At 52.8% G+C, this 57,671-nt stretch carries 46 protein-coding genes (2 of these 46 running past the window's edge); 14 read left to right on the forward strand and 32 right to left on the reverse strand.

The annotated features are described in order from the left end of the window. Together F4V72_RS13735 and mgsA are read left to right on the forward strand one after the other, a co-directional pair. Positions 1-220, forward strand: partial view of a DUF2057 family protein gene (locus tag F4V72_RS13735; protein WP_136058372.1) — the 3' portion only. Its footprint begins 443 nt before the window's first position; only the last 220 of its 663 coding nucleotides appear in the window; its start codon lies beyond the left edge, outside the window; its stop codon occupies positions 218-220. Positions 221-314: 94 nt separating this feature from the next. Then, on the forward strand, positions 315-773 hold the full coding sequence (gene mgsA / locus F4V72_RS13740) for a methylglyoxal synthase (RefSeq protein ID WP_023247031.1): 459 nt from the start codon (positions 315-317) through the stop codon (positions 771-773). A gap of 31 nt (positions 774-804) precedes the next feature. On the opposite strand, the gene helD is transcribed toward mgsA, so the two are convergent. Further along, the gene (gene helD / locus F4V72_RS13745) at positions 805-2,859 is read right to left on the reverse strand and encodes a DNA helicase IV (protein WP_079796449.1); all 2,055 of its coding nucleotides are present in this window, start codon (positions 2,857-2,859) and stop codon (positions 805-807) included. A gap of 123 nt (positions 2,860-2,982) precedes the next feature. On the opposite strand from helD, the gene F4V72_RS13750 reads away from it, so the two are divergent. Together F4V72_RS13750 and yccS are read left to right on the forward strand one after the other, a co-directional pair. Then, positions 2,983-3,429 (forward strand): YccF domain-containing protein, encoded by a 447-nt coding sequence (locus F4V72_RS13750; RefSeq protein WP_001261216.1) that lies wholly within the window; start codon positions 2,983-2,985, stop codon positions 3,427-3,429. 18 nt (positions 3,430-3,447) lie between these two features. Then, complete coding sequence (gene yccS / locus F4V72_RS13755) at positions 3,448-5,601, forward strand: YccS family putative transporter (RefSeq protein ID WP_023247033.1); 2,154 nt, start codon at positions 3,448-3,450, stop codon at positions 5,599-5,601. Here the strand turns inward: yccS and F4V72_RS13760 are convergent. Then, positions 5,588-6,193: a TfoX/Sxy family DNA transformation protein gene (locus tag F4V72_RS13760; RefSeq protein ID WP_053530142.1), complete on the reverse strand. Its 606-nt coding sequence runs from the start codon at positions 6,191-6,193 to the stop codon at positions 5,588-5,590. The genes yccS and F4V72_RS13760 overlap by 14 nt on opposite strands. Before the next feature lie 216 nt (positions 6,194-6,409). On the opposite strand from F4V72_RS13760, the gene sulA reads away from it, so the two are divergent. Both sulA and ompA read left to right on the forward strand, forming a co-directional pair. Further along, positions 6,410-6,919: an SOS-induced cell division inhibitor SulA gene (gene sulA / locus F4V72_RS13765; RefSeq protein WP_023247035.1), complete on the forward strand. Its 510-nt coding sequence runs from the start codon at positions 6,410-6,412 to the stop codon at positions 6,917-6,919. A 356-nt stretch (positions 6,920-7,275) separates the two neighbouring features. Next, a complete protein-coding gene (ompA, locus tag F4V72_RS13770; RefSeq protein WP_114049260.1) occupies positions 7,276-8,328 on the forward strand; it encodes a porin OmpA in 1,053 nt (350 codons plus the stop codon). 71 nt (positions 8,329-8,399) lie between these two features. On the opposite strand, the gene matP is transcribed toward ompA, so the two are convergent. After that, positions 8,400-8,852, reverse strand: a complete 453-nt coding sequence (gene matP, locus F4V72_RS13775) for a macrodomain Ter protein MatP (protein ID WP_000877172.1) — start codon at positions 8,850-8,852, stop codon at positions 8,400-8,402. Positions 8,853-9,037: 185 nt separating this feature from the next. On the opposite strand from matP, the gene F4V72_RS13780 reads away from it, so the two are divergent. Further along, positions 9,038-10,798: an AAA family ATPase gene (locus F4V72_RS13780; RefSeq protein ID WP_136058373.1), complete on the forward strand. Its 1,761-nt coding sequence runs from the start codon at positions 9,038-9,040 to the stop codon at positions 10,796-10,798. A gap of 68 nt (positions 10,799-10,866) precedes the next feature. Next, positions 10,867-11,385, forward strand: coding sequence for a bifunctional 3-hydroxydecanoyl-ACP dehydratase/trans-2-decenoyl-ACP isomerase (gene fabA / locus F4V72_RS13785; protein WP_000227925.1), 519 nt, complete (start codon positions 10,867-10,869; stop codon positions 11,383-11,385). Between the two features lie 99 nt (positions 11,386-11,484). Here fabA and rmf read toward each other — a convergent pair whose 3' ends face one another. The 6 genes from rmf to rlmKL form a co-directional block, all read right to left on the reverse strand. Further along, positions 11,485-11,652: a ribosome modulation factor gene (gene rmf, locus F4V72_RS13790; RefSeq protein WP_023177830.1), complete on the reverse strand. Its 168-nt coding sequence runs from the start codon at positions 11,650-11,652 to the stop codon at positions 11,485-11,487. 255 nt (positions 11,653-11,907) lie between these two features. Further along, positions 11,908-12,471: a membrane integrity-associated transporter subunit PqiC gene (pqiC, locus tag F4V72_RS13795; protein ID WP_023247038.1), complete on the reverse strand. Its 564-nt coding sequence runs from the start codon at positions 12,469-12,471 to the stop codon at positions 11,908-11,910. Then, entirely contained in the window at positions 12,468-14,108 is a 1,641-nt protein-coding gene (gene pqiB / locus F4V72_RS13800; protein WP_023247039.1) for an intermembrane transport protein PqiB, read from the reverse strand. The genes pqiC and pqiB overlap by 4 nt, the downstream gene beginning before the upstream one ends. A 4-nt stretch (positions 14,109-14,112) precedes the next feature. Beyond that, on the reverse strand, positions 14,113-15,366 hold the full coding sequence (gene pqiA / locus F4V72_RS13805; protein WP_053530141.1) for a membrane integrity-associated transporter subunit PqiA: 1,254 nt from the start codon (positions 15,364-15,366) through the stop codon (positions 14,113-14,115). A gap of 14 nt (positions 15,367-15,380) precedes the next feature. Next, entirely contained in the window at positions 15,381-17,288 is a 1,908-nt protein-coding gene (locus F4V72_RS13810; RefSeq protein WP_136058375.1) for an ABC transporter ATP-binding protein, read from the reverse strand. A gap of 12 nt (positions 17,289-17,300) precedes the next feature. Continuing rightward, positions 17,301-19,409: a bifunctional 23S rRNA (guanine(2069)-N(7))-methyltransferase RlmK/23S rRNA (guanine(2445)-N(2))-methyltransferase RlmL gene (gene rlmKL / locus F4V72_RS13815; RefSeq protein ID WP_136058376.1), complete on the reverse strand. Its 2,109-nt coding sequence runs from the start codon at positions 19,407-19,409 to the stop codon at positions 17,301-17,303. Between the two features lie 98 nt (positions 19,410-19,507). On the opposite strand from rlmKL, the gene F4V72_RS13820 reads away from it, so the two are divergent. After that, a complete protein-coding gene (locus F4V72_RS13820) occupies positions 19,508-20,617 on the forward strand; it encodes a YcbX family protein (RefSeq protein WP_023247042.1) in 1,110 nt (369 codons plus the stop codon). Here F4V72_RS13820 and zapC read toward each other — a convergent pair. From zapC to pepN, 3 genes are all read right to left on the reverse strand, one after another. After that, positions 20,614-21,156 (reverse strand): cell division protein ZapC, encoded by a 543-nt coding sequence (zapC, locus tag F4V72_RS13825; protein WP_001220671.1) that lies wholly within the window; start codon positions 21,154-21,156, stop codon positions 20,614-20,616. The two genes, F4V72_RS13820 and zapC, sit on opposite strands and share 4 nt — an antisense overlap. A 166-nt stretch (positions 21,157-21,322) precedes the next feature. Further along, complete coding sequence (pyrD, locus tag F4V72_RS13830) at positions 21,323-22,333, reverse strand: quinone-dependent dihydroorotate dehydrogenase (RefSeq protein WP_023247043.1); 1,011 nt, start codon at positions 22,331-22,333, stop codon at positions 21,323-21,325. 207 nt (positions 22,334-22,540) lie between these two features. Next, the gene (pepN, locus tag F4V72_RS13835) at positions 22,541-25,153 is read right to left on the reverse strand and encodes an aminopeptidase N (protein WP_136058377.1); all 2,613 of its coding nucleotides are present in this window, start codon (positions 25,151-25,153) and stop codon (positions 22,541-22,543) included. 265 nt (positions 25,154-25,418) lie between these two features. Here pepN and pncB point away from each other — a divergent pair, with 265 nt between their 5' ends. The 4 genes from pncB to aspC all read left to right on the forward strand — a co-directional run bounded on the left by pncB (position 25,419) and on the right by aspC (position 31,262). After that, on the forward strand, positions 25,419-26,621 hold the full coding sequence (gene pncB / locus F4V72_RS13840) for a nicotinate phosphoribosyltransferase (RefSeq protein WP_053530139.1): 1,203 nt from the start codon (positions 25,419-25,421) through the stop codon (positions 26,619-26,621). A gap of 168 nt (positions 26,622-26,789) precedes the next feature. Further along, a complete protein-coding gene (gene asnS, locus F4V72_RS13845) occupies positions 26,790-28,190 on the forward strand; it encodes an asparagine--tRNA ligase (protein WP_046093551.1) in 1,401 nt (466 codons plus the stop codon). Positions 28,191-28,795: 605 nt separating this feature from the next. Then, entirely contained in the window at positions 28,796-29,887 is a 1,092-nt protein-coding gene (gene ompF, locus F4V72_RS13850; protein WP_136058378.1) for a porin OmpF, read from the forward strand. Between the two features lie 184 nt (positions 29,888-30,071). After that, entirely contained in the window at positions 30,072-31,262 is a 1,191-nt protein-coding gene (gene aspC, locus F4V72_RS13855) for an aspartate transaminase (RefSeq protein ID WP_053509627.1), read from the forward strand. A gap of 62 nt (positions 31,263-31,324) precedes the next feature. Here the strand turns inward: aspC and F4V72_RS13860 are convergent, their stop codons facing one another. The 7 genes from F4V72_RS13860 to cmoM form a co-directional block, all read right to left on the reverse strand. Next, complete coding sequence (locus F4V72_RS13860) at positions 31,325-31,972, reverse strand: MBL fold metallo-hydrolase (RefSeq protein ID WP_001109473.1); 648 nt, start codon at positions 31,970-31,972, stop codon at positions 31,325-31,327. 27 nt (positions 31,973-31,999) lie between these two features. After that, positions 32,000-32,548, reverse strand: coding sequence for a YcbK family protein (locus F4V72_RS13865; protein WP_023247049.1), 549 nt, complete (start codon positions 32,546-32,548; stop codon positions 32,000-32,002). Positions 32,549-32,807: 259 nt separating this feature from the next. Then, complete coding sequence (gene ldtD / locus F4V72_RS13870) at positions 32,808-34,658, reverse strand: L,D-transpeptidase (RefSeq protein ID WP_053530137.1); 1,851 nt, start codon at positions 34,656-34,658, stop codon at positions 32,808-32,810. Positions 34,659-35,038: 380 nt separating this feature from the next. Then, a complete protein-coding gene (gene mukB / locus F4V72_RS13875; RefSeq protein WP_150342467.1) occupies positions 35,039-39,505 on the reverse strand; it encodes a chromosome partition protein MukB in 4,467 nt (1,488 codons plus the stop codon). After that, a complete protein-coding gene (mukE, locus tag F4V72_RS13880) occupies positions 39,502-40,209 on the reverse strand; it encodes a chromosome partition protein MukE (protein ID WP_023247052.1) in 708 nt (235 codons plus the stop codon). The genes mukB and mukE overlap by 4 nt, the downstream gene beginning before the upstream one ends. Then, entirely contained in the window at positions 40,190-41,512 is a 1,323-nt protein-coding gene (gene mukF / locus F4V72_RS13885; RefSeq protein ID WP_023247053.1) for a chromosome partition protein MukF, read from the reverse strand. Before mukF ends, mukE begins: the two co-directional genes overlap by 20 nt. Further along, positions 41,505-42,308, reverse strand: coding sequence for a tRNA uridine 5-oxyacetic acid(34) methyltransferase CmoM (gene cmoM, locus F4V72_RS13890; RefSeq protein WP_023247054.1), 804 nt, complete (start codon positions 42,306-42,308; stop codon positions 41,505-41,507). Before cmoM ends, mukF begins: the two co-directional genes overlap by 8 nt. A gap of 135 nt (positions 42,309-42,443) precedes the next feature. Here cmoM and elyC point away from each other — a divergent pair, with 135 nt between their 5' ends. Further along, positions 42,444-43,223: an envelope biogenesis factor ElyC gene (gene elyC, locus F4V72_RS13895; RefSeq protein WP_079813720.1), complete on the forward strand. Its 780-nt coding sequence runs from the start codon at positions 42,444-42,446 to the stop codon at positions 43,221-43,223. Here elyC and F4V72_RS13900 read toward each other — a convergent pair. The 13 genes from F4V72_RS13900 to F4V72_RS13960 all read right to left on the reverse strand — a co-directional run. Then, positions 43,200-44,093 carry a YcbJ family phosphotransferase gene (locus tag F4V72_RS13900; RefSeq protein ID WP_136058381.1) on the reverse strand — a complete coding sequence of 298 codons (894 nt, stop codon included), beginning with the start codon at positions 44,091-44,093 and terminating at the stop codon, positions 43,200-43,202. The genes elyC and F4V72_RS13900 overlap by 24 nt on opposite strands. Before the next feature lie 210 nt (positions 44,094-44,303). After that, on the reverse strand, positions 44,304-45,050 hold the full coding sequence (kdsB, locus tag F4V72_RS13905; protein WP_023247057.1) for a 3-deoxy-manno-octulosonate cytidylyltransferase: 747 nt from the start codon (positions 45,048-45,050) through the stop codon (positions 44,304-44,306). Beyond that, a complete protein-coding gene (gene ycaR / locus F4V72_RS13910) occupies positions 45,047-45,229 on the reverse strand; it encodes a protein YcaR (RefSeq protein WP_000350056.1) in 183 nt (60 codons plus the stop codon). The genes kdsB and ycaR overlap by 4 nt, the downstream gene beginning before the upstream one ends. 51 nt (positions 45,230-45,280) lie before the next feature. Next, complete coding sequence (locus F4V72_RS13915; protein ID WP_063390304.1) at positions 45,281-46,513, reverse strand: winged helix-turn-helix domain-containing protein; 1,233 nt, start codon at positions 46,511-46,513, stop codon at positions 45,281-45,283. A 43-nt stretch (positions 46,514-46,556) separates the two neighbouring features. Beyond that, positions 46,557-47,534: a tetraacyldisaccharide 4'-kinase gene (gene lpxK, locus F4V72_RS13920; protein ID WP_023247059.1), complete on the reverse strand. Its 978-nt coding sequence runs from the start codon at positions 47,532-47,534 to the stop codon at positions 46,557-46,559. Continuing rightward, complete coding sequence (gene msbA, locus F4V72_RS13925) at positions 47,531-49,279, reverse strand: lipid A ABC transporter ATP-binding protein/permease MsbA (protein ID WP_023247060.1); 1,749 nt, start codon at positions 49,277-49,279, stop codon at positions 47,531-47,533. The genes lpxK and msbA overlap by 4 nt, the downstream gene beginning before the upstream one ends. A 36-nt stretch (positions 49,280-49,315) precedes the next feature. Beyond that, positions 49,316-51,580 (reverse strand): ComEC family protein, encoded by a 2,265-nt coding sequence (locus tag F4V72_RS13930; protein WP_136058382.1) that lies wholly within the window; start codon positions 51,578-51,580, stop codon positions 49,316-49,318. Positions 51,581-51,792: 212 nt separating this feature from the next. Beyond that, positions 51,793-52,077, reverse strand: coding sequence for an integration host factor subunit beta (gene ihfB / locus F4V72_RS13935; protein WP_000167332.1), 285 nt, complete (start codon positions 52,075-52,077; stop codon positions 51,793-51,795). Between the two features lie 156 nt (positions 52,078-52,233). Beyond that, entirely contained in the window at positions 52,234-53,907 is a 1,674-nt protein-coding gene (gene rpsA, locus F4V72_RS13940; RefSeq protein WP_000140319.1) for a 30S ribosomal protein S1, read from the reverse strand. Positions 53,908-54,020: 113 nt separating this feature from the next. Beyond that, entirely contained in the window at positions 54,021-54,704 is a 684-nt protein-coding gene (gene cmk, locus F4V72_RS13945; protein WP_000125003.1) for a (d)CMP kinase, read from the reverse strand. Between the two features lie 241 nt (positions 54,705-54,945). Then, entirely contained in the window at positions 54,946-56,229 is a 1,284-nt protein-coding gene (gene aroA, locus F4V72_RS13950) for a 3-phosphoshikimate 1-carboxyvinyltransferase (RefSeq protein ID WP_053509616.1), read from the reverse strand. Positions 56,230-56,299: 70 nt separating this feature from the next. Further along, the gene (gene serC, locus F4V72_RS13955; protein WP_023247064.1) at positions 56,300-57,388 is read right to left on the reverse strand and encodes a 3-phosphoserine/phosphohydroxythreonine transaminase; all 1,089 of its coding nucleotides are present in this window, start codon (positions 57,386-57,388) and stop codon (positions 56,300-56,302) included. Positions 57,389-57,573: 185 nt separating this feature from the next. After that, positions 57,574-57,671: the 3' portion of a DUF421 domain-containing protein gene (locus F4V72_RS13960; RefSeq protein WP_023247065.1), read on the reverse strand. It continues 595 nt past the right edge of the window; the window shows 98 of its 693 coding nt (coding positions 596-693); its start codon lies beyond the right edge, outside the window — the gene reads right to left on this strand; its stop codon occupies positions 57,574-57,576.

Here is a 57,671-nt window from a genome sequence, read left to right on the forward strand (position 1 = left end):
CGAGCGTTATAACAAATCGGCGAAACGCGCCTCGATTCCTCAGTTCGCCACGATGATGGCAGACGACAGTACATTACTTTCCGACGTCTCAGAGCTTGACACCGTACCGCCGCAATCACAAACTCTGACAGAACAGCGGCTGAAATATTGGTTCCGTCTGGCCGACCCGCAGACACGCAATCATTTCCTGCAATGGGCGGAAAAACAGCCGCCCTCTTGATATGAGTTGTGCCAGCGCGCAATTTTTTTGTCTTTCTCTTGCAGCATCAAGCGCTTCCAGTAATCTGTAGACAGGTTAACTACGGAATCGAATTATGGAACTGACGACTCGCACCTTGCCAACGCGCAAACATATCGCGTTGGTTGCCCACGACCACTGCAAACAGATGTTAATGAACTGGGTGGAACGCCATCAGCCGTTGCTGGAAAAACATATTCTCTATGCAACCGGCACCACGGGGAATCTGATCCAGCGCGCAACGGGTATGGACGTTAATGCAATGCTGAGCGGCCCGATGGGCGGCGACCAGCAGGTTGGCGCGCTCATTTCAGAAGGGAAAATCGACGTGTTGATTTTCTTCTGGGACCCGCTTAACGCGGTACCACACGACCCGGATGTAAAAGCGCTACTGCGTCTGGCCACCGTATGGAATATCCCTGTCGCCACTAACGTCTCAACGGCGGACTTTATCATCCAGTCCCCGCATTTTAATGACGCTGTAGATATTCTTATTCCGGATTATGCGCGTTATCTGGCCGAGCGCCTGAAATAACCGCTGAGCGGGCGGCTGTACCGCCCGCGCTTTAGGGTTTTCTCGCCACCGGCACATCTAGTTGTTTAAGCGTCTCCACAAAGCGCGAGGGATTATCTTTATTGAAAAGCAGCCAGACCCGCGCGCGCGCGCGCGTCAACGCCACATATAACAAACGCCGCTCTTCAGCGTCCGGAAAATCCTCAACCTGAGGAAGAAGCGCATCTTCCATAACAGACTCTCGCGCCGGTGCGGGAAAACCGTCGTTACCCGCCTGTAACCCTACAAGAATAACGTAATCGGCCTGCTGGCCTTTGCTGGCATGGATAGTCATGAAATCTATCTGTAACTTCGGCCAGCGAGTCGCCGCTTTTTGTAGACTGGCGGGTTTCAGATGATGATAGCGCGCCAGCACCAGGATACGTTCATCCTCCTTTGCATAGCCGGATAATTTATCCAGTAATGCGTCCAACTGGCTTTCATCCAACAGCGTAACCGCTTTTTTATCGCCTACGGTAAGACTATTTAACGGTTTTTTAAGCTGATGCGGATTCTGCTGCACAAAGCGGTTGGCAATATCGCCAATCCGACTATTAAAACGGTACGTAGTGTCCAGGTGGCAATGCTCGCCCTCGCCGAACGACTGATGAAACGCCGTCGTTAAGGAGAGCTGCGCCCCGCTAAAACGGTAAATCGCCTGCCAGTCATCGCCAACGGCAAACAGCGTAGTCTGGCTATTTTGCTTGCGCAGCGCCTCTAACAGCGCCGCCCGTTGCGGGGAAATATCCTGAAATTCATCGACCAGAATATGCTTCCACGGGCTGATAAAACGCCCTTTTTCGAGGATCACCATTGCCTGATGAATCAGCCCGGAGAAATCAACGGTATTTTCCGCTTTCAACGCGCTTTTCCAGGCCTTCAGCAGCGGCGCCATCAGCTTAATGCGTTTGCCGAACCGCTCTCGGCACTCCTCTGGCGCGCCAGCGATCATTTCTGCCTGCGCGCCGCCGTGCATACGCATCAAACTGACCCAACGATCCAGGCGAGGGGCCAGACGCCGCTGCAATGTCTCATCGTCCCAGAAATTGCCTTTCGGCACCGTCCACTGTATCTCCTCTTCCAGCCACTGACGCCAGCCTTTGGCCTGCGCTTTCTTCTCGCTACACTGCTGACGCCAGGTGTGCAGAAATAGCTGATGCCGCGCTGCGGCGTCACTTTCCAGCTTACTGACAACCGGCGCTTTTTTACTGCCTTGCTGAATAATATACAGCGCCAGCGAATGGAACGTACGGGCAGTAATCTCTTCTGTATGTAACCGCTCGCGGATACGCTCATCCATCTCCTCTGCCGCCTTGCGACCAAACGCCAGTAAAAGAATTTGCCCCGCATCGGCTTGTCCACGCGCCAACAGCCAACCCGCGCGCGCCACCAACACCGAGGTCTTGCCGCTACCCGCTCCCGCCAGTACCAGTAACGATGATTCGCCATTAACCACCGCCCTGGCCTGGGAGAGATTAAGCGGAGAGGATTCTATCTGCGTAAAAAAGTCGGCATGCGCTTCCAGCATGGCAGCGGTATACACCTGATTATGTTGCTGCCGACTTCCCTCGCTATCCTGTAACCATGCCAGACACTTACGCCATATCTCGCGACAGTTATCAAACTCCTCCAGGCGTGAGATGGGTAGCGGCAAGGCGGCAAACGTCTGACGAATTTCGTGTTCCAGTCCCCGAACCCGCTCACGGGTAAGCCATTGGTTTTCGCCCGTTCGCTCACTGATACGCGCCCATTGATCTTGTAATGCCTGCGCGGCGACATCGCTCATCTCCTGGCTCCAGCGACGCCAGTGCGCGTCCAGGTGGCGATGGAATTGCTGGGTTTCCGACCACTCGGTACCGTGCAAACGCACGACTTTATCCTCCGGGAGGACAAACTCCAGCTCGCCCCACACCAGTCCACGCTTACAGTGAATCGCCAATAACTGATTGAATGGAATAAGATATTCATGCCTGTCGCCAGACACTTTCACTCCCGCGTTAAGAATCACAGCACGATCATAGGGATGTTGCGCCAGACGTTTTCCAAGAGAAGTTGCTTTCAGTTCCATGACTCAGCGAATCCAGACGTAAAGATGTGCTTATCAGTGTAACCGCCAGAGAAAACGTGCTCCAGTCTAAAAAAACGTTACAATTGCCCGCAGTGATAGAAAACCGGAATGAACTGAGGGTTTATGCGTACCGTTCTGAATATTTTAAACTTTGTACTGGGCGGCTTTGCCACTACGCTGGCCTGGCTGCTGGCGACGCTTGTCAGTATTGTGCTTATTTTTACCTTGCCGTTGACCCGCTCCTGCTGGGAGATAACCAAGCTGTCCCTGTTCCCTTACGGCAATGAGGCCATCCATGTTGACGAACTTAATCCGGCGGCGAAAAACCTATTAATGAATACTGGCGGTACCTTGCTGAATATTTTCTGGCTACTTTTTTTCGGCTGGTGGCTATGCCTGATGCACATTGCCTCCGGTATCGCGCAGTGTGTCACTATCATCGGGATACCTGTCGGCATTGCGAACTTTAAAATTGCCGCGATTGCGCTTTGGCCTGTCGGTCGCCGCGTCGTCTCTGTAGAAACCGCTCGCGCCGCGCGGGAAGCTAACGCGCGCCGCCGTTTTGAATGATCGGGACAAATAGCCTTTATGTTAAGTCCGCTGATTCGCCGTTATACCTGGAATAGTACCTGGCTGTATTACATCCGCATTTTTATCGCCCTGTGTGGCACCACCGCCCTGCCCTGGTGGCTGGGCGACGTCAAACTCACCATCCCGCTCACGCTCGGTATGGTTGCCGCGGCGCTAACCGATCTCGACGACCGCCTTGCCGGGCGTTTACGTAATTTAATCATTACGTTAATTTGCTTTTTTATCGCTTCTGCTTCTGTTGAGCTGCTCTTTCCCTGGCCGTGGCTATTTGCGTTGGGCTTAACTTTATCCACCAGTGGATTTATTCTGTTGGGAGGATTAGGGCAACGCTATGCCACCATCGCGTTCGGCGCATTACTCATTGCCATCTACACGATGCTGGGCGCCTCTTTATATGCGCACTGGTATCAGCAACCTCTACTCCTGCTGGCGGGCGCGGTATGGTATAACCTGCTGACCCTAACCGGGCACCTGCTATTTCCTATCCGCCCATTACAGGATAATCTGGCGCGCAGTTACGAACAGTTGGCGCACTATCTGGAACTGAAATCACGCCTGTTTGATCCTGATATTGAAGATGAGAGCCAGGCACCGCTCTATGATTTAGCATTAGCGAACGGGCAGTTAATGGCGACGCTGAACCAAACGAAAGTGTCGTTGTTGACTCGCCTGCGCGGCGATCGCGGTCAACGCGGCACGCGTCGCACCCTCCATTACTATTTTGTGGCGCAGGATATTCATGAACGCGCCAGCTCTTCGCATATTCAATACCAGACGCTGCGCGACCACTTTCGTCACAGCGACGTGATGTTTCGCTTTCAACGTCTGATGTCAATGCAGGCACAGGCCTGCACGCAGCTGGCGCGCTGTATCTTACTGCGCACGCCATATCAGCATGATCCGCGCTTTGAACGCGTCTTTACCCACATTGACGCCGCGCTTGAACGTATGCGCGCCAGCGGCGCTTCTTTGGAACTGTTGAATACGCTTGGGTTCTTATTAACCAACCTGCGCGCCATTGACGCGCAACTGGCGACGATCGAGTCGGAGCAGGCCCAGGCAATGCCGCGCAATGAGTCAGAAAACCAGTTGGCTGATGATAGCCTGCACGGGTTTAGCGACATCTGGCTGCGTCTGAGCCGTAATTTTACCCCAGAGTCCGCTCTCTTTCGCCATGCAGTACGCATGTCGCTGGTATTGTGCGTGGGTTATGCTCTCATTCAAATTACCGGGATGCGCCACGGGTACTGGATATTACTCACCAGCCTGTTCGTTTGTCAGCCTAACTATAACGCGACCCGCCATCGCCTTGCGCTCAGGATTATCGGTACGTTGGTAGGCGTTGCTATCGGCCTGCCGATTTTATGGTTTGTTCCTTCGCTTGAAGGACAGTTAGTTCTGCTGGTGATTACCGGCGTGCTTTTCTTCGCATTCCGTAATGTACAGTATGCCCATGCGACGATGTTCATCACTCTGCTGGTATTACTCTGCTTTAACCTCTTGGGCGAAGGCTTTGAGGTAGCGTTACCGCGCGTCATCGACACGTTGATTGGCTGCGCTATCGCCTGGGCTGCGGTCAGCTTTATTTGGCCGGACTGGCGCTTTCGCAACCTTCCCCGGGTACTCCAGCGCGCCACCGATGCGAATTGCCGCTACCTTGATGCGATCCTTGAGCAATATCACCAGGGCCGGGACAACCGCCTGACCTATCGCATTGCCAGGCGCGACGCGCATAACCGCGATGCGGAACTGGCATCCGTGGTTTCTAATATGTCAAGCGAACCCGACGTCAAGGCCGAAACCCGGGAAGCAGCGTTCAGGCTGCTTTGCCTCAATCATACTTTTACCAGCTATATTTCCGCCCTCGGCGCGCACCGCGAAAAGCTCAGTAATCCGGATGTGCTGGGGCTTCTGGATGACGCGGTCTGCTACGTTGATGATGCGCTTCATCATCAACCTGAAGACGAACAGCGAGTACACCAGGCGCTGGAGGATTTAAAGCAGCGAGTTCAGTCGCTGGAAACACGTCCGGACAGCAAAGAACCTCTGGTTGTTCAACAAATTGGTTTGCTCATTGCCTTACTACCCGAAATCGGGCGCTTACAACGGCAAATTTCACCGCCGTCTTCTACATCCATTACCCAGCCGTAAGCGAATGAGCCCAATCGGCAAGCTCCTGGCGACGACTCGCCGGGAGCGCCGCTTCATGTACGCCAGCAATTGCGCCTTCTAACGCATACAGAACTTTTACCGTCAGCAAAGGATTACTTTGTCGCAACCTTAGCCAGCACATTTTTGCACCCAGTACGCGTAACATATTCTCGTCCTTTATCCCTGACTCATTGAGCAATGTTTCCAGATGGAAGGTCATATTGGGGAGATCTTTGAGCCTGTGCTGTAAAATACGGCTGTGTTTTTCCTTCATTGCCGCGTCAAGAGAATACTTCGATAAACGTACCAGTTGCTGCTGATCGCGCCACAGGCTTTCATCCACCCGATAATAGTTGAGCATAACAGGGCGCCCACACTTCATAAATGTGAGCCAGACGGGAGGATGCTTCACACAATAGGGTACGCTTTGCTCACAGGCGCGGAGATAAAGCTCGCCGTTAGCCACCATCGCAAAGACGGTATCTTCCACGGTCAGACTATAGCTGCCGAATAAGGATCGATACTGGATCGTCCCCAGAGAGGCCAAATATTCTTGCGATTTATAGATCCTGTCATAAGAGAGTGCTCTCATAAAATTCCTTTTAAATCATAAAGTAAAAGAATGATTTGTAATAACAGATCCGTTAATGACGAAAATAGGCAACTTATACTCCGCGAGCAAGATGATTTTTATTTTTGACGTCACTAAGAATAAAAATTGCGAGACAGTTTCCGAAAATAGAGTTGATCTTTCATCGCTACAGGGGTACTGTATGGATATACAGTAACTCACAGGGCTGGATTGATTATGTACACTTCAGGTTATGCAAATCGTTCTTCGTCATTTTCTACCACTCCCCACAACACTGCGCGTGCCGCTACGGAAAATGCCGCCGCAGGGCTGGTCAGTGAAGTTGTCTACCACGAAGACCAGCCCATGATGGCGCAACTCCTGCTTTTGCCTTTACTCCGGCAGTTAGGCCAACAATCACGTTGGCAGCTCTGGCTCACGCCGCAGCAAAAACTCAGCCGTGAATGGGTACAGTCTGCAGGTTTGCCATTAACGAAAGTGATGCAAATTAGTCAGCTTGCGCCTCGTCATACGCTGGAGGCAATGATTCGCGCTCTGCGTACAGGAAATTACAGTGTAGTGATTGGCTGGCTGGCGGAAGAACTTACGGAAGAAGAGCATGCCAGCCTGGTTGAAGCAGCAAATGTAGGCAATGCGGTAGGGTTTATCATGCGCCCTGTACGTGCGCACGCTTTACCCAGGAGACAGCATTCCGGGCTAAAAATTCACTCTAATTTGTATCATTAAGTAAAATTAGGATTTATCCTGGAATTTTTTTTACGCGATTGCATCTCCTTTGAGTGCTAACGTTTTTTTTACGAGAAAGCTTGTCAGAAGCGGTTTCCGCGATTTTTGCTGTACGATTTATCATCTAAAAGTGTTAAATGATGTGTATGTTCGTCATGTTTTTTTCACATGTCTGACGGAGTTCACACTTGTAAGTTTCCAACTACGTTGTAGACTTTACATCGCCAGGGGTGCTCGGCATAAGCCGTAGATATCGGTAGAGTAACTATTGAGCAGGTCCCCCGGTGAAGGATTTAACCGTGTTATCTCGTTGGAGATATTCATGGCGTATTTTGGATGATAACGAGGCGCAAAAAATGAAAAAGACAGCTATCGCGATTGCAGTGGCACTGGCTGGTTTCGCTACCGTAGCGCAGGCCGCTCCGAAAGATAACACCTGGTACACTGGTGCTAAACTGGGCTGGTCTCAGTACCATGACACTGGCTTCATTCCTAACAATGGCCCGACCCATGAAAACCAACTGGGCGCAGGTGCTTTTGGTGGTTACCAGGTTAATCCGTACGTTGGCTTTGAAATGGGCTACGACTGGTTAGGCCGTATGCCGTACAAAGGCGACAACATCAATGGCGCTTACAAAGCTCAGGGCGTTCAGTTGACCGCTAAACTGGGTTACCCAATCACTGACGATCTGGACGTTTATACCCGTCTGGGTGGTATGGTATGGCGTGCAGACACTAAGTCTAACACCCCTGGCGGTGAGTCTACTAAAAACCACGACACCGGCGTTTCCCCGGTATTCGCGGGCGGTATCGAGTATGCCATCACCCCTGAAATCGCAACCCGTCTGGAATACCAGTGGACTAACAACATCGGTGATGCCAACACCATCGGCACCCGTCCGGATAACGGCCTGCTGAGCGTAGGTGTTTCCTACCGTTTCGGCCAGCAAGAAGCTGCTCCGGTAGTGGCTCCAGCCCCGGCTCCGGCTCCGGAAGTACAGACCAAGCACTTCACTCTGAAGTCTGACGTACTGTTCAACTTCAACAAATCTACCCTGAAGCCGGAAGGTCAGCAGGCGCTGGATCAACTGTACAACCAGCTGAGCAACCTGGACCCGAAAGACGGTTCCGTAGTCGTTCTGGGCTTCACTGACCGCATCGGTTCTGACGCTTACAACCAGGGTCTGTCCGAGAAACGTGCTCAGTCTGTTGTTGATTACCTGATCTCCAAAGGTATCCCGTCTGAAAAAATCTCCGCACGTGGTATGGGCGAATCTAACCCGGTTACCGGCAACACCTGTGACAACGTGAAACCTCGCGCTGCCCTGATTGACTGCCTGGCACCGGATCGTCGCGTAGAGATCGAAGTTAAAGGCATTAAAGACGTGGTAACTCAGCCGCAGGCTTAAGTTTCCGTCTGATAAAAAACCCCGCGTCGCGGGGTTTTTTGCTCTGGTCTGGGTGACAACGCCTTTCAGCGTTACTTCTTGCCTAATAACGCCTGTAAATCCTGCTTTAACGTGGTCATTTGCGTGGCATATTTCTCTTTATGCTCCGCGTCTTCTATGAGTTGCACAATCGTTTCGGATAATGTTTTACCGCGTCGCTGCGCAAGGCCCGCCAGACGCTGCCAGACCATAAACTCTAAATCAATAGATTTTTTGCGCGTATGCTGATGTTCCGCATTGAAGTGTCGTTTGCGTCTTGCCCGAATCGTTTGTTTCATCCGATTAAGCAAGGCAGGATTCATATGCCTGTCTATCCAGACATTTACCCGCACCGGTTCATTTTCGAGGGCCAACAACAAATTGACGGCTTCCTGGGCAGCACTGGCTTCCACGTAGCGGGTGATCAACTCCCCTTCGCGGTGCTTTTTCACCAGATATTTCCATTTCCAACCGCTTTCAAGATTTTCAAGTTGTTGATATTTCATTGTGATCCCAATGTTACCGTGTAACTGTTATCAGAATATCAGTTTTTTAGCCATCTGAAGAAAAGAATCTCGAACCTGTGAATGGTTACACGTCTTCACATTACTTTGCATTCGCTTTCCGCGTGTGCAGCGTGACGGGTTAGGCTATAATCCCCCCTTTTACAACAGACTAAAAAACCTCAACTTTGACCATTACGAAACTTGCATGGCGTGATCTGGTTCCGGATAGCGAAAGCTATCAGGAGATATTTGCACAGCCACACGCGACTGACGAAAACGACACCTTACTCAGTGATACTCAGCCACGACTGCAATTTGCGCTTGAGCAACTTATTCAGCCGTGGACATCATCCTCTTTTATGCTGACTAAAGCGCCTGAAGAGCAAGAGTATCTTACTTTACTTTCAGATGCCGTCCGCGCTCTGCAAACCGACGCCGGACAATTAACCGGCGGGCATTATGACGTTTCCGGGCATACTATTCATTACCGCGCCGCGCAGAATGCGCAAGACAACTTTGCCACCGTCACACAAGTCGTCAGCGCGGACTGGGTCGAAGCCGAACAGCTTTTTGGTTGCCTGCGGCAGTATAATGGCGACATTTCCCTGCAGCCGGGTCTGGTTCATCAGGCGAACGGCGGCGTACTTATTATTTCCTTACGAACCCTTCTGGCGCAGCCGTTGCTATGGATGCGTCTGAAAGCGATCGTTAGCCGCGAGCGTTTTGACTGGGTGGCGTTTGACGAGTCGCGTCCATTGCCGGTCTCCGTGCCATCAATGCCGCTCAAACTGAAGGTGATTCTGGTTGGCGAACGTGAATCACTGGCCGATTTTCAGGAGATGGAACCGGAGCTCGCGGAACAAGCTATCTACAGTGAATTTGAAGACAATTTACAGATAGCGGACGCAGAAGCTATGACCCTGTGGTGTCAATGGGTGACGCGTATCGCTTCACGCGATAATTTGCCTGCCCCGGCACCGGACGCCTGGCCCGTCCTGATACGCGAGGCTGTGCGTTATACCGGCGAACAGGACACTCTGCCCCTTTGCCCACTGTGGATAGCCCGCCAGTTTAAGGAGGCGGCGCCCTTATGCAAAGGCGATACATGCGGCGCAGAAGCGCTCAGCCTGATGCTTGCCCGACGCGAATGGCGAGAAGGCTTTCTGGCGGAACGGATGCAGGACGAGATTCTGCAAGAGCAGATCCTGATTGAAACCGAAGGCGAACGCGTTGGACAAATCAATGCGCTTTCCGTCATTGAGTTTCCCGGGCATCCGCGCGCCTTTGGCGAACCGTCGCGAATTAGCTGTGTTGTGCATATCGGCGATGGCGAATTTAACGATATTGAGCGGAAGGCCGAACTTGGCGGAAATATTCACGCGAAGGGAATGATGATTATGCAAGCCTTCCTGATGTCGGAGTTGCAGCTTGAGCAACAAATTCCCTTCTCTGCCTCGTTAACCTTTGAGCAGTCCTACAGCGAAGTGGATGGCGATAGCGCCTCAATGGCTGAATTATGTGCGCTCATCAGCGCGCTGGCCAATGTGCCTGTGAATCAAAACATTGCGATTACCGGCTCGGTTGATCAGTTTGGTCGCGCGCAACCGGTGGGTGGGCTAAACGAAAAAATTGAAGGTTTCTTCGCCATCTGCGAGCAGCGGGAATTAAACGGTAAACAGGGCGTCATTATCCCTGCCGCCAATGTCCGGCATCTCAGTCTTAAATCTGAACTGCTGCAAGCGGTTAAAGAAGAGAAGTTCACTATCTGGGCGGTAGACGACGTGACCGACGCCTTACCGCTACTGTTAAATCTGGTGTGGGATGGCGAAGGACAAACGACATTGATGCAGACTATCCAGGAGCGTATCGCGCAGGCGACGCAACAGGAAGGCCGTCATCGTTTCCCGTGGCCATTACGTTGGCTGAACGCTTTTATTCCGAACTGATCGGACTTGTTCAGCGTACACGTGTTAGCTATCCTGCGTGCTTCAATAAAATAAGGTTTACATAAAACATGGTAGATAAACGCGAATCCTATACAAAAGAAGACCTTCTTGCCTCTGGTCGTGGTGAACTGTTTGGTGCTAAAGGGCCGCAACTCCCTGCGCCGAACATGCTGATGATGGACCGCGTCGTTAAAATGACCGAAACGGGCGGCAATTTCGACAAAGGTTATGTCGAAGCCGAGCTGGATATCAATCCTGATCTATGGTTCTTCGGATGCCACTTTATCGGCGATCCGGTGATGCCCGGCTGTCTGGGTCTGGATGCTATGTGGCAATTGGTGGGATTCTACCTGGGCTGGTTGGGCGGCGAAGGCAAAGGCCGCGCGCTAGGCGTGGGCGAAGTGAAATTTACCGGTCAGGTTCTGCCGACGGCAAAGAAAGTCACCTATCGCATTCATTTCAAACGTATCGTAAACCGTCGCCTGATCATGGGACTGGCGGACGGTGAGGTTCTGGTGGATGGTCGTCTGATCTATACCGCACACGATTTGAAAGTCGGTTTGTTCCAGGATACTTCCGCGTTCTAAGTGTTGAATTGATATTCCGCGCTATCGGTATCATGCTTGCAAAGCCAATAAAGGCGAAACCTCCGCAGTGCGGAGGTTTCTTTTTCTAAAGAGACAGAATCAGGCCATTACCACCCTGTCCTCCATGGCTTGTCGCCAACCTCCCAACCAGTATGACCGTTGATTCAGCGTCTGATAGGGACACATTTCTTTTGATCGTCCGGCGATGCCGGCCTGATATCCACGTTGATGTGCCCGTTCCAGGCGATCTCGTTTTTGTCTCTTCATGCCTCGTTTCCCTCATATTTGTATCTGGTGGAAAAGAAAACAGTGATTACAAAACGTGCAATCACACTACACGAATACCTCTAAATGGATCGCCCGTCAATGCGCAAAATTCACACCAATGTCATATTTGTGAGCTATACGGAAAATCATTTGTACAAAAAATGTGAGCCAGAACAACTATTTTTCCGGCGTTAAACGTAAAAAAACCGCCTCAGGCGCATGACCTGAAGCGGTTAAATTTACATTACTTTTATCTCAGGGAAGCCGTTTTATCTCATCAGCGATAACGGCCGCTTCCTGGCTCCATGCGCTCGCCAGTACTTTGACCATTTCATCATAGCCATCTTTCTGCTGGCTGGCTTCAATATGGAAAGGCCGCTTAATCAGTTGTCCGTTGTGGTTTAATAGCCACTCCCCGCTCACGATAACCTTACCATCGTAACGTCCATGGAACCCGGTTACAGTCACGTTTAACGTATCCTGGGTTGTTCCCAATGGCTGAGAAGCGACGACCCAGCCAGGAAGCCGGGCGCTAAGATTTGCCACCAGAGTGTTACGCAATTGCTGATCCAGCGGGCTGGCCCATAGGTTGTTATTGGCAATCACATACTGGACATCACTGGTTTGATACACCACGCCGTTACCTGCCAGATAGTCAGGTACGGAAACCTGCTCTACCCATAAGAGGCGGTTGCCCTGGCTCGTAGTGCTTTGCACACCACTTTGCGCTATCGGGAGCTGATAATAGCTTTTATTCTCTCCGCCGGAGCTACATGACGCCAGCCAGAACGCCATTATCACGACTAGCCATTTTTTCATTGTTTCGCCCTCTTAGGCTCGGGATCTTTTTTATCCTTCGCTTCAAATACCAGCGCGTTGCTTTTCTCGTTCAAAGTCTTCAACACCGGTTGTAACTCACGAAGCACCTGATCGAGACGCTGCATATCCGCCACCATTTTGTTATACGCTGCCGATCCAGGCTGGAAGCCTTGCATACTGCGATTAAGTTCGCGTAACGTCGTTTGCATATCCGCCGGAAGCTGCTGCATCGACTGACTGGAGGTAATCTTGTTCATATTATCCAGCGTGGTTTGCAGCCGACGCATAGTGCGCTGGCTTTCAGACAGCGTATTGGTCACTTGTTCAATCATCGGATTCAGCGGCAGGTTGTTAATCTTATCCAACGTTTCCACCAGCCGCTGTTGAATTTGCGCCAGGCCGCTGCTGACGGTAGGAATAATTTCATAGCCATCAAATTCGCGTAGCCCGGTAATCGGCGGCTCCTTGGGATAAAAGTCCAGATCGACATACAGCGCCCCGGTAACCAGGTTACCTGTTTTAAGCGAAGCGCGTAAACCGCGCTTAAGCAGTTCCGTCAAATGCGCGCCAACATCTGCATTTTCTCCCAGTTGCGCTTTCAGACGCTCCGGTTCAATGCGCACCAGCACAGGAATACGGTAATCATCGTTAAACACCTGACGCATATCAGACGCAAAGAAAGGCACTTTGCTTACCGTCCCCAGACGAATACCGCGGAACTCCAGCGGCGCGCCAGGTTGCAATCCGCGCACCGAATCTTTAAAGAACATCAGGTAATCGATATGATCGGTGTACAGCGAATCCTGAATACTTTTTTGATCGTCGTAGAGATTAAACGCCGTTTTTTCGGCGACGGGTTGTCCCTGCTCAAGTCCTTCCGGCACGTCAAAACTCACCCCGCCGCCAAACAGCGTCGTCAACGATCCCATTTCCACGCGCATTCCCGCAGATGTCAGATCCACAGCGATACCGCTATCTTTCCAGAATCGTACATTACTGGTGACCAGCCGATCGTTTGGCGCCTTAATGAACAACTGATAGCTCATTGTCCGTTTTTGCGGATCGAAAGAGCTGGTTTCAACGGACCCCACCCGATAGCCTCGGAACAGAACGGGATCACCAGGACTGAGCTGGCCAGCCTTTTTGCTGTCCAGAATCACACGAATACCTTTGGCATCGGGCGGCGCCAACGGCGGTGAATCAAGAAGCTGATAGCTTTCCGGCTGACTGCCCTTGCTCCCTGGTTGTAGTTCAATATACGCGCCTGATAACAACGTCCCAAGCCCACTGATGCCTTCACGCCCCACCTGCGGTTTTACGACCCAAAATACCGAGTCTTTATGCAGCAACTTTTCCATACCGGAATGAAGCCGCGCTTTGATTTGTACATGGGTCAGATCGTCAGTCAGCGTCGCGCTTTCAACCACGCCGACATCCACGCTGCGACTTTTAATCGTCGTTTTTCCGCCTTCAATACCTTCCGCATTGGTGGTGATTAAGGTAACTTCTGGTCCCTGGTGGCTGTAGTGATAAAACAGAATCCAGGCTCCGATAAGCGCAGTAACAATCGGGAATATCCAGACAGGCGACCAATTTTTCACCTTTTGTACTTTGGCTTCCCCTTTTTTAGGTTCCATGCTATCAGGACTCCTCATGGCCTGGTTCGTATTCACGATCCCACGACAGACGCGGATCAAAGGTCATCGCAGAAAACATTGTCATTATGACGACTAAAGCAAACATCAACGCACCCATCGCAGGATAAATATTCATTAACCCTCCCATACGCACCAGCGCAGAGAGTACGGCAATGACAAATACATCAATCATTGACCAGCGCCCCACAAACTCCACTACTTCATAAATAAAATGCATCCGCTCACTGTCGCGTTTACCGTGGCCTTTCGCATCCCAACAAAGCCAGGCAATGGCGATCATTTTTAGCGTCGGCACCATAATACTGGCGAGAAAGATAACCGCCGCAACCGGATAAGACCCCTCACTCCACAGCAAAATCACGCCAGCCAGAATGGTCGACGGCATTTTCGAGCCCAATAAATCGGTAATCATAATCGGCAAAATATTGGCGGGTAGATAAAGCATGATCGAGGTAAATAGTAACGCCAGCGTCCATTGCAAACTGTTCTTACGCCGGACATAGCCTTTCGTATGGCAACGCGGACAAACGAGACTCTTCGCAGGCAGGATCGCCGTGCAGCAGGCGCAGGAGCGCAAAGATTGCCGGATACCGGTAATCCCCGGCGTTAACGGCTGCGCCAACGCCGGCTGAGGGGCGATATCATCCCACAACCAACGGCGATCAACACACTGGAATGCCCGCAGTTGAACGAGACAAAATAAGCACCAGGGAATAAAACTGTTGCCGATGCCGATATCGCCGTAGGCCATCAGCTTAACAAAGCTGACCAGCACCCCGGCGAGAAATATCTCCGCCATTCCCCACGATTTCAGGAGGAAAAAGATCCGCGCCAGCGTTTTTTTTACCGACAACGGCAGATTGGCTCGGTTGACGAGCAATAAAATGGTCACCAGGCAAAATGCCGGCACCAGTTGGACAAATAATAAAAAGAACGTGCCGAGGCTGGCGTAATCTTCAGAAAACATGACCCCGGGGATTTCCAGAAGCGTGACTTCGCTGGTGACACCCGCGACATTCATATTTACGAAGGGAAACAGGTTAGAAAGCAGCAACATAAATAGTGCCGCTAACGCATAGGCGGTAGGACGCTGCCGGGGCGCGTCCCACTCGGTCGTTAACGTTGCGCCGCATCGTGGACATGCTGCTTTTTGTCCATGCGAGAGGCGGGGTAAAGCCACCAGCATGTCACATTGCGGGCACAATATGTGCTTCGCAGCATGGTGATGTTCACACATAGGCGCTCCTTTAATTATGCCCCGTTTTTCAGGCCTTCAAGATACTCCCAACGTTCGAAGGCTTGCTCAAGTTCTTGCTCCACCTGACTTAAATCGGCCAGAATTTTTTGCATTTGCTCATGGGGCTGGCTAAAAAAGGCCGCATCCGCAACCTGCGCCTGTAGCGCTTCCAGCTTCGCTTCCAGGTCTTCAAGCTGACCGGGTAATTGCTCCAGCTCGCGCTGCAGTTTATAGCTTAGTTTGCTACTGCCCCGTTTTACAATTTCTGCTTTAGGGGCAATAACTTCCTCATTTTTTTTCACCATCGGCTGTTTCGTCGCCAGATGCTGCGCTTGCTGCGCACGCGCATCATGGTAGCCGCCGATATAACGTCCGATTTTGCCGCCGCCTTCGAAAATCCAGCATTCCGTCACGGTATTATCGACAAATTGGCGATCGTGGCTGACCAGTAGCACCGTGCCCTGATAGCCATCAATTAATTCTTCTAATAGTTCCAGCGTTTCGACGTCAAGATCGTTCGTTGGTTCATCGAGAATTAAAAGATTGCTCGGCTTGAGGAAGAGTCGCGCCAGCAGCAGACGGTTACGTTCGCCGCCGGAAAGCGCGCGAACTGGCGTCATCGCCCGTTTGGGGTGAAACAGGAAGTCCTGCAAATAGCCCAGTACATGGCGCGGTTTACCGTTTACCATTACCTCTTGCTTGCCTTCCGCAAGGTTATCCATCACGGTTTTTTCCGGGTCCAGTTCGGCGCGATGCTGATCGAAGTAGGCGACTTCCAGCTTCGTTCCCACATGGATACGCCCGCTGTCAGCCTGAAGCTGTCCCAGCATCAGTTTCAGTAACGTGGTTTTACCGCAGCCGTTCGGGCCAATTAACGCAATCTTGTCGCCGCGCTGTACCTGAGCTGAGAAATCTTTTACCAGTTGTTTTCCTTCTACCTGGTAATCGACATTTTCCATCTCAAAAACGATTTTACCGGAGCGCGTCGCCTCTTCGACCTGCATCTTCGCCGTGCCCATCACTTCACGACGCTCGCTGCGTTCACGGCGCATCGCTTTTAACGCCCGCACACGCCCTTCATTACGGGTGCGGCGCGCCTTGATACCCTGGCGAATCCAGACTTCTTCCTGCGCCAGTTTGCGATCAAACTCCGCGTTTTGTAGCTCTTCTACGCGCAGCGCTTCTTCTTTCTCTAGCAGGTATTGATCGTAATTTCCCGGATAGGTGACCAGTTTGCCACGATCGAGATCGACAATGCGGGTCGCCATATTGCGAATAAACGAACGATCGTGAGAGATAAAAATAATCGTTCCGTTAAAGGTTTTCAGAAACCCTTCCAGCCAGTCGATGGTTTCGATATCCAGATGGTTAGTCGGTTCATCCAGTAACAATACGCGCGGATTGCTGACCAGCGCCCGACCCAGCGCGGCTTTACGCAGCCAGCCGCCGGAGAGCGACGACAGCGCGGCGTTAGGATCGAGTCCAAGATGCGCCAGCACTTCATTAATACGGTTTTCCAACTGCCACAGATTATGATGATCGAGCTGCTCCTGTACGCGCGCCATTTCATTGAGGTTTTTCTCGCTGGGATCGCTCATCACCAGACGGGAAATCTCATGATAGCGTTTGAGGTATTCCGCTTGTTCTTCGATACCTTCGGCGACAAAGTCATAGACGCTGCCCACAATATTACGCGGCGGGTCCTGTTGCAGACGCGCGACGATCAGATCCTGCTCATAAATAATACGCCCATCGTCCAGACCCTGTTCGCGGTTGAGGATCTTCATCAAGGTGGATTTCCCGGCGCCGTTACGCCCCACCAGACAGACGCGTTCGTTATCTTCGATATGCAACTCTGCGTTATCGAGAAGCGGCGCGTCGCTGAACGACAGCCATGCGCCATGCATACTGATTAATGACATTTACTTTTCCTTTCAGGCAGCGCGGATCAGCCAGCAATTATGGATCTGACGGTTACGGGCAAAATCCGGGGAGAGCGTTTTTTGCGTAATTTCTTGTGCTGTAAGCCCCAGTTCGGCCAGACCTTCCAGATCCATACGGAATCCGCGCTTATTATTTGAGAACATGATGGTGCCGCCTTTACGCAGCAGGCGTTTTAAATCTTTCATTAACGCGACATGATCGCGCTGAACATCAAACGACTCTTCCATACGTTTTGAGTTAGAGAACGTCGGCGGATCGATAAAGATCAAATCGAACTGTTCATTCGCCTCGCGCAGCCAGCCCAGGCAGTCGGCCTGAATCAGGCGATGCGCGCGACCGCTCAGTCCGTTCAGACGCAAATTACGTTCGGCCCACTCCAGATAGGTGCGGGACATATCCACCGTTGTGGTGCTGCGCGCACCGCCCAGACCCGCATGTACGCTGGCGCTGCCGGTATAAGAAAAGAGATTCAGGAAATCTTTGCCTTGACTCATCTCTCCCAGCATCCTGCGGGCAATACGGTGATCGAGGAACAGACCGGTGTCGAGATAATCCGTCAGATTTACCCATAAGCGCGCATTATATTCGCTGACCTCAAGGAACTCGCCCTTCTCGCTCATTTTCTGATACTGGTTTTTTCCTTTTTGCCGTTCGCGGGTTTTTAACACCAGTTTATTCGGCGCAATACCGAGCACTGACAAGGTTGCCGCAATAATATCGAACAAACGCTGCCGCGCTTTTTGCGCATCCACTGTTTTCGGCGGCGCATATTCCTGAATCACCGCCCAGTCGCCGTAACGGTCTACCGCCACGTTATATTCCGGCAGGTCGGCATCATACAAGCGATAACATTCAATGCCTTCCTGGCGCGCCCATTTTTCCAGCTTTTTAAGATTCTTACGCAGGCGATTAGCGTAATCTTCCGCCACCGTCGCCGGTTTACTGTCTGCGGTGGTTTCCGCAATATGATAGTTTTTCTGCACGCAGTCCAGCGGGCCATTCTTGGCTTTAAACTGTTTGTCGGCACGCAGTTGCAGGCTGCCCAGCAGATCGGGCGAGGCGCTGAACAGCGACAGGTTCCAGCCGCCAAACTGATTTTTCATGATACGGCCCAGCAGACTGTGCAGCGCAATCAGCGCCGGTTCGCTGTCCAGACGTTCGCCGTAAGGCGGGTTACTGATAACCGTACCATACGGGCCTTTCGGCAACGGATTGCTCAGTTGCGCCACATCTTTCACTTCAAAGGTGATTAGCTCGCCGATACCAGCGCGACGGGCGTTGCTGCGCGCCCGCTCAATGACGCGCGCATCGCTGTCGGAACCGTAGAAATGAGAGGAATACTCCGCCAGTCCCTTACGCGCCCGGGTCTGCGCTTCGGCTTTCACTTCCTGCCAGATAGTCTCGTCATGCTGCGCCCAGCCGCTAAATCCCCAGTGGCCACGGTGCAGTCCCGGTGCGCGATCGGTCGCCCACATCGCGGCCTCAATCAATAATGTCCCGGAACCACACATAGGGTCGAGCAGCGGCGTACCCGGCTGCCAGCCGGAACGCATAACAATCGCCGCCGCCAGCGTCTCTTTGATTGGCGCCAGACCGGCGCGATCGCGATAACCGCGCAGGTGCAGGCCATCACCGCTGAGATCCAGCGCAATGCTGGCAGTTTCTTTATTCAGCCAGACGTTAATACGGAGGTCCGGCGATTCGCGGTCCACATTTGGACGCGGAAGATTTTTCCGCGTAAATGCATCGACAATCGCGTCCTTAACTTTCATCGCGCCATACTGACTATTACGGATGGTGTCGTTCAGGCCGCTGAAATGCACCGCAAACGTCGCACCAGGATTAAAAATCTCTGTCCAGTTTATCGCCCGAACGCCGAGATAAAGATCGAGATCGCTGTAGACCTTGCACTCGCCCATCGGCAGGATAATACGCGAGGCCAGGCGGCTCCACATCAGGCTCTGGTAAATAAGCCGCGTGTCGCCCTGAAAATGGACCCCACCCTGAACAACCTGACACTCTACGGCGCCCAGTTTTTCCAGTTCAGTTTTTAACAGCTCTTCCAGCCCGCGGGCCGTACTGGCAAACAGAGAATTCATATTGTCACTTTTACGCTAAGAAAATTGTTGCGCATTATAGCTAATCTCACGCCCATGTCATAAAGTTGAAGGCTTATTTTCATTTGAGGGACTGTACGGTGGCGACGTTATCACGGCTCTTTATTCATCCGGTCAAATCCATGCGCGGCATTGGTCTGACTCATGCGCTGGCAGATATCAGCGGTCTGGCTTTTGATCGCATCTTCATGATTACCGAGCCTGACGGTACATTTATTACCGCCCGCCAGTTTCCACAAATGGTACGTTTTACCCCCTCTCCCTTACATGACGGCCTCCATTTGACCGCGCCAGACGGCAGTAGCTCACTGGTTCGCTTTACGGATTTCACCCCGCAGGATGCGCCGACCGAAGTCTGGGGAAACCATTTTACCGCTCGCGTCGCTCCGACGGTGATTAATCAATGGTTGAGCGGCTTTTTCTCCCGCGATGTCCAGTTGCGCTGGGTTGGGCCGCAGTTGACGCGCCGGGTTAAACGGCATAACGCGGTGCCGCTGGGATTTGCCGATGGCTACCCGTATTTATTGACTAACGAAGCCTCGCTGCGCGATCTGCAACAGCGTTGTCCGGCTGGCGTACAAATGGAACAGTTTCGCCCAAACTTAGTGGTTTCCGGCGTAGCGGCCTGGGAAGAAGATAACTGGAAAGTTCTTCGCATTGGCGAGGTGATTTTTGACGTTGTGAAACCTTGTAGCCGCTGTATTTTTACGACCGTCAGCCCCGAAAAGGGGCAAAAACATCCCTCCGGCGAACCGCTGGCGACGCTGCAAGCTTTTCGTACCGCCCTGGACAATGGCGATGTGGATTTTGGTCAGAACCTGATCGCCCGCAATAGCGGCGTCATTCGCGTCGGCGATGAGGTGGAGATTCTGGCAACAGCCCCGGCAAAAGCCTATGGCGCCACAGCGGTCGACGACAGCATTACGCCAGATAAACACCCGGATGCGAGCGTGACCATCGACTGGCAAGGACAAACCTTCTGCGGGAATAATCAACAGGTGCTACTGGAACAGTTGGAGAATCAGGGAATTCGTATTCCGTATTCTTGCCGGGCGGGTATCTGTGGTTGCTGCCGGATACGTTTACTGGAAGGCGAAGTAAGCCCGCTGAAAAAATCGGCCATTGGCGACGATGGTACGATTCTGAGCTGTAGCTGCGTGCCTAAAACCGCGTTACGACTGGAAAATTAAACCGCTTGTTCAAGGCTGAAACTGTGACAGTGAACCTGCGGTTTCAGCCTGTCGTTCATAATTTTAATCGCATCGCCAAGCTGCATAGTTCGGCCTGCTATCACCACGCCCGGCTGGGCCAGAAGGCACAACGCGGCATTTTCTCCCGGCTCAACGACCAGCAAATTAACCTGCTCCGCCGTATCGCTTAACCAGACGCTTGCGGCATCACCCGTTCCCGGAGTCCACATTTCGCCATGCGCCACAAAATGCCAGCTTTTTGGCATCTGCGGTTTGAGATAACGAATCGCCACCAGCGCATTCAACACCAGCTCCGCGCGTTGCTCTTTGGTTAATTCGAAATCCCGGCATTTTTCTTCAAAGGAAAAATAGAGCGCGGCATCATCCACACAAAAACCGGTCGGGCAAAACGCGTCCGGCGTAAGCATCTTACGAGAGAAGCGCGAGCGAAAAAGCATACCATTGGCGAGATCGAGCATCATACGATCGTGCTCTTCATCATAATACCAGCGCCAGTTATCGTCAGGTTTAATTCGCATTGGCCTCTCTCCCGCTTTTAAGCAATTCGTAACAGCATTGTCCTTTTGCCGCTTCGTTTATTACCCCAATAATAAAAGCCCAAAATGTCTAAATAAGCAACAGTGGAGAAATATAAAACAACCAGCGCCGGAAATAAAGCCCTGGTTGTCTGATAAAGGGTAAAGTTTAGATATGCGTTACGATTTCTTTAATCAATGGCGGGCCTTTAAAAATAAAGCCGGAATAAATTTGTACCAGAGTTGCTCCTGCCGCTATCTTCTCGCGCGCGGCGATAACTGAGTCAATGCCGCCGACGCCGATAATAGGTAATTGTCCTTTTAACTCCTGGGATAAACGGCGAATAATTTCTGTGCTTTTTAATTGTAATGGCCGGCCACTTAATCCCCCCGTTTGCTGGCAATTTTTCATTCCTTGTACCAGAGAACGATCGAGGGTGGTATTTGTCGCAATCACGCCATCAATATTATGTCGAAGCAGGCTATCGGCAACCTGGATCAATTCTTCTTCACAAAGATCCGGCGCGATCTTTACCGCCACCGGCACATATTTATGATGGATCGCCTGAAGATCGTTTTGCTTATTTTTAATGGCGCTCAATAGATCATCCAGCGCATCGCCATACTGGAGCGTGCGTAACCCTGGCGTATTCGGCGAAGAAATATTAATGGCGATATAACCCGCATAAGCATAGACTTTTTCCATACAAATCAGGTAGTCATCTTTGCCATTTTCGACAGGGGTATCTTTATTTTTACCGATGTTAATTCCCAGAATACCATCAAAATGGGCCTTTTTAACATTCTCGACAAGGTTATCGACGCCCAGATTATTAAATCCCATCCGATTGATCAGACCTTCAGCATCCACCAGACGAAAAAGACGCGGCTTATCGTTACCCGGCTGTGGGCGCGGCGTCACGGTGCCGATTTCCAGGGAACCAAACCCCATCGCGCCTAGCGCGTCGATGCACTCCCCGTCTTTATCCAGACCGGCAGCCAGCCCCAGTGGATTCTTAAAGGTAAGTCCCATGCAGGTGACCGGCTTTGTTGGTACTTTCTGGCGCACCAGTGCTTCCAGCGGCGTACCTGTAATGCGGCGTAATTGTTGAAATGTAAATTCATGAGCGCGCTCTGGATCGAGCTGGAAAAGGGCTTTACGAACGAAGGGGTAGTACATGAACTCTCCTGGATTCCCGGTGTGCAAACCGGGGGCGTATTATGGGCGATAACCGTGCAAAAGGGAATTGACCTACGGCAATAAATAGCAATCGTTTTCCTTCAGCCCCACTTCACGCTTCGCCAGGGAGCGTCATCATCCGGCAAAAAAATGCCCGGCAGCGCTAACGCTTACCGGGTATGTCTTACATTTTTATAGCGGATATGATCAGGTTAACGCTTTAGTTATCTTCTCGTACAGATCGCCGGAAAGATTCTCCAGTCCTTTTAACTGCTCCAGCGCCGCACGCATTTTCTCCTGTCGCTTACCATCATAACGTTTCAGACGAATCAGCGGTTCAATGAGGCGAGATGCAACCTGCGGGTTACGACTATTCAGATCGGTCAGCATCTCGACCAGAAACTGGTATCCGCTACCGTCTTGCGCATGGAACGCCGCCGGGTTACTGCCGGCAAACGCGCCAATCAATGAACGGATGCGGTTCGGATTGCTCATGCTGAAAGAACGGTGTTTGAGCAGGCCGCGTACAGTTTCCAGTACATTTTCCGCCGGGCTTGTGGATTGCAGGATAAACCATTTATCCATCACCAGGCCGTCCTGATGCCACTTATCGTCATATTCCTGCATCAGCGTATCGCGGCACGGCAACTGCGCCGCCACCGCAGCAGACAGGGCCGCCAGCGCATCGGTCATGTTATTGGCGTCGCGATACTGTTTGCTGACCAGCGTATTAGCCAGCTCCGTCTCGCCGAACGCCAGGAAGCGCAGGCAAGCATTGCGCAGCGTGCGCTTACCAATATCGCCGTGATCAACACGATACTCATCCAGATGATTGGCGTTATAGATAGCAAGGAACTCATCCGCCAGTTCTGCCGCCAGCGTACGCGTTAGCGCTTCACGAACTTGCGCAATGGCGATCGGGTCAATGACCTCAAACAGCTCCGCAATTTCATTGGCCGAAGGCAGCGTTAAAATTTCTGCGGCCAACGCCGGATCGATTTTCTCATCCAACAGTACTGCGCGGAACGCATCAGCGACATGCACCGGAAGCGATAGCGGTTGCCCCTGCTGATGACGCGCCACATTCAGTTTAATGTATGTGGCCAGCAGGCTTTGCGCCGCATCCCAACGGGAGAAATCATTGCGCGCATGGCGCATCAGGAACGTCAACTGCTGATCGCTCCATTTATATTCCAGTTTCACCGGCGCTGAAAACTCGCACAGCAAGGCCGGAACAGGCTGGAAGTAAACATTATCGAAGGTAAATGTCTGCTCCGCCTGAGTGACGTTCAGCACGGCGTTGACCGGGTGACCGCCTTTTTGCAACGGAATGACGTTGCCTTCGTTATCGTACAGTTCGATGGCGAATGGAATATGCAGCGGCTGCTTCTCCGCCTGATCCGCCGTCGCCGGAGTGCGCTGGCTGATGGTCAACGTGTACTGCTCGGTTTCCGGATTATAATCATCTTTTACCGTTACAATCGGCGTGCCGGACTGACTGTACCAGCGGCGGAAATGGGACAAATCGACATTAGAAGCATCTTCCATCGCCTGTACGAAGTCATCACACGTCGCGGCGCTGCCGTCATGGCGCTCAAAATAAAGCTGCATCCCCTTCTGGAAATTTTCCTCACCCAGCAACGTGTGGATCATGCGAATGACTTCCGCACCCTTTTCATAAACGGTGAGGGTGTAGAAGTTATTCATTTCGATTACTTTATCCGGGCGGATAGGATGCGCCATCGGGCTGGCGTCTTCCGCGAATTGTAAACCGCGCATGGTACGCACGTTACTGATGCGGTTCACCGCGCGTGACCCCAAATCAGAGCTAAACTCCTGATCGCGGAACACGGTTAGCCCCTCTTTCAGGCTCAACTGGAACCAGTCGCGGCAGGTGACGCGGTTGCCGGTCCAGTTGTGGAAATACTCATGGCCTATCACGCGCTCAATATCGAGATAATCTTTATCCGTCGCGGTATCGGTACGCGCCAACACATATTTGGAGTTAAAGATATTGAGACCTTTATTCTCCATCGCGCCCATATTAAAGAAATCCACCGCGACAATCATATAGATGTCGAGGTCATATTCGAGTCCAAAACGCGTTTCATCCCATTTCATGGAATTCTTCAGCGAGGTCATCGCCCACGGCGCGCGATCCAGATTGCCGCGGTCAACGTACAGTTCCAGCGCGACTTCACGTCCGGAACGGGTGGTAAAGGTATCGCGCAGAACGTCAAAATCACCGGCCACCAGCGCAAACAGATAACACGGTTTTGGGAACGGATCTTGCCACTGTACCCAATGACGGCCATTCTCCAGCTCGCCCTGCGCAACACGATTGCCATTGGAGAGCAGGAACGGATATTTGGTTTTATCGGCAATAATTTTGGTGGTAAATCGCGCCAGTACGTCCGGGCGGTCAAGATACCAGGTGATATGGCGGAAGCCCTCCGCTTCACACTGAGTACAGAGCGCATCGCCGGACTGATACAATCCTTCCAGCGCCGTATTCGCCGCCGGACCTACCTCGTTGACAATGCGTAACGTAAAACGCTCTGGCAGGTCGCTGATGATAAGCGCGCCCTCTTCTTCTTTATATGCTGTCCACGGCGCATCGTTGACGTGGAGGGATACCAGCGTTAAATCTTCCCCATCAAGGCGAAGAGGCGCATCAGGCGCGCCATGACGAACAGCCTGGCTTATTGCGGTGACCACGGTTTTTTCGGCATCGAGGTCAAAGGTCAAGTCAATATCAGTAATCTGGTAATCCGGCTCGCGATAGTCGTGGCGGTATTTGGCTTGTGGCTGTTGTGTCATAAAAAACCTTTCGCATCTTTTGTAGAGTGTCGACTCCAGTCTATTCCTGTTGCGCAAATCGCGCTACGCAGAATGTTCATCTTTTCAGGCACAAACGGCCTCTTTGCTACATTTTTATAACATGGGGCACGAAATGCGCTCGACCCTAAAGACAGCTTATGGTGTGATCGGGGTTCAATAAATCGCTAAACAAGGTATACTCCAGCGGTTTTCTTAGTTGTTTATTGTACTAAACGCTCCCGTGAGAGGACGCTACAGCGCACCTATGACACAATTCGCTTCTCCTGTTCTGCACTCGTTGCTGGATACAGATGCTTATAAGTTGCATATGCAGCAAGCCGTTTTTCACCACTACTATGATGTGCAGGTAGCGGCTGAGTTTCGTTGCCGTGGCGACGACCTGCTGGGTATTTATGCCGATGCTATTCGCGAGCAGGTGGACGCGATGCAGCACCTGCGCCTCCAGAAGGACGAGTTCCAGTGGCTCTCTGGCCTGCCCTTTTTTAAACCGGATTATCTGAACTGGTTACGCGAATTTCGCTATAACCCCGCTCAAGTCTGTGTCACCAACGATAACGGCAAGCTGAATATTCGCTTAACCGGCCCGTGGCGTGAAGTGATTATGTGGGAAGTGCCGCTGCTGGCCGTGATCAGTGAACTGGTTCATCACTACCGCTCGCCAAACGCGGGCGTTGCTCAGGCGCTCGACGCGCTGGAAAGTAAGCTGGTTGATTTCACTGCGTTAACCGCCGATCTCGATATGTCCCGCTTCCACCTGATGGACTTCGGTACCCGCCGTCGTTTCTCTCGTGAAGTGCAGCAGGCGATAGTTAAACGTCTCCAGCAGGAGTCATGGTTTGTCGGCACCAGCAACTATGATCTCGCGCGTCGCCTGGCTTTGACGCCGATGGGCACTCAGGCGCACGAATGGTTTCAGGCGCATCAACAAATCAGTCCGGATCTGGCGACCAGTCAGCGTGCCGCGCTGGCCGCCTGGCTCAACGAATATCCGGACCAGCTTGGTATCGCATTGACAGATTGCATTACAATGGATGCGTTTTTACGCGATTTCGGCGTTGAATTCGCCAGCCGTTATCAGGGGTTACGCCACGACTCAGGAGACCCTGTCGAATGGGGTGAAAAGGCGATTGCCCATTATGAAAAGCTGGGGATTGATCCGCTGACAAAAACGCTGGTCTTTTCAGATAACCTTGATCTGCAAAAGGCGGTCGAGCTCTATCGCCATTTCGCGTCTCGCGTGCAGTTAAGCTTCGGCATAGGTACCCGCCTGACCTGCGATATCCCCCAGGTAACACCGCTCAATATCGTTATTAAGCTTGTGGAATGTAACGGAAAGCCGGTGGCTAAACTTTCCGACAGCCCCGGTAAAACGATCTGCCATGATAAAGCGTTTGTGCGTGCGCTGCGTAAAGCTTTTGATCTCCCGCAGGTCCGCAAAGCCAGTTAATTCTTCCCAGGGAGCCTGCCAGGGCTCCTTTTTCAGGTTTATTTCCGAAATCTTTCACTTCAGCTACGATTTCTGCTTGTCTGATTGCAGATGCCAGGTAACATAGGAATCCCCCCATTTCGGGTGGACAAGTGTTTATTTTTTCCGACTATTAACAGAGAGAATATTATGAGCGTTGTGCCTGTAGCCGACGTACTCCAGGGCCGCGTAGCCGTTGACCAAGAAGTCACCGTGCGCGGATGGGTGCGTACCCGCCGAGATTCAAAAGCTGGCATCTCCTTCCTCGCCGTTTATGACGGCTCCTGCTTTGATCCTGTACAGGCTGTAATTAATAATTCTCTGCCCAATTATAATGAAGAAGTATTACACCTGACGACAGGCTGCTCCGTGGTGGTAACGGGTAAGGTTGTCGCGTCGCCGGGACAAGGGCAAAGTTTCGAAATCCAGGCCACGAAAGTAGAGGTCGCAGGTTGGGTGGAAGATCCGGATACCTACCCGATGGCGGCAAAACGCCATAGCATTGAGTATCTGCGTGAGGTCGCGCATCTGCGCCCGCGCACCAACCTGATTGGCGCGGTAGCGCGCGTCCGCCATACTCTGGCACAGGCGCTGCATCGCTTCTTCGATGAGCAGGGCTTCTTTTGGGTCTCCACCCCGCTGATTACCGCTTCCGATACCGAAGGCGCTGGCGAAATGTTCCGCGTCTCAACGTTGGATCTGGAAAACCTGCCGCGTAACGACCAGGGCAAGGTAGATTTTGACAAAGACTTTTTCGGCAAAGAATCATTCCTGACCGTCTCCGGCCAGCTAAACGGCGAAACGTATGCCTGCGCGCTGTCCAAAATCTATACTTTTGGGCCGACCTTCCGCGCGGAAAACTCCAACACCAGCCGTCACCTGGCGGAGTTCTGGATGCTGGAGCCGGAAGTGGCGTTCGCCGATCTGGAAGACAACGCCCGTCTGGCGGAAGCCATGCTGAAATATGTCTTCAACGCGGTTCTGGAAGAGCGTGCGGATGACATGAAGTTCTTTGCCGAACGCGTGGATAAAGACGCTATCGCTCGTCTGGAGCGTTTTGTCTCTACCGACTTCGCTCAGGTGGATTACACCGATGCGGTCGCCATTCTGGAACGCTGTGGTAAGAAATTTGAAAATCCGGTGTTCTGGGGCGTCGACCTCTCTTCCGAACACGAACGCTATCTGGCGGAAGAACATTTCAAAGCACCTGTGGTGGTGAAAAACTATCCGAAAGAAATTAAAGCGTTTTACATGCGCCTTAACGAAGACGGCAAAACCGTAGCGGCAATGGATGTACTGGCGCCGGGAATCGGCGAAATCATCGGCGGTTCCCAGCGTGAAGAGCGTCTGGATGTGCTGGATGCCCGTATGGCCGAAATGGGGCTGAATAAAGAGGATTACTGGTGGTATCGCGACTTACGTCGCTACGGTACTGTACCGCATTCCGGCTTTGGCCTGGGCTTTGAACGCCTGATCGCTTACGTCACGGGTGTGCAAAACGTGCGCGATGTTATTCCGTTCCCACGGACGCCACGCAACGCCAGCTTCTAATTTTTACGTCACACTCAAGGCCAGCTATGCTGGCCTTTTTTTCACCTGAATGTCAGTTTTATTCTCAATAAGTAAATAAATTTAATTACAACCCTCTGAATTACCACATCTTGTTACTGTATATTTCACAAAAATATTTACACATAAAAATTAATCCTTAATTTTATTAAGGATTAGATTTTTCTGCTCTAATAGCACAATTTTTCCCCATCATTTCAGACATCAGGACATCTAAATGGCTATTTTTATAAAATGGCTCATCTGCTGCTTTTTCAGGCACAATGGTGTCGCATGCCAATAAATATAATAAAATCATATGAATAAAATTAAAAAGAACAAATTAAGACGAAAAATAAGGGGAAGTTTGACGTTGTTCACAAAGTTCCGCAAAAATAATATTTTCTTACATATTTTTTCCTTTTGATACTAAATCTTTATATTTGTAGCATTTTCACGGTAGCGAAACGTTAGTTTGAATGGAAAGATGCCTGTCAGACACATAAAGACACCAAACTCTCATCAATATTTCTGTAAAGTTTTATTGACGGAATTTATTGACGGCAGTGGCAGGTGTCATATAAAAAAACCAATGAGGGTAATAAATAATGATGAAGCGCAAAATCCTGGCAGCGGTGATCCCTGCCCTGCTGGCTGCTGCAACCGCAAACGCAGCAGAAATTTATAATAAAGATGGTAATAAGCTGGATCTGTACGGTAAAGCCGTGGGTCGTCACGTATGGACAACGACCGGCGATAGCAAAAATGCCGACCAGACTTATGCCCAGATTGGTTTTAAAGGGGAAACGCAAATTAACACCGATCTGACCGGTTTCGGTCAGTGGGAATACCGTACCAAAGCAGATCGCGCTGAAGGCGAACAGCAGAACTCGAATCTGGTCCGTCTGGCCTTCGCAGGTTTGAAATACGCAGAAGTGGGTTCAATCGATTATGGTCGTAACTACGGTATCGTTTACGATGTTGAATCATATACCGATATGGCACCCTACTTCTCCGGCGAAACCTGGGGCGGCGCCTATACTGATAACTACATGACCAGCCGTGCTGGCGGTTTGTTGACCTACCGTAACTCTGACTTCTTCGGTCTGGTGGACGGTCTCTCTTTCGGTATCCAGTATCAGGGTAAAAATCAGGACAACCACAGCATCAACTCTCAGAATGGCGATGGCGTAGGTTACACCATGGCATATGAGTTCGACGGCTTTGGCGTCACCGCAGCGTACAGCAACAGCAAGCGTACTAACGATCAGCAGGATCGCGATGGTAATGGCGATCGCGCAGAATCGTGGGCCGTTGGCGCGAAATATGATGCGAACAACGTCTACCTGGCTGCCGTATATGCCGAAACCCGCAATATGAGCATTGTTGAAAATACGGTTACCAATACCGTGGAAATGGCAAACAAAACGCAGAACTTTGAAGTGGTCGCTCAGTACCAGTTTGACTTCGGCCTGCGTCCGGCAATCTCGTATGTGCAGAGTAAAGGTAAGCAGTTGAACGGCGCCGACAGCACAGCCGACCTGGCGAAATACATTCAGGCGGGCGCGACTTACTACTTCAACAAAAACATGAACGTATGGGTTGACTACCGTTTCAACCTGCTGGACAAAAACGACTACAGCTCCAGCTACGTTGGCACCGACGATCAGGCGGCAGTCGGTATTACTTACCAGTTCTGACCAGCAGACCCCTTTGTTTTATGCCTCAAAAACAGGACTTCGGTCCTGTTTTTTTATGTCTCTTAGAGAAAACGTGCGTCTTTCAAAAACAGTCGGGCTTTTTAGCGCTAACGGTTGGCATTTTGTAAATCTGCCGTTAACCTGATAGCGGATTTCCCTTCTGTAACTATAATGGAACCTCGTCATGTTTGAGAACATAACCGCCGCTCCTGCCGACCCGATTTTGGGCCTGGCCGATCTGTTTCGCGCCGATGACCGTCCAGGGAAAATTAACCTTGGCATTGGCGTATATAAGGATGAAACCGGCAAAACACCGGTGCTCACCAGCGTTAAAAAAGCCGAGCAGTATTTACTGGAAAATGAAACGACGAAAAACTATCTCGGCATTGACGGGATTCCGGAATTTGCTCGCTGCACCCAGGAATTATTGTTTGGCAAAGGCAGCGCGCTGATTAACGACAAGCGCGCACGCACGGCGCAAACGCCGGGCGGTACCGGGGCGCTACGCGTTGCCGCCGACTTCCTGGCAAAAAATACCCCGGTAAAACGGGTGTGGGTGAGCAACCCCAGTTGGCCGAACCACAAAAGCGTGTTTAACGCCGCCGGACTGGAAGTCCGGGAGTACGCTTACTACGATGCGGAGAATCACACGCTGGATTTTGACGCGCTACAAGCCAGTCTGAGCGAAGCACAGGCCGGCGATGTGGTTCTGTTCCATGGTTGCTGTCACAACCCAACCGGCATTGACCCTACTCTGGAACAGTGGAAAGCTCTGGCTGAGCTTTCTGTTGAAAAAGGTTGGCTACCGCTATTTGATTTCGCTTACCAGGGCTTTGCCCGCGGCCTGGAAGAAGATGCGGAAGGTCTGCGCGCCTTTGCCGCGCTGCATAAGGAGCTGATTGTCGCCAGCTCCTACTCCAAAAACTTCGGTTTATATAATGAACGCGTCGGTGCCTGCACACTCGTTGCCGCCGACGCGGAAACCGTGGATCGCGCTTTTAGCCAGATGAAATCCGCCATTCGCGCTAACTACTCTAACCCGCCGGCGCACGGCGCGTCCATCGTCGCCACTATCCTGAGTAATGACGCACTGCGCGCCATCTGGGAACAGGAGCTGACGGACATGCGCCAGCGTATCCAGCGTATGCGTCAACTGTTCGTGAATACCTTGCAGGAGAAAGGCGCAAACCGCGACTTCAGCTTTATTATCAAGCAGAACGGGATGTTCTCATTCAGTGGTCTGACCAAAGAGCAGGTGCTACGTCTGCGTGAAGAGTTTGGCGTTTATGCCGTAGCTTCTGGTCGCGTGAACGTGGCAGGTATGACGCCGGATAATATGGCACCGCTGTGCGAAGCCATCGTCGCGGTACTGTAAAAACCTGTCGGCTGGCGTGACCGACAAAAAAGCCTGCACATTGCAGGCTTTTTTCATTCTGCTTACCAGACCGGCATCTCGTCTTGCAGGAAGGGGTTATGCAGACGCTCGTAACCGAGCGTGGAGAGCGGGCCGTGGCCAGGGATAAAGGTCACATCATCGCCAAGCGGCAGTAGTTTACGCTTAATGGCGTCAATCAACTGATTGTGATCGCCGCGAGGAAAATCGCTGCGCCCGACGCCGCCTTTGAAAATCACATCGCCGGAGATCAGCAGTTGCGACTGTTCATCAAAGAAAACCACGTGTCCCGGCGTGTGTCCCGGACAATGTAACACCTGTAACGTCACATTCCCTACGCTGACGCGATCGCCTTCGTTCAGCCAGCGGTCAGGCGTCAGCGGCTGGCACTCATCCAGACCAAACATGCGGCTTTGCGCCGGCAGTCCTTGCAGCCAGAACTCATCTTCTTTTTCCGGACCGATAACAGGAACGCCGTAATGCTGCGCCAGTTCACTCGCTGCTCCGACATGATCGAGATGACCATGCGTGAGTAAAATTTGCATCAACGTCACACCGCTGGCGTCCACTTCCTGTTTAATTTTTTCAGCGTCGCCGCCCGGATCGACCAGCGCCGCCAGCCGGGTTTGTTCGCACCAGATTAATGAACAGTTCTGGGAGAACGCGGTGACCGGAATAATACGATAGTTCATACTGCTCCTTTGATTAAGCCTCGCTGATTACCAGTGCCGCGCCGGCCCGGTATCAATATGCACAAAGTTACTACGTGGGTAATATCCTACACCACCTGCGCCCATAGATAACGCCGCTTTGCGAATATTGCTCAGCGCCACGCCCTCAATATGAAAATCCATCGCCTGCCCTTTCGTATGGTAGCTTTTTTTCGCTACGCCGCTGCTACGGGCGCGTAATTCATTATTGGTATCAAGAGAGCGGTAGCCCGAGATGAGCTGCACAGGTTTACGTGTCCCTAACAGCCCCTGAAGTCGGTAAAGTTGGTCAAACAGGCGGGGATCGATTGATCGGACTTTATTCGCGCGATAGTCACGGAAAAAATGGTTTAACTTTGCTAATTCATCCTGAATGTAGGCTCTTCCATCGAAAAACTCCGCCTTGATTGACTCTCCGGTATGGAGATTGTTTAACGTCAAAATACGCGGGCGTGGGGTCGAGAGTGTGGCAAACGCTGGCACGGGCAGGATGGCGGCGCCGAGGGCGACACCACCAAGCGCCAGCAGCTTGCGGCGATTAGCGTCAAATTTGTCCATGATAATCAGGTCTACAGGTCAATGTTATCGTTAATACACTTCTACCTTTAAGCAGGCATAATACCGACAGGCACAGGCTTCTGAACGGCCCGGTCGACTCAAAGGTTGTTGTATATGCACTTCTGGCGCACGAAAGGCACCTTAACTGGCGATAAAGCCTGCGTCAAGATTGCCCTCCCCCAGCAACGACGGGGTCTACAGCGAAACGACCCCGTTGAAGCTAAACATTAGGACAACATATTTACCAGAACTTCTTCATTTACCTGATTAATTGTTCAACCTTTGGCACAATTTGTGCGCTGGATCGCGCTGTGAGATCGTAATTGTAAATATCTGTACGATACTGCATACGACCATCTGCGCCGACAAACGCGGTCAGATAGTAAAGATTAACCGGAATGTTCTGCCGGATATTGACATACCGCGTGTCGCCTTGCTTCAGAGCGCCAGAGATCCGCGCATCGTTCCAGCCCGCATCTTGCAAAAGCATATTAGCCAGTTCAGAGGCCTTATTGACACGCACGCAACCGGAACTTAACGCCCTGGCGTCACGCTGAAAGAGATTATGGTTGGGCGTATCGTGCAAATATATCGCATCTGAACTCGGCATATTAAATTTATAACGCCCCAGCGAATTGTGCGCGCCTGGCGCCTGCTGGAAACGGAACGGAAGATTCGATGGAGTAATGGTGGCCCAGTCAACCTGCCACGGATCGATCGCTTCTTTGCTGTTCCAGCCGCGCATCACGGTGTAGCCATGGCGCTCCAGATAGCCTGGGTCATTCCACACCTTCGGTAAAATGTCTTTACGCGCAAGCGTGGGCGGAACGTTCCACGGCGGGTTCACCACCACATTATTCAGCGCGCTGCTCATCATCGGCGTTTTACGATCAGGACGCCCGACGATCACCCTCGAAGCCAGCACCTGGTTGCCATTCTGATAGTAGACCAGCGAATAAGCGGGAATGTTCACCATAATACCGGTAGATAATTCCGCTGGCAGCAGGCGTAAACGTTGGATATTCAATGCCAGTACGCCTGCGCGTTGCGCGGGGGTCATATTGAGCCAGTTACGCGTTGCCGGGCCAATTACGCCATCCGCCCCCAGACCTTGCCATGCCTGGAAACGCTTTACCGCCTCGACCAGTTCACGATCGTAGGCGGCGCGTACCGCCGGAGCCGGCTTGCTACGGCGGGCCGTTTGTTCGGCGACCGGCTGCGCCGCCGGTGTTTCGACGCCCACGGCGGAGGGGCTGACAACGGCGCTATCAGCAGTATTATCGCCGGGTAAGGCAATCTTTGGACCGCCATCCAGCATCCCCGTACGCTGTAATATTTCGCGCAGCGCAGGCACATCGTTACTCCATTGCCCCGGGCGCAGCGTCACGGTATTGGTCAACTGCGGCCACGGGCGAGAGTCCGCCACCAACTTCAGCAACGCGTCATGCATGAGTGCATACTGTGGATGTTGCGGCGCCAGGCTGGCGACAAACGTCGGCAACTGCCCCTCTTCCAGCGCGATTTGCCACTGGTTAATCACCGAGACTGGCGGCGTCGCCAATGCATAAGGTTTGTTGCTATATAACCAGCGATTGCCTTTGACGGGGATATTCGCAATGAAATGGAGATAGCCCATCATGGCGTCTGACAACACGACATCGCGCGCCATACCGTTTACGGCGGGATCGGTCAACAATGCCACCCAGGCGGTAAACTGCGGCTGGAATCCGGCAATCGCCACCTCCGCCAGTTGTTGCTGGAAGGCTTTCACCGCATCGCGATTATCCCACATGGGCTTCATGTCGCGCGCGGCGTAAAGCAATGCCAACTGGCTCATATAGACCGGCGTATAGCCGGAAGGGAGCTGCGACTGTAGATCAGCCCGAATTTTCCCGGCTGAAACGCCCTCCGGCAGCGGCTGAATCCCGGCCAGAATCGCCGTCGCGGCTGATTGCTTCTGCGGCCCAGCCAGACCAGTCGCGGCAACGGCGCTATCGCCAGGTATCATTTCAGGCTCATCGGCCTGCGCATTGAACAGTGGAGCGAATGTTACGGCCAGGCATAAACTGATTGCCGACAGACGACGACCACACATCTTGTTAAGCAACATCCCTTGCCCCCTGTTTTCGTTATCATACTCCGCATGACGGTGCAGCCCGCGGCGCGGGTCAACCTCACCAATGCTTTTGTTTAGTATGACGAGTCAGCCTGCTCACTCGTCAGGCTTAACTCCAGTATATAAAGTTCGATACGTTTTTGCCTAACCTAATGTAAAGAAGTTTAAAGAAAATACACTACCCGGAGAGATTTTTCAGATAAAGAAAAAGGCGGCTTTCGCCGCCCCAGTCTAATGATAAAGCAGAACTTATTTTGCCGGATGACGCGTAAACGCTTTATCCGGCCTCTGTTCGCGATAATTTCAATACGTCAGGAAATTATCCAGGTCTGATAAGCGAAACGCCATCAGGCATGCCACCGTTTCTGCTGTGTTTAACTCGCTTCTGAAGGCGTATCTTCCGTCTGCGTGCCGGGAAGCGTTTCCGGAAGTTGCGGCGCAAAGCCACGCAGTCCGACAACATGAACGTGCTCAGTATCCTGAAACACTTTACGCACCAGTTTATACGTCGTGCCCTTCTCCGGACTGATGTTTTCCGGCGCCGCGATGATGAGCTGCATCTGCAAACGTTCGCACAGTTCAAACAGCGTGGCGATAGAGCGCGCATCCAGACGCGCCGCTTCATCGAGGAACAGCAGGCGACATGGCGAAATATCTTTCCCGCGCAATCTGCGTGCTTCGTCTTCCCAGCTTTGTACCACCATCACCAGAATCGACATCCCGGTCCCGATAGCTTCCCCGGTAGACAGCGCGCCGGATTCCGCACGCAGCCAACCGTCTGATCCACGGTTAACTTCGACTTCCATCTCCAGATAGTTACGGTAGTCCAGCAACTCCTCGCCGATAGTCTGCGGCGTGCGTTGCCCCATATCGATCTGCGGATTCAGGCGCTGGTACAGTTTCGCCAGCGCTTCGGAGAAGGTCAGACGATTGCTATTAAACAGATCCTGGTGCTGCTCATGCTGTTCTGAAAGCACATCCAGCAGGGTGGCATGCGTTTCACGCACGTTGACGTTTAACCGCACGCTATTCACCTGTCCAAACGAGACGCTTTGCAAACCCTGGTTCAGCATTCGGATACGGTTCTGTTCGCGCTGGATAGTCTTGCGGATAATGTTCGCCACGCTGCGGGAACTGATCGCTAGCTTTTGCTCACGCGACGTCAGCTCTTCCGTCAGACGGCTCAGTTCAATCTCCATCTGTTCAATGGCTTCAACAGGATCGTCGGTACGAATAATATCCTGACGAATACGTTCGCGCAGATGCTGATAAACGGCCACAAAGAACTGGATTTTACGTTCCGGGCGTTTTGGATCTTCCGACAGGCGCAACACGTCGCGCAGATGTTCGTTATCCGCGACCGCCAGGCGCAGCGCGCCCAACGCCTTATCCGACATGGAGCGCAGTTCATCCGCCGACAGATAAGCCAGCTCACGACGGTGCAGACGACGTTCCACGCCATTGTCTTTAACCATCCGCATGACTGCGCACCAACCGGCTTTCGCGGTCACGACCTGCTCGCGCATTTCATGATAATCGCGCTCCAGCTTGCGCAGCTTGCGGGTCAGGTTATCCATCTCCGCTTCGCAGAAGGTGAGCGCTTTCTCAAGCTGATTGCGACGCGAACGGTTATTGCTCAACTGGGCGTGCAGTTCATCCCGACGCTGGCGGGCGCGCTCTTCCGCCCCGCTGTCGGCGCGAACGCCAATATCCTGTAATTCGCGCTGCAAATCGTTAAGCAGCTCTTTTTTCGTGTCGTAAGAACTTTTTAGCGAGGCCAGAACCTGACTGTACTGACTTAGCTGCGCAGCATGGCTGCGCAGCGCTTCGCGGGCGCGGGTACGCTCGGCTTCCGCCTGCTCCAGCCGCTGGCGCAGCTTTTCATTGAGATCGCTGTTGCCGCTCAGCATTTCCGCCGAGTCGGAATAGCTGAAATGCGCCCGACGTTCGACAACTTCAGCCAGCGCAAAAGCCTGCTGGCGCGCGTCGCGCTGCATTTGCTGCGACCATGCATAGTCTTCTTTTAACTGCTCAAACTGTTCCGGATCGCTTTGCAGAACGGAAACCACTGGCTCCAGTCTGGCTAACTGGTTGCCATATTGCTGCACAAATCGCGCCGCTTCTTGCGCCTCATCCAACCGCTCCTGAATTTCATCGACCCGATCGGCCAGCGTTTCATCGGCCAATAAATTCAGCCGCGGCAGCAAACGGTTAAGCGCGGAAACGCCCTCTTTCGCCTGCTCAAACTGAATGCGCTGCTGCTGGTTGTCGTTTTCATGCGTCGCCAGCGCGCGCTCCAGCTCGACGCGACGCCCGTTCAGTCGGCGAATTTCCGCTTCCGGATCGTCCTCAAAGGCGACGGAAAGGTGACTGCCGATAAAACGGCTGAACGCCTGGTGCAAACGCTGGGTTTTCTGAACGTCAAACGAGAGCGTGGCAAAGCGCTCGGAAAGCACTTCCCGTTCCGCATGGAGACTTTCAATACGGTTCTCGCGCGCCGCACGGCCAAAAATAGGCAGCGACGGGAAGCGCGAATAACGCCACTGACGATCGGCAATTTTCACTACCACCGCCTTTTCCAGCTCGTCAACGCTGAATACGCTGTCATCAAAAGACTGCGGATCGCCTTCGATCAGGTACAGATCTTCCGGGCAATCGGTCAGACCTTCAAGCTGTTCGGCTATTTGTGATAAATCCGGCACGACGATCGCATGGCGCGACGGGCCATACAGTGCGGAAAAGTACGGCGCATCTTCAAGGCTGACATCATCGTAGATTTCCGACAGTAATACCCCGCCAAAACGCTCCGCCAGCGCATTCAAACGCTGATCTTCCGCGCCGCCCGGCTGACTTAAACGTTCGATCTCTTCATCAACCGCTTTTTTACGCGCGCCCACTTCGTCGCGTTCGACAATGGCTTCGCGCTCACGCTCCAGTAACTGTTGCAGGTATTCTGTCACTTCCTGGCTGGACGTAAACTCCTCGCCGCACTGTTCGCTAAGCTGGTTAAGGCTGTTTTGCGCCGCCAGCCAGACGGGCGCACGCTGCATCAGATGTTGAATACGCGACTGAAGCTGCTCCTGCTCCTGACGCAAGGTCATACGCTGTTCGCTGGCGTTAGCTACATTGTCAGACAGCGCCGCGATGCGCGCTTCAAGCTCCTGATGCAGCGCTTCCAGTTCGTCAATATCAAAATTTTTGCCCTGTCGCTTACAGAACTCCGCCAGCAGACGTTCCGCCTCTTGCTGCTCGCGCAGCCGCTGTTCCAGTTCGCTCAGGCGCATCCGCAGCGGCTGTACCTGCTCCGCCAGATGACGCTGGTTCACGCCGTCCCGTAACAGCTCGCGCGCCACGTCCCAGGCTTCGCTACGCGCCAGCGGGCCGTTGATCGCCGCAACCAACTGGTAAGCCTGCTCAAACTGGCTGTGCGCGGTTTGCGCCACGCTCATTTTTTGTTCCAGCGACAGCAGTTTTTCCGTAGCTTCCTGCTCTTTTGCCTGGAAAGTATTCAGCCATTCGGCGGCGCTTTCAGGCGTTAGATCCGGCAGATGGCAAATTTCTTTGGCGCGGGCGAGCGCGGATATCGCCTGGTTATACTGAATCGCGCGCGTTTGCTGTACATCCAGCGCCTGCTGGTAATCCGCAAGCTGACTTTTGAGTTCATCGACTTCCAGCTCGGCGGCTTCGGCACGCGCTTCATTTTCGTCCTGCATTTCGGCAGCTTCCGCCACCACTTCGTTTTGCTCTTCAAGTCGAATCTGCAGTTCTTCAAGATCCGCTTCGTAGCGTTCAATTTTTTCCTGCTGGCGCAGCGCGGTTTGCACCAGGTTCAGGTGATCGCTCGCCGCCTGGTAATCCGCTTCAAGAGAACCTTCGGCACCGTTATGCTCACCCAGCTCGCGAGCCATATCGACATGCTTATACTGCTCCGCCGCCAGTTGCTTGCGCGATGTGTACAGTTCGCGTCGAAACGCCAGCGCCTGATCAAGGTGAACCCGACGCTCATTGGCGTGGCGCATATAATCCGCAGCCACATAATCGGTGGCTTCGCTGATCAAATGCTTAAACAGATCGCGATCGGATTGGGTAACGCGGATCGCTTCCAGCGTGAGCCGGTTCTCGCGCAACGCCGCTTCCATATCCTGGAACGCCTTGCGCACGCCGCTGTTTTCCGGCAATAAATAATCGCGTAGCGATCGGGTAATAGCACTGGAGATCCCGCCGTACAGCGAGGCCTCGATCAAACGATAGAATTTACTGCGATCCGACGCTGAGCGCAGACGACGAGCGATAATCCCTAAGTCAAACATCAGCGAATGATAATCGGTGATGGAGTTAAACTGCTTAAACTGCACGCCTTCCATCTCGTCAAGCTTGTCTTTCAGCTCAGCAAGCGACAGTACACGCGCCTGACGTTCGTTTAATGTCTCTGTCACCAGTTGCGTCGGCTGTACCGACATCGGCAGTCCCTGAATAGCGAACGGTTTAATGTCCACTTTGCGATCGCGCCCGGCGACCTGCTGCAGACGCACGCCGACCACCACCCGCTGATGGCGGGAATTAATGGTGTCGAGCATGGAGTAACAAACGCCCGCCTTCAGCTTACCGTGCAAACCTTTATCGCGCGAACCGCTGGTGGCGCCGGCTTCCGTGGTGTTACGAAAGTGCAGTAATGTGAGATCCGGAATCAGCGCCGTGACAAACGCCGCCATCGTCGTGGATTTCCCGGCGCCGTTACCCCCGGATAACGTCGTGACCAGTTCATCAAGGTCAAAGGTACGGGCAAAAAAACCGTTCCAGTTAATCAGCGTTAGCGAGCGAAATTTACCGCGTTCAATCATTCTTCTTCCTCTCCACTGTCCGGCTGATTCTCTTCGGTCTCATCATTAAGTTGCAGATGGTTTTCAATTGGCATCGCTTCTCCGTCGCGGATAAGACGACGCTGCGCCTCGCGAGGATCGTCGCCGGCGCGTACATCCGCGCCAAAACGGAAGACCGATTCTGTAATGCGGAATTTGCTGCTGTCGTGGCCCATAAACCACACCATGCCCAAACGACGCAGGCGGTTCAAAGAAGAACGTACCTTTTCCTGCAGTTTCTGGCGATCGACGTCAGATCCCGTCGAGCGGTTATTCACCAGCTTTAGCAGTTTGGCTTCGTCCGCCAGGGTAAGCAGCTCGTCGTACAGCTCCTGCTGGGTAAAAATCCCTTCGTTCGCCAGACGCTCCGGGCTGAGATAGAGGTAGCAGAGAATTTTACCGACCATCATATCCAGTTCGGATAACACCGAGCGCGGGATAAGCGTGGTGGAACGCGGACGCAGGTAGAAAAACCCCTCCGGCGCACGAATCAGCTCCACGTTATAACGCGCGTAAAACTCTTCCAGGTATTCCTGAAAATCCATCAGAAAGGCATGATTATCCAGTTCGTCCAGCCCGATGTGGCGGCCCGAACGCAATGCGCTATCCAGCGCCGGAAATAACGGATTCGCCAGCGCCTGCGCCAGCTTAACCGGCATCACTTGTTCAATATTTGTCAATGACATGCGCCTGTACCTTGGCTCCGTAATCATTAATCGGCTGCCATTTGGCTGGCAGTCCGGTGAAATCTGCTTGCGCTACGCCAAGACGTACCGCTTGATCGATAACAATACGCGCCACGTCGAAATGACGCGCGCGCGGGTATTGCGCCAGATACTCGCGCACCACCAGTCCAAGATCCAGTGGCTTTTGTCTGGTTTTGTAGATAGCCAACTGTTCTTCGATAATGGCCGCCAGTTGCTCACGGATCTCGTTAAACTCTTCATATTCCAGATCCGGCGGCAACTCCCCGGTGACTTCATCGTCACGCAACGCCATCTCTTCATCGCGCATATCCAGCAAACGATCGGCATTCGCGTAGGTTAGCGCCCACGGTTCATCGAAATACGTTTGCACAGACTGACGCAAACGCTGGGCGAAGACACGGTTTTTATCCATATCGATCGCGGTACGGATAAATTTATGCACGTGACGGTCGTAGCCGATCCATAAATCGATAGACTGCTGTCCCCAACTGATAATACGGTCAAGTTTGCTTTGCAGGTCAAAGACCAGCTTGTCGACAAAATGCAGATCGTCGTGGGACATCGTGGCATCCTGAATACGCAGCAGGTTAGCCTGCAGCTTATCGCCCGCCGCTTCCAGCGTATCCTGCAATTCACGCAGCGTACCGGACGTTTCGGAAAGCAGCAGTTCACAACTCGAAATCGCCGCGCGCCAGTCTTTATTCAGCAGTTGTGCGATATCATCTTTTACCTGCTGCTGCTGCTCATCCATGATGCGCTGAGTCAGATCGATACTGTCGAAAATTTCCGCCACCGAATATTTCAGCGGCGCGTAGACATTACGGTGCCAGTGGAACTCGTCGCCGCCCTCTTGTGCCGCATCCGCCGCGCTTTTCAATTCGCCTGCCACAATTGATAGCTGCATGGAGAGACGTAACGTAGAGAACTCCCGCTGGCGAATATAATAATCGGTGATGCCAATTCCCAGCGGCGTTAATCGGTAAATCGCATTGCCTTCCGCCTGCTCGCTGGTAAAGCGGTTCAGCAGACGTTGACGCACCATATCGTTAATCGCGTTATTAGCGCGCACGCCGATGGTTTCGCTGGTTTGCTCAAACGCATCACTCACATGGCGGAATGCATCCACCAGCTCGCCTTCACTCATCTCGCCGTCAAGGCGTTCGCCGTTCAACGTGGCGACCGCCAGCAGGAAGGAAAGCCTGTCTACCGGCAGCGAGATGGAAAAGTCGTTTTTTCTGGCCCAGGCAACCAGTTCGGGGACTGTCTGGGAAAATTCACTCATAGGTTATCCTTGCATCTGCGGCTAGCGCCGGGCTTTTAATCGCGGTGACATGAATGTAGCGCCCAAGGCTAATATACGGCTCCTGGCGGCAATAACGCGTTTCCAGTTCGACCAATGTCTCATAACAGTCACGCTGTTGGTGCTTTTCACGCAGATAATCATGAAACACACGCACGCCGGTTTTACCGGTAATCTGCCAGCCAATCGCCTCCAGCCACTGGTACACCTGCGCGGGGTCGCGCGGGTAGTCAGGCGACAACGTGCGCTTCTTGCGTTTAGGCATCCCCGCCTGCACGTAGTCAAAATTACCCGCCACCATATTGTGCATCAGCAAACCGTTAGCGTTATAGAACATTAACGACAGCGCGCCGCCAGGGCGCAATACTGACCAGAGCGTTTCTAATACGCCGACAGGATCGGCTACCCACTCCAGCACAGCATGAAACAATATCAGATCAACCGGGCTTTCCAAATGCGCAGCGACGTCCTGAGCCGGGCATTGTATAAAATGCATGTCTTTGCTCACACCTTTTGCCTCGGCCGCCTGCCGCGCGCGGGCGATCATTTCACCAGACAGATCGCATAACGTCACCTGATGGCCGCGCTCCGCCATCTTAATCGCCGTTTGCCCTTCACCACCGCCAGCATCCAGCACCTGCAATTTTCGCCCGCCGAACGCCTCCAGCACGCGATCCAGGTCTTGCCACAGAATGGCTTGCCGCAGTTGCCCTTTGGTTGTGCCGTAAATGTTACGGGAAAACTTTTCAGCAATGTCATCAAAATTGCGATCCTGCATCGGACTCTCCACAGGCTGGCTCAGGCGTTATCTGATAAAACCGCTATTTTGTCACAGCCACGGCGAGAATGAACCTGTCTGGTGTAATATCACCGTTAATCCTCCGCTATATGGTTAAAAAAGGAACCAAAAAGGATGCTTTTTACGCTAAAGAAAGTGATTGGCGGTATGTTGTTGCCGCTCCCGCTGATGTTGCTGATGATTGGCGTCGGCCTGGTGCTGGTCTGGTTTAGCCGCTTTCAGAAGACCGGAAAAGTATTTATCAGCGTAGGTTGGCTGGCGCTATTGCTATTAAGCCTGCAACCCGTCGCTGACCATCTGCTGCGTCCGATAGAAAACCACTACCCCACCTGGCAGGGTCCGCAAAAGGTGGAGTATATTGTGGTTCTCGGCGGCGGTTATACCTGGAACCCGCAGTGGGCGCCGAGCTCTAATTTAATTAACAACAGTTTGCCGCGGCTTGCGGAGGGCATTCGACTATGGCGAGCGAATCCGGGAGCAAAGCTGATTTTTACCGGCAGTGTAGCAAAAACCAATACGGTAAGCACGGCGGAAGTCGGCGCGCGAGTGGCGCAGTCGCTGGGCGTACCGCGTAGCGATATTATTACGCTGGATAAGCCAAAAGATACGCAAGAAGAAGCCGCCGCCGTTAAGCAGGCCATCGGCGACGCACCTTTCCTGCTGGTGACATCCGCCTCGCATTTGCCACGCGCGATGATCTTTTTTCAGCATGTCGGGTTGAACCCGCTTCCTGCGCCAGCGAATCAGTTGGCGATCGATTCGCCACTCAATCCCTGGGAGCGGGCAATTCCGTCCCCGGTCTGGCTAATGCATAGCGATCGCGCTGGGTATGAAACATTAGGACGACTCTGGCAATGGCTGAAAGGGGCATCAGGCAAGCCAGGGGAGCAATGATTTCGCCGCCAGATCAAAATTGGTACGGTTAAAACGCCCGGTATTCACCAACTGCGCAACCTCGTCCCACAGCACATAGAGCCAACGCCGCCAGATGAATGACTCCGCCACTGGCGCGCGTTGCAGATAATGCCAAAGCAATCCCTCCGCCAAGGGATTATCCATCAGGCGAAACAGTTCGAACTCTCTCGGCGCCCACAGTATCAGCCCGGGGCCGACCATCGCCAGGAGCTGATCGCTACGGGCGTCTTTAAGCATACTGCGCAGGCAGAAGTTACCATGCACCAGTACGCAGTTGTCATTAAACCCCTCAAATAACGAAGGAAGACACTCTCTGGTGCGAAACAGAATGCGTTTGTCCTGCATCGTTAAGCCGGTATTGCTGAACTGGTTTAGCGTCGTCCACAGCACCTCCACCCGCTGGCGATACCAGGAAGGCCAGATATTTTCCTGAGTATGGTCTACGGCGCCAACGCAACCGCGGCTATCCTGCCGATGCCAGGCTAACAATCCTTCAACAATCTGATCTTTTAGCTGTTCCCAGCGTTCCGGCGTGCGCGCTGGCGCCTCTACCGACACGCCGCGCAGTCGTTCCAACAGCAGCACATCCGGACCAGGATGCTCTTCATGCGTCAATACGCCATAGATTACCGGCATCCTCACCGTACCGCTACGCGCCAGCATTGAGGTTTTCCATGCCAGTTGCTGCGCCACGCCGGGAGTTGTAAAGCTTCGCGCCATCAGCGGCATCGGATTTCCCTGGCTGTCATATAATGACCACAATGCGGAATCCGCTTTCTCATTTACACACTCTATACGGCTAAGTTTTTCACCCAGTAAATGGCTGAGTTCGGCCCGCAACTGTTCCATTCCAGATTACCCCCATTAGTGCTACTGCTTTAATAATGAGCGTCGTATGGACAGATGTCACCCGTATGAGATCAAGAGAAGAAAAGAAAAATGAGGAAAATCGTAACGGTACGAGAGAAGGGTCACTGGCGAGCAGACGTGAGTATTCATCTTTGCGCTACCATACAGGGCTGTTCATGACCGTCTGCGACGATCATGAACAGGGTCATATTAACGCATTTCGGCGCGAACGCGCTCAAGGTCGTCGGCGGTGTCTACGCCCGTACCAGGCACCGCTTTGGCGACAGCGACATGAATTTTTTCGCCGTACCACAGCACACGGAGTTGCTCCAGCATTTCAATATGTTCAAGCGGGCTGGGCTGCCAGCTCACGTAACGGCGGATAAAACCCGCGCGATAGCCGTAAATGCCCAAGTGGCGCAGGCAAGTATCCCCTACCGTTTCCAGACTTTTTGCAAAGCGATCGCGATCCCAGGGAATCGTCGCCCGGGAGAAGTAGAGCGCATAGCCTTCGGCATCCAGCACAACTTTCACCGCATTCGGATTAAATGCCTCTTCGGCGCTGTGAATCGGCGCCGCCAGCGTCGCCATGCCAACCTGGCGCTGCGCCAGATTTTCTGCGACCTGGCGAATAATAACCGCCGGGATCATCGGCTCATCGCCCTGGACGTTCACAATAACGGTATCGTCGCTGAATCCGCACTTCTCTACCACTTCCGCTAACCGTTCGGTACCGGACTGGTGATCGGCGCGCGTCATGCACACTTCGCCGCCAGCCGCGTCTACCGCATGGGCCACATCTTCATGATCGGTCGCGACAATAATGCGTTCCGCGCCAGATTCGCGCGCCCGCTCCAGGACATGAACAATCATGGGCTTGCCATTGATATCCAGCAATGGTTTGCCTGGCAGTCGGGTAGATGAAAAACGGGCCGGAATGATCACGACGAAACTCATGATTTACTCTCATCAGATGTCAGGGAGCGAGCTTCATTTTCCAGCAATACAGGAATGCCGTCGCGTAACGGGAAAGCCAGATTATCCAGTTTGCAAATTAATTCTTGCTTTTCCTGGTTGTACCAGAGTTTGCCATTGCATACCGGGCAGGCGATGATTTCAAGCAGACGATGATCCATAGTTCCTCCAGATGGACCGGATTGTGAATCCTTCAATATTAACATAATCGGTTATGGTGCAGGGTCTATTTCCCAGCCGTGACGCATGCCGCTAAACAAGCCTGGCGGACATTGTCCCAACGTCACGCGCGATGCCCGTTGCCAGGTGGCAAACGCGCTAATGGCCTGCAAAATTCCTTTTTGCAGACTAGCGCCAGGGCGAATATCGTCCTCCAGATACAGCGAGATGACCTCAAGCACCCCCGTTTTACGGTGCATTTTGGCGTCCATTCGCCCGACTAAACGGCCCCGGTATAATAGCGGCAGCACAAAATAACCGTACTGGCGCTTCGCCGCGGGCGTATAACATTCCAGCCGGTAGTTGAATGCGAAGAGCTGCGCTGCCCGCTTACGATCCCATACTACGGGGTCGAAAGGCGACAGCACTGCGCTATGGGTCGCCTTTAAGGTGTTATTCAGCGCCGGTTCAAGCTGCGAAAAAAGATCGGCATGAAGCCACATCCGCCCCAACGTTTCCACCTCGACCGGAATAATCTGCTGCTGTTTCGCCCGGCTCTCCCGCCATCCCTTCAGGTCAGGACGTTTCAGGCGGTAGTAATCCGCCAGCCACTGTTCACGGAAAATCCCCAGACTGCGCGCGCTATTATCCAGCATCAGACGTTCCGCCTGCGGCTGTAACAGTCCATCGCGTTCATCATCCCAATGCGGCATCACACGGTACGTTAAATCATATACGCGTTGAAAATTACGCCGCTCAACAACCATGACCTTTCCGGCGGTAAATAATCCCTCAAGGTGGCGTTTATGCGGTTTCCATTCCCACCAGCCGCTGACACCTTTCTGCGCATGTTCAAAATCGGCAGAACGCACCGGACCGTGCTCCTGGATATGCCGCACTAGCTGTTCTATTTCTGCCTCATGGTCATGCATCCATGCCGCGCGATATTTCCAGCCCATCTTTTCCGGCGACAGCATACGATGACGGATAAGTTTGAAGTCGCGGCGTGGTAAGAAACAGGCCTCATGCGCCCAGTATTCCATCAGCTCGCCGCGTAGCAGCGCCTCATCCAGCCAGGCCTGTGGGTACGAGCCGAGACGGCTAAACAGCACCAGATAGGGGCTACGCGCGACAACATTGATGGTATCAATTTGCAGCAACGCCATACGTGAAATGGCGGCAAGAACATCGCCAGGCATCGCATTACGGCGCGGCTTTTTCAATAGCCCCTGCGCAGCAAGATGGAGACAACGGGCCTGGGAAAGAGAGAGGTACGGCAATGACATTCATAACTCCATAAATTCATCACTGCCGCTGCATTAGGGTGCGCTAGCGAACCAGCGAGGTGATATGCTCAAGCAACTTATCAGGCTGCTCGCCGGACAAACGCGCATCAACCGGTAAAAACCACCAGTTTTCCTCGGCAAAAGCACGGCATTTCACCGCGTCTTTTTCCGTCATTACCAGGGTCTGCCCCTCGCTGACCAGAGCCTGAACCTCAGCAGGGGCAAGCGTCTGGTGATCCGCCAGCGGGACGCACTTTTGCGGATGCGCGCCGCAGGATTCCAGCGTTGCGAAAAAGCGCGGCGGATGACCAATGCCCGCCATCGCCACAATATTGCTCAGTTGCGCTACGTCGCAACGTGCTCCCGTACGTAAGTTCACCGCCAGTCCAGGCGCTAGCTGCATGGGTATTTCGCCCGCCCGGGCGACGCCGCCATTCACGATGGCGGCGTCCACGGTTTTCAGGCGACTGGCGCGTTCGCGCATAGGACCGGCGGGAAGCCACCAGCCGTTGCCAAATCGGCGCACGCCGTCAATCACCACAATTTCAATATCTCGCGCCAGTCGGTAATGTTGTAACCCATCGTCGGTGATAATGATCTGCACATCATGCGCCGCCAGAATCGCTTTCACCGCCGCGGCGCGTTCAGGCGCAACCGCGACAGGCGCACAGGTCCGTTGATAGATCAATACTGGTTCATCTCCCGCTTCTGCGGTTGTCGTCTCCGGCGTCAGGAGTAGCGGATAAGCCGCGGCTTTCCCGCCGTAGCCACGAGAAACGACCCCCACGCGCATGCCACGCCGTTGCAACTGCTCCACCAGCCAGATTACCACCGGCGTTTTACCGTTACCGCCGGCCGTGAGATTCCCTACCACAACCACCGGTACCGGCGCTCGCCAGGCGCGTTGAAGACCAAGCTTATAGCTCAAACGAATCGCCCCGCTCACCAGGCCATACAACCAGGAGAGCGGCAGCAGTAACCGCCATAGTGGGGATTCACCCGACCAGATACGCGCAATCATTGGCCAAATTGCATCTTATGTAGCTGGGCGTAAACGCCGCGTTGCGCCAGCAGCTCGCTATGAGTGCCGCGCTCAACGATAATGCCGTCTTCGACCACAACGATCTCATCCGCCTGTTCAATGGTGGAGAGACGGTGCGCAATCACCAGAGAGGTACGGTTTTTCTGCAGTTCATCCAGCGCCGCCTGAATCGCACGTTCAGACTCGGTATCCAGCGCGGACGTGGCTTCATCAAGGATCAAAATCGGGCTGTCGCGCAGTAAGGCGCGGGCAATCGCGATACGCTGGCGCTGACCGCCGGAAAGCAGTACGCCATTTTCGCCGATGATGGTATCCAGACCATTATCCATCTTGTTGATAAAGTCCATGGCATAGGCCATGCGCGCCGCCTCTTCAATCTGCTCGCGGCTGTATTCTTCCGTCCGGGCATAAGCAATGTTATTGGCGACCGTGTCGTTAAACAGATGCACGTTTTGCGAAACCAGAGCCACCTGATTACGTAGAGAGGCCAGAGTGTATTCGCGCAGATCGTGACCATCCATCAGGATGTGTCCTTCATCAATATCGTAGAAGCGCGTGATCAGGCTGGCGATAGTCGATTTACCCGATCCGGAACGCCCCACCAGCGCCACGGTTTTCCCGGCAGGAATTTTCAAATTGATGTTACGCAATGCCGGAACTTCACGGCCCGGGTAAGTAAACGTCACATTGCGGAATTCAAGATCGCCGGTCGCGCGGTCAATGACACGTTTACCTTCATCTTTCTCCTGTTCGCTGTCCAGAATTGCAAACAACGTCTGACAAGCCGCCATCCCACGCTGGAACTGCGCGTTAACGTTTGTCAGCGATTTTAACGGACGCATCAGCGCGATCATGGAGGAGAACACCACGGTGATGGTCCCAGCCGTCAGGCTATCCATTACGCTTGGGAAGCTCGCTGCATAGAGGACAAACGCCAGCGCCAGCGAGGCAATGAGCTGAATGATAGGATCGGAAATTGACGAGGCTGAGACCATTTTCATGCCTTGTAGTCGCATCTTATTGCTGACTTTATCAAAGCGTTTAGTTTCGACTTCCTGACCGCCGAAAATCAGTACCTCTTTATGCCCTTTTAACATTTGTTCGGCGCTGGTAGTCACTTGTCCCATCGTGTTCTGCATATTTTTACTGATGCTGCGGAACCGCTTTGAGACAACGCGAATCGCAATCGACACAATCGGCGCTAAAACAACCAAGATGATCGACAACTGCCAGCTGTAATAGAACATCATGATAAACAATCCGATGATCGATGCCCCTTCACGCACCACGGTAATCAGCGCGCCAGATGAAGAAGAGGCAACCTGTTCTGAATCGTAAGTAATACGCGACAGCAGCGTACCGGTAGACTGTTTATCAAAGAAGGCGACGGGCATTCCCATCATATGGCCAAACAGGCGACGGCGCATGGTCATTACCACCTTGCCTGACACCCATGAAATACAGTAGCTGGAGACATAGCTGGTGATGCCTCGTAATACCATCAGCCCAATAACCACCAGCGGCATCCACAGCAACACTGAGCGATCCGTTTTACCGAAACCATCATCCAGTAATGGCTTGAGGAGCGATAACATGAAGGTATCGCTGGCTGCGTTGAGAATTAACGCTATGCCCGCCACGATCAGACCTGCTTTAAAAGGCGCTATGGTTGGCCACAGTCGGCGGAAGGTCTGCCACGTAGAGAGATCTTTATCGTTATGCATTCAAAAAACCAGCATTTGTTGAAATAGCCGCATATTCTACCCGTTATCCTCGGGCACGCCAAACCACTGATGATACCAACGAGGTAAAATTTGATCCCGTAAGCCTTGTATGCGCCAGCCCTGCGGAGAAAACCGCAGCGAAATTTGCCCCTGGTGGGGTGTATCAAGCCACTGATACGCCTGCTGTCGGTAGCGCTGTTTTACCTTACGTGACGGCAGCCGCCATGCGTTATAGCGCGAGGCGGACGCCAGCGCCGCTTTACCATGTACCCGCTGAATAAGCGGTAGCGACGACGACGTATTACTGCCATGATGCGGCACCTGGATAAACGTCGCCGCAAGATGTCGCCAGTAACGACTTAGCATTTTTTGTTCAGCGCCCGCTTCAATATCGCCCGTGAACAGGATGCTGTGTACGCCATCATCCACTTTGACCACACAAGAGCGGTTATTTCCTCGATCGGTACTTTCGCGTAACGGCCAGTGCGCCTGAAACGTCAGCCCCTGCCATTGCCACTGCTCGCCGCGAAAACAGGGCAAATGTCCCTGCCAGCCTAACGGGCTGCGAATCCACATTGACGGCCAGACCCGCTGTAGCGAACGCAGCCCGCCCCGATGATCCAGATGCTCATGACTCAAAATAACGCCCTCCGGCGTCATATTATGCCAGCGCAACCAGGGAATAATAACCTGTTGCCCGCTATCGCCCTCCGGCCATGCCCGGCCGGTATCGTAGAGTATTACTTTATCGCCCCTGACGATCGCTATCGCCAGCCCCTGACCGACATCCAGCATATGCACCTGCCATCCGCTGGCGTTTATCGGCCGCCAGAGTGGCCAGCTCATCAGCAATAACCCGCATAAACAGACCGCCGGCCAGGTACGCCAGACATTTAATCGCCACGCGATAAGCGTTAACCAGGGCGATAGCGTCAGCCACTGCCAACGGTTATCAATATTCACCCAGCCCTGCGGTAAAGCATTCAACAGGTAAAATAGCGCGGCTAACGCGCGATCGGTCAGGAACCATATCCACTCTTCAAGAAAAAGCGGCCCGGTTAAATGCAGAATCATTCCCGCCAGGATGAGCGGAACCGTCAAAAATGTGACCCAGGGTACGGCAAAAAGATTCGCCAGTATTGCGGTAACGCTTATGCCATGAAAAAGCGCCACCTGGAGAGGCAAAAGCAGAAGTGTAATGCCTGCCTGTAGGTGAAGCAGGTTAAGCAACCAGCGTACGCCCCGTGGAAAATTTCCGTTTGGCGCAGGAAACCACTGATACCAGAATAACAGGCCGGCAACCGCAAATGCTGACAGCCAAAGACTTTGCGATATAACCGCCACAGGATCGGCGAAAATAATCGCGGCCAGACAGCAGCACCAGACTTGCCAGCCGCTCCACTGTCGTCCGCTTAATTTTAATCCTCCCCAGACGCTCAGCGCCACCATCGTGCGCAGCGCAGGCGGTTGTAAGCCGGTAAGCCATGCATAACACATCGCGCAAAGAATGCCGCCCAGCAATGGCGTCTGCCAACGAATCCATCTGACCGGCAAAAAGAATTGCCCGCCGCGGATTAACCCGGCAGCCAATAACGCGGCAAAAGCGATATGCAGGCCGGAAATCGCCATCAAATGGGCGGTCCCTGTATCGCGCATAATGGCTTTCACCTCCTGCGACACCGCTCCCCGCTCCCCCATTCCCAACGCCAGAATAACCTGCTGCCACGGATAAGGCGCAAGCGTAGCGCGAAGCGAAGCAAGGTAGCGCGCACGCAAGCTACACTCTGGGTTAATGGCTTTAGCCTGTAGAAAACGCCCGGTCAATGGTTGGTGCTGCGCCAACGCGTAGCGTTGGCTATCAAAACCGCCTTCGTTAAGCTGGCCGTGTATCGCTCTGACCTTCAGCGTCATCGCCCACTGTTGCCCGGCACACACTTCCGTGGGTAAGTACTGACCATACAGGACAACCCCTACAGCAGGAAAGAGCGGCTTTCCGCGCAAATGGGTAATTCGCCCATAATGGGTCGTCATATGATCGGTGGCGGTAATGACGACTGTCGCCTCCTGCGTCGCGGCGGGCAGGACGTTACCCGCCCAAATGGCCTGCCTGGCGGCAAATATTCCCCACAGGAAAAAGAGCAAGGTTAATGCCGCGTAGCGCGCATAGTGGTGAGGAATGAGGCAAAGTAAACATGCCAGACAAAACAGCGTCGCGAGAATCCACGTGTCGGGTAATACTGGCAATATCGTAAGTGGAAGTATGCCGCATACTACGCATACGCTGACCGTCGTTATCTTCATAGACACCTCCCTGTGCAGGAAAGTGTGCAGGTTCAGGACGCCATTGTCTGGTGGGGATTTTGTGCTATACGGCGCGGATTCCAGGTTTTTTACCCGGCAAATGTAAGGCGCAGCAAAAAATGCGAAACGCTTTCCAGTTTGCGCCTGACGGCGTATAAATGAAAAAAGCACCCTGACGGTGCTTTTTTCGGATTTAAGTTTTGCGTTAAAACTTAACCGTAAATATTGGCGCGATCGCGCAGTTCTTTACCTGGTTTAAAGTGAGGAACGTATTTTCCTTCCAGTTCCACTTTATCACCGGTCTTGGGGTTACGTCCGGTACGAGGCGCGCGATAGTGCAAAGAAAAACTGCCGAAACCGCGGATTTCAATACGCTCGCCCTGCGCAAGAGTCGAGGCCATATGCTCCAGCATCTCTTTTACTGCGTCTTCAACCGCCTTAGCGGGAATGTGAGATTGCTGGGTTGCAAGTCTTTCAATCAATTCTGACTTGGTCATGATTCCTCCGGTTCCTTAAAGGCAAATTTGGCTGCAGCCGTTAGATTGATTAAGGGCGGCCGTAGCCGCCCTTAGTGCTTGATTACAGGACGAATCCTGCAATCTGTCAAGTAAACTCGTTATACTTCGGACTAAAATGCCCGAAGTTCCAGAGAATTACTCGCCTTTAGCTGCTTTGAATGCTTCAGCCATTGCGTTGTTAGAGAAGTTTGCATCTTCCTGTTTGTTAACAGTTGCGATTGCATCTTTCTCGTCAGCTTCGTCTTTCGCACGAACAGACAGGCTGATTGCGCGGTTTTTACGATCAACGCCGGTGAATTTAGCTTCAACGTCGTCGCCAACGCTCAGAACCAGAGTTGCATCTTCAACGCGGTCACGGGATGCTTCAGAAGCACGCAGGTAACCTTCAACACCGTCAGCCAGTTCTACGGTTGCGCCTTTAGCGTCAACTGCAGTCACTTTACCGGTTACGATAGCGCCTTTCTTGTTCAGGGCAACCCAGTTGTTGAACGGATCTTCTGCGAGCTGTTTAACGCCCAGGGAGATACGTTCACGCTCTGCGTCAACCTGCAGAACAACTGCAGCGATTTCGTCGCCTTTTTTGTATTCACGAACTGCTTCTTCGCCTGCAACGTTCCAGGAGATGTCAGACAGGTGAACCAGGCCGTCGATGCCGCCGTCCAGGCCGATGAAGATACCGAAGTCAGTGATAGACTTGATTTTACCTTCAACGCGGTCGCCCTTGTTGTGGGTTTCTGCGAACTGCTGCCACGGGTTAGATTTGCACTGCTTCAACCCTAAGGAGATACGACGACGTTCTTCGTCGATATCCAGAACCATCACTTCCACTACGTCGCCAACGTTAACCACTTTGGACGGGTGGATGTTTTTGTTAGTCCAGTCCATTTCGGAAACGTGAACCAGGCCTTCAACGCCTTCTTCAATTTCAACGAAGCAGCCGTAGTCGGTCAGGTTGGTCACGCGACCGGTCAGTTTGGTACCTTCCGGATAACGTTTAGCGATAGCAACCCACGGATCTTCGCCCAGCTGTTTCAGGCCCAGGGATACACGGGTACGTTCGCGATCGAACTTCAACACTTTAACGTTGATTTCGTCGCCAACATTCACGATTTCGCTCGGATGCTTAACGCGTTTCCAGGCCATGTCCGTGATGTGCAGCAGGCCGTCAACGCCGCCCAGATCAACGAATGCACCGTAGTCAGTGAGGTTCTTAACGATACCTTTAACTTCCATGCCTTCCTGCAGGTTTTCCAGCAGCTGATCGCGTTCTGCGCTGTTTTCAGATTCGATAACGGCACGACGAGAAACCACAACGTTGTTACGTTTCTGGTCCAGCTTGATTACTTTGAATTCAAGCTCTTTGCCTTCCAGGTGCAGAGTGTCGCGCACCGGACGAACATCTACCAGAGAACCCGGCAGGAACGCGCGAATACCGTTCAGCTCAACAGTGAAGCCACCCTTAACTTTGCCGTTGATAACACCGGTAACAGTTTCAGCATCTTCGTAAGCTTTTTCCAGCGTGATCCATGCTTCGTGACGTTTAGCTTTCTCACGAGAGAGCAGAGTTTCACCGAAGCCGTCTTCTACTGCATCCAGAGCAACGTCAACTTCGTCACCAACCTGGATTTCCAGTTCGCCCTGGGCGTTTTTGAACTGCTCAGCCGGAATGGCGGATTCAGATTTCAGACCAGCGTCAACCAGTACGATATCTTTATCGATAGCAACAACAACACCACGAACGATGGAACCCGGGCGGGTTTCGATTTCTTTTAAGGATTCTTCAAAGAGTTGAGCAAAAGATTCAGTCATGTTTAATCTTCAGGTTTCATATTTAACGTCCACCTGGCTCCGTGCCGGATGGGGTTGTTTAACATACCCGCTGTCATTCCCTTGCAGCGGGGGTACTGCAAATTCGGTCGCATTTAAGCGAGAGCCAATTTTTGGCGCGCGTATTGTAACGCTTTTTCAATCACTTGCTCAATGCTTAATCGGGTAGAATCCAAAACTAATGCATCAGCAGCAGGAACTAACGGCGCTACAGCGCGATTACGATCGCGATCGTCGCGTTCCTTGATCTCGGCCAAAAGGCGTTCAAAGTTAACACTAAAGCCCTTCTCCTGCAACTGTAGCATGCGTCGATGCGCACGTTCTTCCGAGGAGGCGTCAAGGAAAATTTTTACCGGCGCATCCGGGAAGACCACGGTGCCCATATCGCGCCCATCGGCGATTAAACCGGGCGCTTCGCGGAACGCGCGTTGGCGACGAAGAAGCGCTTCACGCACGCGTGGGAACGCCGCCACCTGGGATGCCGCGTTCGCGACTTCCTGCGTACGGATTTCGCCGCTAACGTCCTCGCCTTCCAGGATAACCTCCAGATTGCCGTCCGTTGAGACGAAACGCACATCCAGATGGGACGCCAGCGGCACCAGCGCATCTTCAGAGGCGAGATCGACATGGTGATGCAATGCCGCCAGCGCCAGTACGCGGTATATCGCGCCGGAATCCAGCAGATGCCATTGCAATGCTTCCGCCATTGCTTTGCACAAGGTGCCTTTACCTGCACCGCTTGGGCCATCAATGGTTATTACCGGGGCAATTGCCGTCATCTTTATCTCCTTAAACAGGCGTACCGTTAACGTAAACGCCGCGCATTATACGCGCCAACGCTCGCGACCGTTAACGTTGCGTGCAAAAACCAGTTTTGTCTGTAATCAGATGCGGAATAATTGCGCAATTATAGCGGACCGACGAGGAACCAGCCCGAAAGATTAGCAGTAGTCGTGATTGTAAAAATAGCGCGAGTGCGGACACCGGCGCGCCAGCCTGTCGGCTGGCGCAACAGAAGGATCAGGCTGGCGTACTCATCCGCGCCAGTTGTTCGAAATAATCAGGGAACGTTTTTGCGGTACATTTAGGGTCCAGGATCGTGACTGGCGTATCGGACAGCGCGACCAGTGAAAAGCACATCGCCATACGATGGTCATTGTACGTGCCGATATCCGCGTGATGGAGCTTTGCTGGCGGCGTGATACGAATATAATCGTGCCCTTCTTCGACTTCAGCCCCCACTTTACGCAGCTCGGTCGCCATCGCAAACAGGCGATCGGTTTCTTTCACCCGCCAGTTATAAATATTGCGCAGCGTCGTGGTTCCTTTCGCAAATAGCGCCGTGGTGGCAATCGTCATCGCCGCATCCGGAATATGATTCATATCCATATCTATGGCGTGCAGCTCGCCGCGCGTACAGGCAATAAAATCATCGCCCCAGGTAATGGTCGCGCCCATTTTCTCCAGCACATCGGCAAAACGAATATCGCCTTGCATACTATTACGGCCAATCCCGGTCACTTTTACCGTACCGCCTTTTATCGCCCCGGCGGCGAGGAAATAAGAAGCCGACGAGGCATCGCCCTCGACCAGATAGCGACCCGGCGACTGATACTGTTGACCGCCCTTCACGACAAATTGTTGGTAGCGATGGTTCGCTATCTCCACGCCAAAGGTTTTCATTAAATTTAACGTGATGTCGATGTAAGGTTTTGATACCAGTTCGCCTTTAATACGGATCACTGTGTCTTTAGGCGCCAGCGGCGCGGTCATCAGCAGCGCGGTAAGGAACTGGCTGGAAACGCTACCGTCAACCTCAACGTCGCCGCCGGTAAAACCGCCGCGCAGACGCAGGGGCGGATAATTTTCCTGTTCCAGGTAATCAATATTCGCCCCGCCCTGACGCAGCGCATCGACCAGATGGCCTATCGGACGCTCTTTCATGCGCGGTTCGCCGGTTAACACTGTCTCATTTTGACCCAGGCATAGCGCTGCCGCTAACGGACGCATCGCGGTTCCGGCATTACCGAGAAACAGTTCCAGATCGCCTGGCGCGCGCAATGCACCGCCATTACCGATGATGTCACAGCGGGTGCGATCGGCAGAAAGAGTATAATCAATCCCCAGCGCGCTCAGGGCATTGAGCATATGGCGGACGTCATCGCTATCCAGCAGATTCGTCAGAACGGTTTTACCGCAAGCTAAAGCCGCCAGGAGCAAAGCACGGTTTGAAACACTTTTGGAGCCAGGTAAATTAATGGCGCCATCGACCCGCGCGATAGGTTGTAACGTCAGGGATTCCATGAAACTCAACTCTCAAAAAACAGAAATAAAAACCCCACAGACTGACCGTGGGGATGAAAAAAGAAACGAATTAGCCGTGGCGACGCTCAAAATCGATCATGAAATCGGTCAGGGCTTTCACCCCTTCAATCGGCATGGCGTTATAGATAGAGGCACGCATACCGCCGACGACACGGTGCCCTTTCAACGCGTGGAGACCGGCGGCGAAAGACTCTTCCAGAAATACCTTGTCCAGCGCGTTGTCCGCTAACTGGAACGGAACATTCATCCGCGAACGATTGGCTTGCGCGACATCGTTACGGTAGAAATCGCTGTTATCAATCACACCGTACAGCAGTTCCGCTTTTTGCTGATTAATTTTGTGCATCGCCGCCACGCCGCCCTGCGCTTTCAACCATTTGAACACCAGACCGGAAAGATACCAGGCGAAAGTCGGCGGCGTATTAAACATCGAGTCGTTATCATTCAGGACGGTGTAGTCGAGGATAGACGGGCAGCTCTCATGCGCCTTGCCTAACAGATCCTCCCGGACGATAACCAGCGTCAGCCCTGCCGGACCGATATTCTTCTGCGCGCCAGCATAAATCACGCCATAGCGAGAGACGTCCAGCGGCGCAGAAAGGATGGTAGAAGAGAAATCCGCCGTGACGACCACCTCCGGGCCAAAATCAGGCGTTTCATCAATGGCGATGCCGTCAATGGTCTCATTCGGGCAATAGTGTAAATAAGCGGCATTATCGGAAAGCTGCCACTCGCGCATCGGTTTCACGGCACGTTTGCCGTCAACGGTGATTTTGGCGTCGATAATCTGCGGCGCACAGTATTTTTTGGCTTCTTTGATGGCGCTCGCCGCCCAGTAACCGGCATCGACATAATCCGCCGTGGTTTTATCGCCCAGCAGATTTAGCGGCACACCAGCAAACTGCCCGCGACCGCCGCCGTGACAAAATAAAACTTTATAGTTGGAGGGGATATTAAGGAGATCGCGAAAATCCTGCTCCGCCTCCTCAGCAACCTGGATAAATTCTTTGCCTCGATGGCTAATTTCCATTACCGACGTACCAAGATCGTGCCAGTCACGCAGTTCCTGTTGCGCCAGTTTAAGTACTTCCGCCGGTAGCATCGCCGGACCTGAACTAAAATTAAAGACCTGAGCCATTTCCCCTCACCACGCTGCATTGTTGCCTGCCTGACAGACATCAGGCAAACGTTATTCATGTGGATATCGGTTTTATCATTCAGTGACACGCGCCGCAATGGGTAAAACAATACGCGGGGGAAATGCGGCGTGCGTCACACAACAGAATCTTCCGGATTAACCGTATAAATCCGATATTTTCGCTGTTAAACAACGCGTTTAGCCCGGCTTGCCTTCGTCCATTCTGGATTTGCGCAGCGCGGACATAATTGTTTTTCTCCGACGGTCATTCGTACCACTTCAC

The organism is Salmonella enterica subsp. diarizonae (assembly GCF_008692785.1).
GTDB lineage: Bacteria > Pseudomonadota > Gammaproteobacteria > Enterobacterales > Enterobacteriaceae > Salmonella > Salmonella diarizonae.

What these genes read in the sequence shown, in the direction of transcription:
- mgsA (WP_023247031.1), top strand. Translation starts at nt 315, where the DNA reads ATGGAACTGACGACTCGCACCTTGCCAACGCGCAAACATATCGCGTTG.
- helD (WP_079796449.1), bottom strand. Translation starts at nt 2,859, where the DNA reads ATGGAACTGAAAGCAACTTCTCTTGGAAAACGTCTGGCGCAACATCCC.
- F4V72_RS13750 (WP_001261216.1), top strand. Translation starts at nt 2,983, where the DNA reads ATGCGTACCGTTCTGAATATTTTAAACTTTGTACTGGGCGGCTTTGCC.
- yccS (WP_023247033.1), top strand. Translation starts at nt 3,448, where the DNA reads ATGTTAAGTCCGCTGATTCGCCGTTATACCTGGAATAGTACCTGGCTG.
- F4V72_RS13760 (WP_053530142.1), bottom strand. Translation starts at nt 6,193, where the DNA reads ATGAGAGCACTCTCTTATGACAGGATCTATAAATCGCAAGAATATTTG.
- sulA (WP_023247035.1), top strand. Translation starts at nt 6,410, where the DNA reads ATGTACACTTCAGGTTATGCAAATCGTTCTTCGTCATTTTCTACCACT.
- ompA (WP_114049260.1), top strand. Translation starts at nt 7,276, where the DNA reads ATGAAAAAGACAGCTATCGCGATTGCAGTGGCACTGGCTGGTTTCGCT.
- matP (WP_000877172.1), bottom strand. Translation starts at nt 8,852, where the DNA reads ATGAAATATCAACAACTTGAAAATCTTGAAAGCGGTTGGAAATGGAAA.
- fabA (WP_000227925.1), top strand. Translation starts at nt 10,867, where the DNA reads ATGGTAGATAAACGCGAATCCTATACAAAAGAAGACCTTCTTGCCTCT.
- rmf (WP_023177830.1), bottom strand. Translation starts at nt 11,652, where the DNA reads ATGAAGAGACAAAAACGAGATCGCCTGGAACGGGCACATCAACGTGGA.
- pqiC (WP_023247038.1), bottom strand. Translation starts at nt 12,471, where the DNA reads ATGAAAAAATGGCTAGTCGTGATAATGGCGTTCTGGCTGGCGTCATGT.
- pqiB (WP_023247039.1), bottom strand. Translation starts at nt 14,108, where the DNA reads ATGGAACCTAAAAAAGGGGAAGCCAAAGTACAAAAGGTGAAAAATTGG.
- pqiA (WP_053530141.1), bottom strand. Translation starts at nt 15,366, where the DNA reads ATGTGTGAACATCACCATGCTGCGAAGCACATATTGTGCCCGCAATGT.
- F4V72_RS13810 (WP_136058375.1), bottom strand. Translation starts at nt 17,288, where the DNA reads ATGTCATTAATCAGTATGCATGGCGCATGGCTGTCGTTCAGCGACGCG.
- rlmKL (WP_136058376.1), bottom strand. Translation starts at nt 19,409, where the DNA reads ATGAATTCTCTGTTTGCCAGTACGGCCCGCGGGCTGGAAGAGCTGTTA.
- zapC (WP_001220671.1), bottom strand. Translation starts at nt 21,156, where the DNA reads ATGCGAATTAAACCTGACGATAACTGGCGCTGGTATTATGATGAAGAG.
- pyrD (WP_023247043.1), bottom strand. Translation starts at nt 22,333, where the DNA reads ATGTACTACCCCTTCGTTCGTAAAGCCCTTTTCCAGCTCGATCCAGAG.
- pepN (WP_136058377.1), bottom strand. Translation starts at nt 25,153, where the DNA reads ATGACACAACAGCCACAAGCCAAATACCGCCACGACTATCGCGAGCCG.
- pncB (WP_053530139.1), top strand. Translation starts at nt 25,419, where the DNA reads ATGACACAATTCGCTTCTCCTGTTCTGCACTCGTTGCTGGATACAGAT.
- asnS (WP_046093551.1), top strand. Translation starts at nt 26,790, where the DNA reads ATGAGCGTTGTGCCTGTAGCCGACGTACTCCAGGGCCGCGTAGCCGTT.
- ompF (WP_136058378.1), top strand. Translation starts at nt 28,796, where the DNA reads ATGATGAAGCGCAAAATCCTGGCAGCGGTGATCCCTGCCCTGCTGGCT.
- aspC (WP_053509627.1), top strand. Translation starts at nt 30,072, where the DNA reads ATGTTTGAGAACATAACCGCCGCTCCTGCCGACCCGATTTTGGGCCTG.
- F4V72_RS13860 (WP_001109473.1), bottom strand. Translation starts at nt 31,972, where the DNA reads ATGAACTATCGTATTATTCCGGTCACCGCGTTCTCCCAGAACTGTTCA.
- F4V72_RS13865 (WP_023247049.1), bottom strand. Translation starts at nt 32,548, where the DNA reads ATGGACAAATTTGACGCTAATCGCCGCAAGCTGCTGGCGCTTGGTGGT.
- ldtD (WP_053530137.1), bottom strand. Translation starts at nt 34,658, where the DNA reads ATGTTGCTTAACAAGATGTGTGGTCGTCGTCTGTCGGCAATCAGTTTA.
- mukB (WP_150342467.1), bottom strand. Translation starts at nt 39,505, where the DNA reads ATGATTGAACGCGGTAAATTTCGCTCGCTAACGCTGATTAACTGGAAC.
- mukE (WP_023247052.1), bottom strand. Translation starts at nt 40,209, where the DNA reads ATGTCATTGACAAATATTGAACAAGTGATGCCGGTTAAGCTGGCGCAG.
- mukF (WP_023247053.1), bottom strand. Translation starts at nt 41,512, where the DNA reads ATGAGTGAATTTTCCCAGACAGTCCCCGAACTGGTTGCCTGGGCCAGA.
- cmoM (WP_023247054.1), bottom strand. Translation starts at nt 42,308, where the DNA reads ATGCAGGATCGCAATTTTGATGACATTGCTGAAAAGTTTTCCCGTAAC.
- elyC (WP_079813720.1), top strand. Translation starts at nt 42,444, where the DNA reads ATGCTTTTTACGCTAAAGAAAGTGATTGGCGGTATGTTGTTGCCGCTC.
- F4V72_RS13900 (WP_136058381.1), bottom strand. Translation starts at nt 44,093, where the DNA reads ATGGAACAGTTGCGGGCCGAACTCAGCCATTTACTGGGTGAAAAACTT.
- kdsB (WP_023247057.1), bottom strand. Translation starts at nt 45,050, where the DNA reads ATGAGTTTCGTCGTGATCATTCCGGCCCGTTTTTCATCTACCCGACTG.
- ycaR (WP_000350056.1), bottom strand. Translation starts at nt 45,229, where the DNA reads ATGGATCATCGTCTGCTTGAAATCATCGCCTGCCCGGTATGCAATGGC.
- F4V72_RS13915 (WP_063390304.1), bottom strand. Translation starts at nt 46,513, where the DNA reads ATGTCATTGCCGTACCTCTCTCTTTCCCAGGCCCGTTGTCTCCATCTT.
- lpxK (WP_023247059.1), bottom strand. Translation starts at nt 47,534, where the DNA reads ATGATTGCGCGTATCTGGTCGGGTGAATCCCCACTATGGCGGTTACTG.
- msbA (WP_023247060.1), bottom strand. Translation starts at nt 49,279, where the DNA reads ATGCATAACGATAAAGATCTCTCTACGTGGCAGACCTTCCGCCGACTG.
- F4V72_RS13930 (WP_136058382.1), bottom strand. Translation starts at nt 51,580, where the DNA reads ATGAAGATAACGACGGTCAGCGTATGCGTAGTATGCGGCATACTTCCA.
- ihfB (WP_000167332.1), bottom strand. Translation starts at nt 52,077, where the DNA reads ATGACCAAGTCAGAATTGATTGAAAGACTTGCAACCCAGCAATCTCAC.
- rpsA (WP_000140319.1), bottom strand. Translation starts at nt 53,907, where the DNA reads ATGACTGAATCTTTTGCTCAACTCTTTGAAGAATCCTTAAAAGAAATC.
- cmk (WP_000125003.1), bottom strand. Translation starts at nt 54,704, where the DNA reads ATGACGGCAATTGCCCCGGTAATAACCATTGATGGCCCAAGCGGTGCA.
- aroA (WP_053509616.1), bottom strand. Translation starts at nt 56,229, where the DNA reads ATGGAATCCCTGACGTTACAACCTATCGCGCGGGTCGATGGCGCCATT.
- serC (WP_023247064.1), bottom strand. Translation starts at nt 57,388, where the DNA reads ATGGCTCAGGTCTTTAATTTTAGTTCAGGTCCGGCGATGCTACCGGCG.